The organism is Pseudomonas sp. PvP009 (assembly GCF_017832995.1).
GTDB classification, from domain to species: domain Bacteria; phylum Pseudomonadota; class Gammaproteobacteria; order Pseudomonadales; family Pseudomonadaceae; genus Aquipseudomonas; species Aquipseudomonas syringae.
This window is the reverse complement of record NZ_JAFIBG010000001.1, coordinates 3949089-4004701: the sequence shown is the minus strand read 5'-3', so window position 1 is coordinate 4004701 and position 55613 is coordinate 3949089. Positions and strand designations below refer to the sequence as shown.

Below are 55613 nucleotides of genomic sequence, written 5' to 3'. Positions count from 1 at the left end.
ATGGCTTATAGCCATGGACCGGCCTTTCATCTTTAATTCGAGATCCTCGGTTATGAACAGGTTTATCCTGCCTCGGCACCTCTTTGTCCAGAAAACACATACAGTTCGAGTATTTACTCAAGTACTTCAATGGCCCTCCGGATGACGCCGCAGTGAGTTCAGGTCTGTGACGTGACCTTTTTACCGAGCGTGTCGAGGGTTTCAGCAGATTCACATTATCAATTCATCCTGATGCGTATCGGACTCTATGTTCCGCTACCTGTCCGGCGGACTTTTGTTTTCAAAAAAATCAATGAGTAAAGATATATGTCCAGCGCAACATCTGGTGTGTTAAGTAATATGACGGTTCGGGCGAAGCTATTGGTGGGTTTCGGACTGTTGATTTTAATGATTCTGTTAATGGCTTACACGGGAAAGGACGCCACCGATACATTGAAGCGTCGAGCTGATTTGTCTGGAGACATTGCTCAGTTCAGTTCAATCGCACGAGACATGCGTATCGAGCGTTTGGTGTATTTTTTAAAGGCGGATGATGCACAGGCTTCAAAATGGCTGGAGGCACTCGAGCGAACGGAGCGCCAGTTGGTGAGTATCTCGCCACGTTTCAAAACAGCCAATAACATCGCGCTGCTCAAAGAAGCCCAGACAACGATGCAGCTTTACCGTGGGTTCTATACTCGATCAGTCGAGGCTACTCGAGAGCGTGAGCAACTGCGAACCCTTGCCGGAGCTTCGGGCGAAACGATTAACGGTTTGTTGCTGAAGATCGCAGACGCTGCCAACGACGAGAGCGGGAATGCAGCGGATCGTCAGAAACTGCCGGCACTGTTTATCTCGGTCCAGAAGATGCGTACGGCGTTTCGCTCTTATACGGCATCCCCGATTAAAAGCGGTGAAGACACTGTTCGTCAGGCGATAGCGCAGGTCGTGGCCAGTATAGATACGCTCAAAAATACCCGTTTGCCCAGTGCTGACGTTCAAGCGTTGGCGGCAGGAATGGCCACCTATAGCGGGCAACTGGAAACATTAGTCGCCGCTCAAGCCAAAGTTGATGAGGCTCAAGGCGGTATCACAACGTCGATCGCTACCATTCTTGGCATTACGGACAAGATGACCGCTATCCAGAACGAGCTTCGTGCCTCCGATGCAGAGAAAGCCCAGGAGAAGATTTTGCTCTGGCTGGCCCTCTCTGCCCTGTTGGGTGTTCTTGCTGCCTGGTTGATCACCCGATCAATTGTTCATCCTCTCAAAGAGACTGTTGAAATCGTTGAAGTCGTTGCAGAGGGAGACTTTACGTACAGAACAGAAGTGACTCGAAACGATGAACTTGGCGCGTTGCAGGGCAGCATGTTGCGCATGACGTCCGGGCTTCGAAGCTTGATTGGGGAAATGAAAGACGGAATCGTGCAGGTGGCAAGCGCGGCAGAGCAGCTTTCAGCCGTAACGGAGCAGACCAGTGCGGGCGTGAACGCGCAGAAACTGGAGACTGAGCAGATTGCCACTGCGATGCAGCAGATGACAGCCACTACTCATGAGGTATCTCGTAATGCAGCTCAAGCCGTAAATACTGCGCAAATCGCCAGTCAGCTGGCCCAAAAAGGTGGGCAAGTCGTTGACAGGACTCGTACCCAGATAGAGACCCTGGCGCGTGAGATGAACATGACCAGGACGGCGATGGCGGCGCTTAGAGGGAATACTCAGAGCATCGGTGGCGTACTGGATGTGATAAAGACGGTAGCTGATCAGACGAACCTTCTGGCGTTGAACGCGGCCATTGAGGCTGCGCGTGCCGGGGAGGCAGGACGTGGTTTCGCTGTCGTCGCGGACGAGGTAAGAGGCCTGGCCGTGCGCACCCGCACGTCGACAGACGAGATCGCGCTGCTTATAAACGAACTGCAAACCAGTACCGATCATATGGGCCAGGTTCTAGAGCAAAATCTGGCACTGACGGACAGCAGTGTCGAACTGTCCACGCAAGCCAGTGAGGTGCTGCAGAGTATTACCGCATCTGTTCATGAGATTGAGGTGATGAACGAACAGATCGCCGTTGCCACTGAGCAGCAAACTAACGTCGGTGAAGAAATAGGCAGGGGCGTCACAAATGTCAGGGACATTTCAGACCAAACGGCTTCCGCCAGTGAAGAGACAGCGACATCAAGCGTTGAATTGGCCAGAGTCAGCGCCAGGCTGCAGGAGATGACCAACCGATTTAAAGTCTAGCCTGAAGGTCTGGCCCAATGCGTTTGCAGCTTGGGTCAGGCCTCAAATTCAATGACCCAACGACCGCTTCATTGCCCCCGCTGTCCTCGTAAACGCTCACTTCTATTCAACAACCATGACATCAGCAGCCCTGGAATCAGGAAGCCTGACGAGACCAGAACCCCGTGAAGTATATGCGTCAGAGGTTCATCGAGAGTGGCAACAAACTTCATGGGCGAAGCGAACGGGGATAGCTGCAAGAACAAGACAAGCAGCACCACACAAGGCCAGGTCAAACTCACGCCACGTTGCCTACTTAGCCGCCATGCATAGGCTGCCAGCACGGCTGAAAAAGCGCCTTCGAGAATCCAGGAGGCAGTCCCCAGCTTGCCCCATAGGCCATAACCGTAATGCTCAACTGCGCGGGGATAAAGCGCCAGATCGCTGTTGTGCATCGGCCAGTCCGCGATGAAGTGAGAGAAAGCTGCCAGCGCTGCCACAATGGCTACTGGTCGATGCTTTACGAAAAGCAGTCCCCAAAGCACTGACCAGAACACAGCGGCAAGCAATGAGTGATCCCAGTCGATAAAGGTCAGATCGAAGAACAGATACGGCCCGCTGTTTAAATTCGGGGTGACGGTGTTGAAGCCAAGAATGATGAATATCCCATCCAGCAGATCCAGGAAGCCGACTCCCATCATGATGGGGAGCGCGGGGATCCTTGGATAGCGTGCCTTGATTGCCAGGCCTATGGCGAAGTGACCCACGTACATTCTACGTTCCTGATTCAGGTATGCCTGTCGTCTACAGGCCAGATGCGTCTGATACTATCCGAGCCTTCAAACCAAGATTGTCGGGTTTTGGCAATGTCTGAGTTGTCTGCTAAAGCTATTCCCTCATCCTTTTCCCTCCCCCCGGATGTGGACGCGATTTTGCTTGAGGCCTCGCGGGTCAGGACGTTGGTAAAATCAGAGGCAGTCTTCCCTCAAGGCTCTGAACCACTGGGAATGTTTCGTCTGATTCAAGGCACTTTGCGAGTGAGTAGCCTGGGCGCTAACGGACGCCAACTCTTTCTTACTCAATTGGTGTCCAGAGATTGGTTCGGAGAAGTGCCACTTTTAGATGGCTTACCCAGGACGTATGACGTTCGAGCCGCCTCGCAAGCGCGTATTGCAGTTCTTCCGGCAAGCGCATTCTGGCAAATCATTGAGCACCGACCGGATGTTCTGCTAGCCATTACTCGTTTGGTGTGTGGCAGATTTCGAATGGCGCTCGAGTGGGCCGGGAACACGATCCTGAATCCTCTGCCTGTCAGATTGGCTAACCGACTCATTGCCTTGGTCAAACGTCCAGGTATCGAAGAAGCGGCATACCTGAAGATAAGCCAGGAAAATATCGCCCAACAACTGGGCGTTTCTCGTCAGAGCGTCAACCGCCAGCTGAAAATGTGGGAAGCCGAAGGCGTTTTGGTCGTTCGATACGGTGCCGTCACAATTCTCGATCTGCAAAAACTCAGCAATGCAGCACGAGGGGATTAGCCTGGCGGCAAAGACTAATTACCGGCGGGTTACCCCAGCGACAGGGCAGGTTGGGCTGATCTTAGGCACGCGTTCCAAGCGCTGGAAAACTTATTGAATGTTGCTCTCAAGGGGTGATCTATAGGGGCGGCGTTTTTGAATGTTGCGAGGCTGTATTCATTGTCGTAGTGGGTGGTCACGGCGCCGCCATTCCGGGTGCCAATTGGGTTCACCACCCCATCAAAAGATTCAGGAAAAGTGGAAATGGAAAAAGAGGCTTTTTTGCAACTGCTTGCTGCCGAAGGGTTCGGCACCGTTGTTGAAGTTGAGCGCGAAGCGTTTGGTACGCTCGATTCGCATGCCCATAACTTCGAGGCGATGGCGCTGGTTTTGCACGGTAGTCTGGTCATCCGTAAATCTGATGGCGATTTCACCTACAACTCAGGAGATATTTTTCACCTGGAATGTAACCAACCCCATTCGGAAGTGTTTGGTGAGCATGGCGTACGGTACCTGGTGGGAAGAAAGTGACGAAGCTGGCATTTCAGCCTGGATTCAAGTGATGTCAGACGTACAGGAAAGACCATGTTCGAACATCTCGACCTCAACGCGCTGATCGCCGCCTACGGCTATTGGGTGATTTTCCTGGGCTGTTTGCTGGAAGGCGAAACAGTGCTGATCCTTGGCGGTATGGCGGCGCACCAAGGTGCTCTGCAGTTGCTGCAAGTGATCGGCTTGGCCACGTTGGGCGGTATGCTCGGCGATCAGTTGCTATTCTGGACCGGACGTTATTCCGGGGAGCGTCTGCTGCCCAAGCTCAAGCGTCACCAATCTGCCATTAAGCGGGTCGAGGGTCTTATCCAGCGTTACCCCACGACCTCGGTATTCGCTGTTCGCTTTCTCTACGGCATGCGCCTGGTGGGGCCTATGGTGATAGGTGCAAGTCGCCTGTCGCCTTGGCGTTTCGCGCTGATCAATGTGCTGAGCGCGGCAGTCTGGGCGACCCTGTTCGTCTGCGCCGGCTATTGGGCCGGAGAAGCGTTACAGCATTTACTTGGTGACCTGAAGCCGTATCGCCTGCCGATCTTCCTCGCGGTGGTAGCACTGGTGACTGTTGCGGCGTTGGTGCGGTATCTGCGCCGCCGATCCAGGGCGACGCATGATTGAGGTGGTGGAGTCGGCATGCAAGGCTGTAGCGCGCCTGCGCACTGCCGTGCAGTGCTCAGCACCTCACTCTTTCGGAAAGTCCGCGCCGATGCTGATGTCACGAACCTGCTCGATCTGCTTCAAGCGTGCCTGACGATCAGCCACCACGGCGTCATATCCCCAGCTGCCCAATACAAGATGACGCGGCGCATTGGCTTTTTGGGTCAGGGCGATCATCGCCTCTGCGGCGCGTACCGGGTCCCCGGCCTGATTGCCGCTCGATTGTCTGGTCGACTCCAGACGCTTGGTGGCAGTGTCCTTGTAGTCGTCGATACGCGATGGCGTCTGGCGTAGTGAGCGTCCCGCCCAGTCGGTGCGAAACGGCCCCGGCTCTACGCACGTGACGGAAATCCCCAGTGGCTTGACCTCCGCGAGCAGCGCGTCAGAAAAACCTTCGACGGCGTGCTTGGAGGCTGCGTAGTAGCCTGATCCTGGAAAGCCGATCAGGCCGGCAACCGAAGTGATATTGATGATGTGGCCGCTGCGTTGCTCACGCATGATCGGCAGCACGGCGCGGGTGATGGCGAACAGACCAAACACGTTGGCATCGAACTGGGCACGGATTTCAGCGTCTTCGCCTTCTTCGATCGAGCTCTGATAACCGTAACCTGCGTTGTTGACCAGCACGTCGATTTTGCCGAACTGCGACTTCGCGGCGGCCACGGCGGCTTCTATCTGGTCTGCCTTGCTGACGTCGAGGTCGACAGCCAGTACCTGGCCTTGCGTGCCCTCGGCCAGGTCAGCGACTCGCGACTTGTCCCTGGCCGTTGCGACGAGACGCCAGCCGCGAGCGATGACGAGTTTGGCCAGTTCGCGGCCGAAGCCGGTGGAGCAGCCGGTGATGAGCCACACCGGGGTATTGGTCGATTCGCTTGCCATGTCATTTTCTCCTTCATAAGGGGGACTGATGCTTGTGACAGGGCATAACGGGTGTCGTTTCATTGAGTCGCCGGTCGGAATCACGCCTCGGCAAGCGGGTTTTCAGGAACGCTTCTCATCGCTGCCTGCTGAGCCAGAAACAGCTGTTAAATCAGTTTTTTGGCGCTAGAATCGGCGCGCCTTAAGAAGTCTGGCCGATATCCACCGGATATCAGCCATAAGCCTTGGTGCAGATGGCGCAGCCTCTGTCAGGCTTTTTTTATTGCCTGTATTTCGGGTGTAAACTTGCCTTTCGCGCACTGGCGCTTTCAGGTCCCGTGAACATGACACAGATCTCCGAACGTTTCCTGGTGCAGGCGCATCTTGATGCCAAACAGCCCAGGACGTTGAGCCCGGCAGAGCAGGCGCGTTACCGTGCCGACATTGCAGAGGAACTCAAGAAGCAGGACGCCGTGCTGGTCGCTCACTATTATTGTGATCCGGTTATCCAGGCGCTGGCCGAGGAAACCGGTGGTTGCGTGGCCGACTCTCTGGAAATGGCGCGCTTCAGCAATAACCATGCGGCCAGCACTGTGCTGGTGGCGGGTGTACGTTTCATGGGCGAAACCGCGAAAATTCTCAACCCGGAAAAACGCGTGTTCATGCCGACACTCGAAGCCACCTGCTCGCTCGATGTGGGGTGCCCGGTCGACGAGTTCTCCGCTTTTTGCGATCAGCACCCGGAGCGTACCGTGGTGGTGTATGCCAACACCTCGGCAGCCGTCAAAGCCCGTGCGGACTGGGTGGTGACCTCTGGCTGCGCGCTGGAGATCGTCGAGAGCCTGATGGACAACGGTGAGAAAATCATCTGGGCGCCAGACAAGCACCTGGGTCGTTACATTCAGCGTGAAACCGGTGCCGACATGCTGCTGTGGGACGGTGCCTGCATCGTCCACGAAGAGTTCAAATCCAAGCAGCTCGAAGACATGAAAGCCCTGTATCCCGAGGCGGCGATTCTGGTTCACCCGGAGTCGCCGGAAGCAGTCATCGAGCTGGCTGACGTGGTCGGCTCCACCAGTCAGATGATTGCCGCAGCGCAACGCTTGCCCAACAAGACGTTCATCGTCGCCACTGACCGGGGCATCTTCTACAAGATGCAGCAGCTGTGCCCGGACAAGATCTTCATCGAGGCGCCTACGGCCGGCAACGGCGCGGCGTGCCGGAGTTGTGCACATTGCCCGTGGATGGCGATGAATACGCTTGAGCGTACTTTGCAGTGCCTGCGTGAGGGCAGTAACGAGATAGTCGTCGACCCGGCGCTGATCCCCAATGCCGTGCGTCCATTGCAGCGCATGCTGGACTTCACCCAGGCTGCGCGCTTGCGACAGGCTGGCAACGCCTGACAGCAGTGATGAAAAAGCCCGACTAAAGTGTCGGGCTTTTTCATTGCCGGTCGTATCGGGCGCCTCGCGGCGCCGGACGATCAGTTCATCATGTCCTTGACCATCCGCTCCTGCTCGATCAAATCCTTTTGCCGCGCATCGATACGTGATGCCAGCTGAAAATTATTGGCCGCACGGCGTTTAGCGAAGTCCAGTTGCTGGATCGCCTGACGGAAATCGCCGACCAGCGCAAAGTATTCGGCGCGCGCCTGATGCAGGCCGATGGTGTTGCCGTTCAGGCCACGCGTTTCCGCCACGACGTACCAGATGTCCGGATCATCCGGGCGGGTCTTGAGCAGCGCTTCAAGGCTTTTCTCGGCTTCGGCGGTGCGGTTCTGCTTGAGCAGCACGTCGATACGCACGTCATTGAGCGGATAATTGCCGGGGTACAGCGTCAGCATGCGATCGACACGCTGCTGCGCATCGGCCAGCCGGTTATTGGTGATGTCCAGGTCGATCTGCGTCAGGTTATAGGTAATGTCGTTCGGCGCTTTTTCGAGCAGTGGCTTGAGGGTTTCCCTGGCCTCGTTCAGTTGTCCGCCCTTGATCTGCGCGATGGCCAGGCCATAGCGCGCCGGATCGGATTTCGGGTTTTCAACCAGTTGCGCACGGAAGCGTTTGGCGGCGATGCCTGGGGTTTCTTCATAGATCAGTGCCACACGGGCGCGCATCAGTTGATACAGCAGGCTGTCTTCCTTGCCGCCCGGTTTGGCCTGCTCGGCACGGTTGCGTGTATCGGCGATCCGCGACTCGCTGACCGGGTGAGTCAGCAAAAACTCCGGAGGCCTGGCGTCGAATCGATATTGGCGCATGAGGCGTTCGAACATGGTTGGCATGTTGCGCGGGTCATAACCGGCCTTCTCCAGGTTGAGAATGCCGATGCGGTCGGCCTCCTGCTCGTTCTGGCGCGAAAAGCGCCGTTGTTCCTGGATCGCGGCAGCCTGTGAGCCGGCGATGGTGGCGATACCCGCATCACCGGCGCCTGCGGCTGCCATGACGATACCCGCCAGCATCGCGGCCATGACCGGCACTTGCATGCGCTGCTGGGCCTCGATGCCCCTGGCGAAGTGGCGCTGCGACAAGTGAGCCAGTTCGTGAGCCAGTACCGAGGCATACTCGCCCTCGGTCTGAGCATTGAGAAACAGACCACCGTTGACGCCGATGATGCCGCCGGGTGCGGCAAAGGCGTTGAGTTGCGGGCTGTTGATCAGGATGAATTCAAGCCGCCGGTCCTGAACCTGACTGGTCTCGGCCAGGCTGTAGACCGAAGTTTCGACGTAGTCCTTGAGCTGCGGGTCCGACAGCTGCGCCACTTGGCCGCGCAGCAACCCCAGCCACGCACGGCCCAGACGGTGCTCTTGTTCGGGGGAGACAATCGAGGAGCTGGCGTCACCAAGCGAGGGGAGGTCATCCGCCATGCCGTGTGTAGCGAACAGGCAGGCTAGGGTGAGCAGTGTAGGACGCAAAAAATTCATGCACGAAGCTCTGGTCAGAAGAACCTGTACTGTAGCTGGCTCGATGGCGTGCTGACCAGAGTGAGGTATTCTTGCCGCCTTGTTCGTCCTGCCTTTTCGGACCTGCTTTGTAATTCGATGTGTCCGCCTGGAGATAAACGATGTCTGACGCTGTAGAGCGCCCCGAGGCCTGTGACGCCGAACTGGATGCCAGTGGTCTCAACTGTCCGCTGCCCCTGCTGAAAGCCAAGATGGAGCTCAACCGCCTGGCCAGCGGCGCGGTGCTGAAAGTAATTGCCACCGATGCCGGTTCGCAGCGCGATTTTCGAACTTTTGCCAGGCTCGCCGGGCACGAGTTGCTGCATGAAGAGTTCGATGCCGGCATTTATCGTTACTGGCTGCGCAAGGCCTGACCCACTGCAGCGTTTTTTTCCGAAAAGGATGTTTGATGTTCAATGTGCTTCGCAATTGGGTGCAACGCTACTTCTCTGACGAGGAGGCGGTGGTCCTGGCGGTTTTGCTGTTTCTGGCGTTCACCCTTGTCCTGACGCTGGGCGGCATGCTGGCGCCGGTCATCGCCGGTCTGGTGCTGGCATTTCTGATGCACGGCCTGGTCAGTGTTCTGGAACGCCTGCGCATGCCTGAAGTGGCCGCTGTCGGTCTGGTGTTCACCCTGTTCATCGGCGTATTGCTGGTGTTCCTGCTGGTATTGGTGCCGCTGCTCTGGCACCAGCTGATCACCTTGTTCAACGAAGCCCCGGGCATGCTTGCCAAATGGCAATCGGTGCTGCTGTTGCTGCCCGAGCGTTACCCGCATCTGGTGTCCGACGAGCAAGTGCTGCTGGCCATCGAGGTTGCCCGTGGTGAAGTGGGCAAGATCGGCCAGTTGGCGCTGACGTTCTCGATTTCCAGCCTGCCGTTGCTGGTCAACCTGATGATCTATCTGGTGCTGGTGCCGATTCTGGTGTTCTTCTTCCTCAAGGATCGGCACATGATCGGCCGCTGGGCGCGCGGCTATCTACCCCGTGAGCGCGCCCTGATCAACCGGGTGGCGGATGAGATGAAGCGCCAGATTGCCAACTATATTCGTGGCAAGGTCATCGAGATTTTTATCTGTGGTGGCGTGACCTACATTGCTTTCGCCGCGCTCGGGCTCAATTACGCGGCGCTGCTGGCAATGCTGGTCGGCATATCGGTGGTCGTGCCTTATGTCGGCGCGGTAGTGGTCACCGTGCCTGTGGCGTTGATCGGTCTGTTCCAGTGGGGCTGGGGCGATCAGTTCATCTACCTGATGATCGCTCACGGCATCATTCAGGCGCTGGATGGCAACGTGCTGGTGCCGCTGCTGTTTTCCGAGGCTGTCAATCTGCACCCGGTCGCAATCATCTGCGCCGTGCTGCTGTTCGGGGGACTGTGGGGGTTCTGGGGGATTTTCTTTGCGATTCCGCTAGCCACGCTGTTCAAAGCCGTGCTCGACGCCTGGCCGCGCAATGAGCCGACGGTAGCCCCATTACTTTGACGGTATAGCTGCGACAGCAGGGCTGAATCGCTGCGGCACCTTGCGCGCCGCAGCGGGGCACGCTGATCAGCCTTTGTTCAGGGCTTCGGCCTGCGCCAATACTTCAGCCACATGGCCAGGCACTTTCACGCCGCGCCATTCCTGACGCAGTACGCCTTCCTTGTCGATCAGGAAGGTGCTGCGGTCGACGCCCAGGTATTCCTTACCGTAGAGCTTCTTGAGCTTGATGACGTCGAACAGCTGGCAGACGGCTTCGTCCTTGTCCGAAATCAGCTCGAACGGGAAAGACTGCTTGGCCTTGAAGTTTTCGTGGGTCTTCAGGCTGTCGCGGGAAACACCAAGGACAACCGTATTGGCTGCCTGAAACTGCGCGATATGGTCACGAAAGTCCTGGCCCTGCGTGGTGCAGCCGGGCGTGTTGTCTTTCGGATAGAAATAAATCACCACCTGCTGACCCTTGAGCGCAGACAGCTCGACAGTCTGTCCGCTGGTAGCGGGTGCCTGAAAATCGGGAACCGGATGATCTACTGTGACAGTCATGAGGACTCCTTACATTGGGGCTTGTGGGCGCCAGGGTTCGATCAGTGCGTCCAGATTCAACGCGTCGGCGAAATCGAGGAATTGATCACGCAACCAGCTGATCTGTGTCCCGGCAGGCAGTGTCACCGTAAACGTGGCATTGAGCATGGTGCCGCCGGTCTGCGGAGCCTGATAGGTGTCGCAGATCAGGTTCTCCAGCTCGACGTTGTGGTCGATGAAGAACTGGCACAGCTCATTGATGATGTCCGGGCGGTACGCCGAGCTGACGTACGCCACGTAGGGCAGGGCCTCAGGACGGTTCTCCAGCGTGGCGCTGCGCACGACGCTGGTCGTGAACGCATGCTTCTTGGAGAGGCTCGACAGACCGGTTTCAAGGCGCGCCAGAGCGTCCCAACTGCCCGACACCTGAAGAATCAGCGCACTGCACTCGCCGTGGCGGGTGAGACGCGAGGTGACGACCGAGCAGCGGTTTTCATGGCTGGCGCGGCACAGGACGTTGGTCAGCTCCATGGGGTTTGCGCCAAGGGCACTGATGACAAGGAATTGTTCGCGAACTGTGGGGGTGGACGACATGCAGCATTCCTAGACGATGAGCGGTCGGTACTTTTTCGGACTTGCGGGGCTGTTTCGACAATCGATGGCGCAAGATTACTTGCCGGGTCCCTCGGCGCCTGGCTCGCATGGATATACCATGACTGGGCTGGAGTGCGCTGGGGCGGGGCTTCTGGCGACAAATTCGACCGATTGAGCGAGGTGCGCAGGTGACCAGTACCGATCAAAGGACGAAGGGTAGCGAAAACCATCGCTCAGGGGAATGCTCAGAGCGCGGTACTTCGCTTGTACAAGGCTGATAGCGCCAGTACCATTACGGCTCTCTTTTTCCGGCAGGAGCGGTTGCATGATTGCGGGCAGTATGGTGGCACTGGTCACACCAATGGATGCACAAGGTCGTCTGGACTGGGACAGCCTGAGCAAACTGGTTGACTTCCACTTGCAAGAGGGCACCCACGCCATTGTTGCCGTAGGCACCACCGGTGAATCGGCGACGCTGGATGTGAACGAACACATCGAAGTCATCCGCCGGGTGGTCACTCAGGTTGCAGGTCGCATTCCGGTCATCGCCGGTACCGGCGCCAATTCGACGCGTGAAGCCGTCGAACTGACCACCAACGCCAAAAATGCGGGTGCCGACGCGTGCCTGCTGGTGACGCCTTACTACAACAAGCCGACTCAGGAAGGCCTGTTCCAGCATTTCAGCCACATCGCCAATGCTGTCGACATTCCGCAGATCCTCTACAACGTGCCGGGCCGTACGGCCTGCGACATGCTGCCAGAGACCGTTGCGCGTCTGTCGACGGTAAAAAACATCGTTGGTATCAAGGAAGCCACCGGCAACCTGCAACGCGCCAAGGACATCCTGGCCAGCGTCAGCAGCGATTTTGTGGTGTACTCCGGCGACGACGCTACAGCAGTCGAATTGATGCTGCTGGGCGGCAAGGGCAATATTTCCGTCACCGCCAACGTTGCACCGCGCGCCATGAGCGATCTGTGCGCAGCGGCCATGCGTGGCGATGCGCAAACGGCCCGGGCGATTCACGAAAAGCTCATGCCGCTCAACAACACCCTGTTCATCGAATCCAACCCTATCCCCGTGAAGTGGGCATTGCATGAAATGGGTTTGATGCCAGACGGTATCCGTCTGCCGCTTACCTGGCTCAGCGAAGCCTGTCATGAACCGCTGCGTCAGGCCATGCGCCAGTCCGGCGTCCTGGTTTAATTGAGGAAGTATCACGCAATGAAGCGATTGGCCGGACTTTCCGCACTTGCTCTTATTATCTCCAGCACCAGCGGTTGCGGTTGGCTCTGGGGCGAAGATGGTTACTTCCGTGATCGCGGCAGTGATTACCTCCAGGCGACCCAGACCCCACCCATGCAGTTGCCTGCCGATGTTACGGGCGTCAAGCGTCTGGATCCTTTGCTGCCGATCCCGCGTAACGTGGCTGACAGCACCCAGAAAGACGGCGAGTACATCGTGCCCCGTCCTCAGCCGCTGGGCACGACTTCCGAGTCGAGCGACTTCAGCCTGCAGAAGAGTGGTGATGCGCACTGGATCCTGGCTCAGCGTCAGCCAGCCGAAGTCTGGCCGGTGGCCCACCAGTATTTCGAAGACAACGGTTTCCGTATCGCCGAAGAGCGTCCACAGACGGGCGAATTCAGCTCCTCGTGGCAGCGCCTCGATGAGCTGTCCGCTTCGGTGGCCAAGCGTCTTAGCGCTGCCGGCGTATCGGCCGACTCGGAAACCCGTGTACGGGTTCGCATCGAGCCGGGCGTGCAGCGCAATACCAGTGAAGTCTACGTGGTCAGCGTCGAGCGTCCTGCCGGCAGCACTGCCGACGTGGCCTTCCCGACGCGCACCACCAACCTGGGCCTTGATGCCGCACTGACCGACGATCTGCTGGCCAGCATGGGCCGCAACGCCGAGAAGGGCGGTTCGATTTCCCTGCTGGCGGCACGTGACTACGACACTCCAAGCCGTGTTGCCTTGAGCGAAGACGGCAGCGGCAACCCGGTCTTGAACCTCGGTGCCGATCTGGACCGCGCATGGTCGAGCGTCGGCCGTGCGCTGGATCAGGGCGACTGGCGTGTCGAGGACATCAACCGCAGCCTGGGTCTGTACTACATCAACCTGGCTGAAAAAGCCAAGACGCCTGAAAACGAGCCTGGTTTCTTCGGCCGCATGTTTGGCAGCAAGTCGACCAAGGAAGAGATTGATGCCCGCGCCGAGCGCTATCAGGTCCGCCTGAGCAAGGTCGGTGACAACGTTCAAGTGACCGTCGAGAAGAACATCAACACCGTCGCACCTGCGGATATCGCACGTCGGGTGTTGAGCGTTATTCAAGACAACCTGGGTTAAGTGCGTTTCGCGGTTCTCGGCAGCGGCAGTCGTGGCAACGGCACGCTGGTCGCAAGCAACGATACGTACGTACTGGTCGATTGCGGTTTCTCCCTGCGGGAAACCGAGCGGCGCCTGGCTCGGCTGGGCGTCTCGGCAAGCCAGCTGAGCGCCATACTGGTGACCCACGAACATGCCGATCATGTGCATGGCGTGGGTTTGCTGTCGCGGCGCTACAATGTGCCGGTCTACCTCAGCAGCGGGACGTTGCGCGGAATGCGCAAACCGGTGGAAATTGCCGGCCTGCTGGCAGGCGGGGAGAGTCTGCAGATCGGCGCACTGGACATCGATGTGGTGTCGGTCGCTCACGATGCACTGGAACCGACGCAGTTCGTCTTCAGTGACGGCAAGCGCCGCTTTGGCCTGCTGACCGACCTTGGTTCTTACTGCTCCAACGTATTACAGCGTTATCAAGGCCTGGATGCCTTGATGATCGAGGCCAATCACTGTCGCGACATGCTTGCCCGAGGCCAGTATCCGGTCTTTCTCAAGCAACGCGTCGGCTGTGAAACCGGTCATTTGAACAACCATCAGGCCGCCAGCCTGGTGAGCGAACTGGGATGGCAGGACCTTCAGCACCTGGTGCTGGCGCATCTCAGCAGCAAGAACAACCTGCCGCACCTGGCCCGGCAATGTTTCGTCGACACCCTCGGGTGCGACCCGGACTGGCTGCAACTGGCCGATCAAGATTCAGGGCTCGACTGGCGACATATCGCCTAGCCCAACTACTTAGCAAGCGGAGCCCATCATGGAAAAACGTGAAGAACTCTACCGCGGCAAAGCCAAATCGGTTTACAAGACCGACGACGCTGACCGCTTGATCCTGCTGTTCCGCAACGACACCTCGGCGTTCGACGGCAAGCGCATCGAACAGCTCGACCGTAAAGGCATGGTGAACAACAAGTTCAACGCCTTCATCATGCAGAAGCTTGAAGAAGCGGGTATTCCCACCCAGTTCGACAAGCTGCTGGGCGACAACGAGTGCCTGGTCAAGAAGCTCGACATGATCCCGGTCGAATGCGTTGTGCGTAACTACGCCGCTGGCAGCCTGGTCAAGCGTCTGGGCATCGAAGAGGGCACCAGGCTCAACCCGTACACCTTCGAACTGTTCCTCAAGGACGACGCCAAGGGCGACCCGTTCATCAACGAATCCCACGTTGTGGCGTTCGGCTGGGGCACCGCCGAGCAACTGGTTCGCATGAAAGAGCTGTCGATCAAGGTCAATGACGTGCTGACCAAACTGTTTGACGACGCCGGCCTGCTGCTGGTCGACTTCAAACTCGAATTCGGCGTATTCCACGGTGAAATCGTCCTCGGCGACGAATTCAGCCCGGACGGCTGCCGCCTCTGGGACAAGGACACCCGCAAGAAAATGGACAAGGACCGCTTCCGCCAGGGTCTGGGCGACGTCATCGAAGCCTACGAAGAAGTCGCAAACCGTCTGGGCGTGCCGCTGTAAGCGGAAAAAACACGCAAGCGCTTGATAGCACGAAAAAAAACAGCAGAAGGGCTTCGCCTTCTGCGTTGATGCTGTTATGATGCGCGCCGTTGGAGAGATGCCAGAGTGGCCGAATGGGACGGATTCGAAATCCGTTGTACCTTCACCGGTACCTAGGGTTCGAATCCCTATCTCTCCGCCATTATTTGAAAAGCCCTGTGAATATTTGATTCACGGGGTTTTTTGTTTTCTGCGTATGTCACCTGGTTAACTCAATCTGTAGATTTTGCGTCATTTTCCCCCAGGTAGAGATGATTGAGCAGTACGCCGCATGCCAGTAGCGAATTCTGAAGTTGTACGGTTCCCTCCAGCGCCTCTCGAACCCAGCACGCCGGGTAGTCTTTCTGTTTGTGCCTGAAGCCTTCGACCTTGCCACCCCTGTTGTCATCTATGAATGAAATCGACGCATTGTGAACGATCAGCTGATGATGCTTCACCATGTTCATGAAGGCGTGTGTGTATCCAAACCACTCTGATGTGAGTGCGTCATTCAGGCGATCTTTAAGCTCTCCGGCTGGGAGGGCATCCTTGACGTTGTGGATGTAGAAAGCTCCTGTGAGCGGTACTGGCACCACAAGGCCATTCAGCAACTGCCCGAAGCTGTCATACGAGTTGCGAGTAATTGCGATGCAGGCAATCAGGTTGGCTTCACTGATTAAGCCCGCTTCATGAACGACTCCGTCATCGTCATCACACCCGAATATTCGTTCAGCAAACTTTATTCCGTGAGGATCGTTTTCTGCGTTGAATGCAGTGAAGGCATCGCGAGCGAGGCACTTGTGATAGGTGAAGATATCGCGTGATCGACCAAGCGAGTTGATGATCTGAATAAGCCTCTTGCTTGTGCCAGGCTGGCGAATCTTGACCTGTGCCCGCAACGCTTGCAGGTTCCATGCTTCACTCATATTCATTCCGTAACAAGTTGTATTGATCCAGTTTAGTCCGACTCGCTGCCCAGCAGGCGCGTGTGATGCGTTCGGTACGTCCTGATTGTCTAGGTTTTGTACGAAAAGTCGGTGCGGGTAGAATTGCCGCCATGATTGGCTGGAGGCCCGCATGGCAAAGCGTTACGAACTCTCCGACGCATCGTGGGAATTGATCAAAGACCTGGTTTCTCCAGAGCAGAAAATGGGTCGCCCACGCAGTGATGATCGCCTGGTATTGCATGGAATCCTTTGGATCCTGTGCTCGGGCGCTGCGTGGCGCGATCTTCCTGAGCGCTTTGGGCCTTGGTCAACGGTGTATCAGCGTTTTCGTGACTGGCGCGACGACGGCACGTTCGACCGAATACTGGAGCGCTTGCATATTCGACTGAACCGGGAAGGACTGATCGATCTGGACACCTGGATGATCGATTCCACGGCGGTACGTGCAACCCGAGCCTCTTCAGGCGCCGGGAAAAAGGGGGGGCTGAAGAACCGCTAGACCATGCCTTGGGACGCAGTCGAGGCGGCCTTACTACCAAGATTCACATGGTCTGCGACGCCAATGGTGTTCCCTTACGTTTCATCCTTTCGGCGGGGCAAGCCAGCGATATCGCTCACGCCCAGCCGCTGCTGGATCAGGTGCGAATTCCCGGTAAGCCGGGGCGACCACGCAAGCGTAGTCGCTGGTTACTGGCTGACAAAGGCTATGACGCAGAACACCTGCGACAGTACTGCGACCGTTACCGAATGCAGCCGGTGATTCCGCTGCGCGCCATGCCACGCAAACCCCGGCCAGGCTTGCCCCGGCTCTTTGATCGTCCAAAGTACCGGCAGCGGAACATCATTGAGCGGATGTTTGGCTGGCTAAAGGAGAACCGCAGAATAGGCACTCGCTACGACAAGCTGGCCAGGAGCTTTGCAACCATGGTCACGCTGGCCTGCAGCCTACGTTGTATGCGGCAATACTTTTCGTACAAAACCTAGGAAGCTGCAAGCAGACCAAGGACGCGCTGGGCTGGTAATCTGAGAGCAATTTCAGTTACAGTTTTCTTTTTTTAATTTTGTGAAAAGCAGGGAGCTTCTATGTCTTTTGATGCATTTATGAAGGTTGATGGTGTTGAGGGCGAATCCCTTGACGACGGGCACAAAGGTTGGGTCGAACTGCTGTCCTATCACTATGATGCCATGCAGTCTATAAGTCAGACTGCTAGCTCTAGCGGGGGAGCTACCGCTGGAGGCGTTTCCCTTGGCGATTTCCAAATTAGCAAATATGTGGATAGAGCTACCCCGAAGCTATTTGAGCTTTGCTGCAGGGGTTCACATATAAAAAATGTGACCATCCGAATCCATCGGGCGGGGGCTGAAAAATTTAAGTATCTGGATATAGTGCTTGAAGAGGTATTGATCTCAATGGTTAGCGGGCAGGGTGCCGAACAATCCGGCTTCCCTGTAGAAGTAGTTACTCTAAATTATGGCCGCATCAAATTTGAATACTCACAGCAGCGACGTGCTGATGGTGGGAATGCTGGTATCGTTTCTGGCGGTTGGGACAGGACTGCTAATAAGCCATTTGCGTAAGGAAACGCAGTATGTCCGATGATGGAAGTTTTCGCGTAATCCTAAATACTGCCCAAATGGCGGCAGTTCTGACGCATGAATCTCTTACGCCTGCCGAGATCATGTCAAATCGTATATTTGGTAGCTTGAGGCTGGTAGGAGGAATTATCGAACTGGCTGGCTCTGGCGTGCTGTGTGCTTTGCCTGAGCCAACAATGATTTCAAAAGTGGGATGCGTAGCAATGGGTGTACACGCATCCGATCAGTTAGCAGCCGCTACAAATCAGGTCGTAACGGGTGTGGAAACTAATTCCTATGCCTTTAAGGCGGGATCTTCTGCCGCCGAAGCTCTGGGCGCATCTCGAACCACTGGTCAAGTGATTGGGTTGGCTACTGAGTTCGTAGTTCCTCTAACTACTGCATCCATATACAATGCATTTCGAGTTTCATCAATACGCGCTGGTAGGATGTCCGTCATTACGAGTGAAAAAGAAAAGCACGCTCCAAATAACGGTCCCGGCGGTCATACAGAACGTGACCATTTATACAAAGATGTTCCTGCATTACAGAAGCGGTTGAAAAAATTTCGTACCGCTCAAGCAATGACTCAGTTTTCCAGTATGGATTCCGCTGAATGGGCAGTAAGTCAGGTTTTAAAATCTAATAGGCTGAAGATTCAAATGTATTCTAAAGCCAAATTTTTACTGAAAAAACAACGTCTTATTATGACTATGGAGCTTAATAAAGTCGTTGGTAATGGCGTTATGCGTTCGGCTCCTGACAAATTGGTAGATATGACTAAGGTGAGGGTTATCATCCAGTTTGAAGAATATAACTTTATGCCTGCTTACATCGTAACTGCTTTTCCCATTCCGTGAGGCATAAATGAAAGAGTATAATAGCCTTATTAAATTTATGCTTGATCTAGGTACGGCTATTCAGGATTATCTTCCTGAAGATCAGCGTACTAGTCCTATGTCTCTTATAGATTTTCTTGAAGCTTGGACGGGCAAAAAGTCTTACAACGAAATATGCATGTTAAGAAGCGATATCAGATCATACCTTCGTAAGCATACTCAGGGGGATTACTCGGTTGATGAACTGTTCCTTTACTACGATATCGGTTTCGTAGAAGAGCGGTTTGGTTGTGAGGACTCAGAATTGTTAGCTCAAATTCTCGGTCTGCTTGAAGTGCATATTGAATCCAGAAGAAAAAAAGCTTTAAAAAAATATTTCGGTTGGGTTGGTTTTAAATAGGAAGTGGCATGAAGATTTGGGCGTGTGCGAAGAATTTTAACGGCTTCATAAATCGCGAGGACGGTCGGTACAAGCTGTACTTCATCTGGAAAATTCTCAAGATGAAGCGAGAAAACCCCGCTGAACTCAGCGCTCTGACCTTCTTCAGTACCCATTCCCGTGAGGACAAGCGCCGTGAAATGGTTGCCGTTAAGAACGGGTACTTTCGCTACAAAAGCGCCGAAACGGTTAATTCACGATCTGGTGATAGCGACGGCGAGACACTTCCACAATCTTCAAAAAAAGGTTCCTTTTTTAAAATAATTTTGGTTCTGGTTCCTTCCATTTTGCTGTAATAGCCAATCCTTTCATTGCTTTCATTGATTATGTACACACGGTTATTGTTAGAATGAGAACGCATTTTCTCAATTTTATAGCCTTGTTTCGTAATTTCTTCGTATAAATTCATAATGGTAATTAATTGTTGTGTAATCATCTTACCATTTATTAATTTTTTTCAAGTGATTGGCAGTAATTGGTCACTTATTTGATCAGCGGCTTTGGTTTCAGAGTATTAAAGTGTTTTATTAATTTATTTATACATGAAAAAAATAAAGCCCCTAATGAGGGGCGGACTTCTGTGCTCATGAAGGGCTAGTAGTTTGGGGGTGAGTGCAAGTTTTCCAATTTTTATCGGATCGTTTCCTGCAGTGAAGGTGATGAGGCGATAAGAGCGCTAATGACCATAAGTTATAACTCTGAAGGCTCTATAGGAGCATGATAAGTAACGCCTGCAGTTTTGGGCAATAAGCAGCGTTTTTCGCTGCCTATTACAAAAGCAGAAGGTATGTTCAGTGCAGTGATGCAACGCCTATTCTTTCAGGTTTCCTTGATATAGTCTTGAAGTGATGATTGAGGCCAGCCAGCCAAGTATAGGTACAAAAATCAAAGAGGCGATGAGCAGTACGCTGATTATCAATGTTTCTGCCTGCTCGGATCCATTGACGTTGAAGAGATTGGAGAGAGTTATATACAGCGTGTTACCGATAGAGGTTTCCAGCCCTTTTCGAACCAGTCCGCTTCCAATAAGGTATCGTGTGAGGAGCGACGCTATCAAAAAAACCGCGAAAGATTTTATGATCACTTTAACAATACTCATCATTTCCTTTCTCTCGGGTCTATTACGTCTAGAGTGCCGAAATATTTCTGTCCGGATCCTTGAATTGAGCATCAAGCGCTTCGCCGGGGATACCTTCTATTTTCAAATAAGCGTCAAAAGCCATGAGTTTTTCTTCCTTCCATGTTGGGTGTTTAGTTTTCAGTGCGGTACGTTAGAACAATAATGATTGTGTGCGCAAAAATAATTGAATTGAACCGTATCCTGGACGGTTCATATGTCACGTTCTTGTTTGAATTTAGCCGCCGGTCAACTGGTTGACTGATACGATTGCCCATACTGGATCATACCTAGCCCTTTTTATGTAAGACTAATCTGCTGACCGTGTGCGTATTTTCTTGTTTGAACATTTTGTCCAGTGTCGCCCAACAACCTGCACCGTACTCACAGATACCAAAATTCGAGGTTTGCGACTCAAGCCGTGGCTGTGCGGAGCATCGTCACATACCCGTAATTAGTCGGCTCCGCATGGCGCGCGGTAGCAAACCCTCGTAAGAAATCTCTGAGAAAGATGACCGCTTACCAGTCGATGAAGTGTCTATCAACAAAGGTATGCTCGATTGAGCCCTGCGTGGCAAGAGCGCAAGACGCAGGGCTACAGGCGCGGGGCCTAGCGGAATTGATCCGGGATTTTTGCAGTGTTCAGGCGCTCGTTCCGCTCATGCAGTACGCGAACAATGAATACGACCTGAGTGCGAACCACATAGCTCACTACGAAGGGGTAGCGGGTAAGCACCAGCTCGCGCACGTCCGGGGTTTGGGAAGGGCGTCCCATCCCCGTAAACGTTGCAAGCTGCTCAATGGATTCCAGAATGGTATTTACGACTTCGTCAGCTCTCTGGTGGCCCATCAGCCCCGCGTAATGCTCATGAATCGCTTCCAGATCGCTATCGGCTTTTTCACTTAACTCGATTTGCGGCACGTGCTACCCACTTGGCTTTAACGGTTTCCAGATCGATCGTCTTCCCTGCATCGATGTCGGCCAAGCCTTCATCAATGGCTTTCAAATGCCACGCTTCTGCTTCAACGTAGCGAGACAGAGCACGTTTCAGGTGGTACTGACGATCACGGTCCGTGGCAAGGGCAAGCTGGTCGAGCATTTCGACCAAGCCTTCTTCTACTCGGAATGACAGAACAGGCGATGCCATATTGGCCTCCACGGCTGCTAGCTGTAAACAATGTATACAAAAAATTAAGCGGTATACTCAGTGTACTTGCTCACGCACGGGGTCTGTCAATGTTCAGTCAAAACAGATTTTACTGAGAGTTTACTTTTATCGGCTTCTCATCCATCTAGCGGTTCAGTCAGATGCCGTACAAGCCTATCCCTGAGGACTTCCAACGCGTCGTCATTCAGACCCAACTGCTCACGGCAAGGATATGGCTGCGCTGACATAGTTGCCGGTGCCCGGCTGAAAGGCAGCTTTCACCGCGAGACCAGCCGAGACACCGCTCGAACGCGGCGTCCCGGCCAGTAGGTCAAGCGCGGTAGGGCGCGTAGTCGATGTAGCCGTGCGCATCACCACCGTAGTAGCTGTCACGGTCCGGGGTCGTCAGGGGCCAGCCGTTTTTCAGGCGGGCGACAAGGTCTGGGTTGCCGATGAAGGGCTGGCCAAACGCAGCAAGGTCGATCAGGTTTTCTTCCAGCAGCGCATCAGCGCGTTCACGGGTCATGTCGCCGGCGAGGATCAGCGCGGTGTTGCCCAGTTCGGCCTTGCAGTGCTTGAGCAGTTTGCGTAATGCCTGCTCCTGCGCGGCGGAGCTTTCGCCGGCCATGAAGAAGTGCGTCTGGTCCATGACGTGTACATAGGCGATGCCGCGTTCGCGCATGCCTGCACACAGCGCCGAGTAGGTTTCGTCGATCTCCGGGTAGAGCGGCATATCGAACAACTGACCATAGGGCGAGATGCGAATACCAACGCGGTCGGCACCGATTCTGGCGCAAGCGGCATCGACCACTTCGAAGACGAAGCGCAGGCGATCTTGCAGGTTGCTCGCGCCGTACTGATCGGTGCGATCGTTGACCAGCGGGTTGAGGAACTGCTCCAGCAGGTAACCATTGGCGCCGTGAATTTCTACGCCGTCGAAACCGGCGTCGATCGCATTCTGCGCGGCCTGGGCGAAATCCTCGACGACTCGCGCCACTTCTTCGGTGGTGAGCGGGCGCGGCACGGAGGTAGGCACGAAGCCGGGTTCGCCGTCTTCGCCATAAGCGAATGCGACTGCGCCCTGTGCTTGTTTGGTGGTGGCGCTGACCGGTGCTTTGCCGTCGATCTGGATCGAGGTGTGGGACACCCGGCCAACGTGCCAGAGCTGCGCGAACATGCGACCGCCGACGCTGTGGACCGAGTCGGTCACCAGCTTCCAACCCTTGATCTGCTCCGGTGTATAGATGCCTGGATTGAACAGGTAGCCCTGGCCTTCACGGGAGATCGGCGTACCTTCCGACACGATCAGGCCGGCGGTGCCGCGCTGGGTGTAGTGCAGCGCGATCTGTTCGGTGGCGATGTCCTCGGGGGCACGCGAGCGGGTCATTGGCGCCATGACGACGCGGTTGCTGAGGGGCGTGTTGCCGAGTTTGAATTCATTGAACAGAGTCAAGGCAGTCTCTCCTGTGGAGGGGGAATCAAAAGGACAATGACGGCAGCAGCCTTGGGGGAGGCGGCTGTCAGGGGATGACTGACGACGCGTCAGCAGCAGCGCAACGATCACTCCGAAGCCCATTAGCCACCCGCCAATTTGCCCAGCAGGGATGTTGCGAACGCCATCATCAGGACTGATAGTCCGAGCGTTAGGTGTTGTCCGGGGCCAGTGCAGCGCTGTATGAGGCTTAACTCCGAACAGGTTTTGACATAGTCTATTGGAGAAATGGCGTTTTATTTTTGCTGGTTTCTATCAAGTGAGTGGAATGGAATTCAATAATCGGAGCGTTTATGTTTTCGTCTGAGCGACTCAAGGGTATCGATGTGTTCGTCATCGTCGCCGACATGGGCAGCTTCACGGCCGCAGCTGAACGGTTGAACCTGACCAACTCGGCGATCAGCAAGAGCATTGCGCGATTGGAAGGGCGTCTGCGCACCCGGTTGTTTCAGCGCACCACGCGTCGGCTGTCGCTCACCGAGGCAGGGGAAACCTTCTACCGTACCTGCACGACGGTCCTTTCGGATCTGGAGGAAGTCGAGATTGCGCTGACTTCGACCCAGACCGAGCCACAGGGCAAAGTGCGTATTGATTTGCCTGCTTCGTATGGGCGTTTACATGTCCTGCCGTTGATTCTTGATTTCATGAAGCAGCACCCCAGGTTGCAGCCCCATGTGTCTTTTTCCGATCGGTACGTCGACCCGGTGCACGAGGGCATCGATATCGTCGTCAGGATTGGTGGTTCAGATGCCTGGCCAGCCGCCATGGCTCATCAGTTTTTTGGAACGCAGAAGCTGATTTTCTGCGCGTCACCCGAGTATGTGAACCAACACGGCGAGCCCAAAACGGTGTCGGACCTCGATGATCACCAGTGCATCGGCTATGGGCAAAATGACGGTATGGCGATCCCCTGGTATTTCAAGGGCCGCCAAGCGGGGGACATGGAGCGCAGGATCATGCATCCGCACATTGCCGTGGGAGACGGAGAGGGTGAGGTGATGGCGGTGTTGGCGGGGCTTGGCATCGCTCAACTACCGACCTGGCTGGTCCAGGTGCATCTGAACAGCGGCAGGCTGGTGGAGGTGCTGCCGGATCTTGCCACCGAAGGCCTTCCGATGAATCTTGTCTGGCTTCGAAGTCGCGAGGCGCTGCCAAAAGTCAGCGCGTTGGTCGCCTACCTGGGAGCCAATCTCACGCCTGCCGGGCGTGTTGAGCGGGCTTGAATAATCATTGAATCGGGGATGATCGCAAAGCCGCTGACAACCCAGAAGCGCGAAGCTGTCCCTGTCTCCTCAGCCTGACGTAATGGAAAACTCGGGGAGGATGTGCTCCTGGAGTTCATCGATCACCTCCACAGAGGGACGCCGCGTGGGCTTGAGGTTCAATGCGACATGATTGATCCCGGCTTCGCGCTGCCGCGAGAAGAAGTCTTTCAGCGCCTTTCGACCGCCCTTTAGCACTCGACCCGTTTGTAGCGGCGCGTCAGGATTGGTGTCGAGGTCGAACATCGCGCCGTAGCCGAAAGGCACGAATCCTCTGGAAGCGGTTGCCTCACGCCAATGCGGCACAGCCTCCGGCATGCGCAGCGCGTCGCCATGCCAGATCCAGGCATCTACATTGGCTGCAAGCCACTCCAGGCTCTGTCCAGCGCGACCGATAGCAATGATAGGGACCCGTTGAGCTGCGGGTTTGGGTACCAGATCGATATCGCCCCGCAACTGGCCGAAATGCTGTGTCTTCAGGCGCGGAAATGACTCTGAAATCAGCGTTTTGATCAGCGTTAGCGCTTCCCGATAGCGTTCCGCTCGGCTGGCAAAGTCGACCCCGAAAGCCGGGTACTCTGTTGCCCGGTCACCCGAAGCCATGCCAGCGAGAAAGCGGCCTCCCAAGAGTTGGTCCGCCGTAGCGATCTGCTTGGCGGTGATAACCGGCTCTCGCAACGGGCTGACGATGCCGGCAGTGCCGATGGCGATTCTATGAGTGAGCGCTGCCAGCCAGCCCGCGTACACCAGCGGATCGAGGACCTGGCCGGTATCGCCAAATGACGGATCGTAAAACGGCACATCGCGCAGCCACAGCGCCGCAGCATCGCTCTGATCGAGGCGCTGCACGATCTCGGCTTGGTCCTCCAGGCTGGGAAAAGGGCCGTCAGGATAGCCGCGCGCGGGCGAGATGAATCCGATGGTCAACTGATCGGGCTGGAATGTACCGCTGAACACCGTATGGTTCTCCAGGCCGAGCGATTGATTGTTCTGAGTCATCGTTTTACTCCGTTTCGGAAATCGATCATTCGATTCTATAGATGACCTTTAGGCGGATCTCCGATCTTTTGGATCAGTCATTGTGAAAAAAAATCACCAATATTCGGTCTGCAACACTTAACCGAGCCACTGGCATCCCGCGCAGAGTAGAAACACTGTCATCATCCTCCCGCGAAATCGCCTGGTTTCACACTTACCCTTCGGCGATTCGCAAACTAATCCTGCCTCCCGGTTTCGCTTTCGCCCGATCTGATCTATACCTTGGGTTCAACGTTTTGTGAGGCGAGGAGCTTTCAGATGTCAGACGCAGATCAGGTACAAAAGTCGCAACCTTCTCCCAGCCAGAGCCACGATGACGTGATTGCTCAGTTCAAGTGGCAGGGCAAGCAGATCGACTGGTTGCTGCAATGGCTGGTCAAGTTTGTTGCCAACACCAAGGTTGAGATGGGCGTGACGCTGTCAGTGGGCGGGAATCTGGTTTCCGGGCATCTGATTTCTCACGATGCGTATTTCGAGCAGTTGGCCGACGATATCTCGGCACCGTTCAGCTCGTTCGCCAACGGTACTGACGCGACCATGAAAGAGATGATCCTGTCCTTCAAGCCCGGTGAGTCGTCTGAAGACACCCCGGCCTTCCATTTCCTTCACCTGAAGGACTGCCGCACCTACTCTACTGACGGCAACCCGATTTGTGATGCCGGTGTGCTGTGGCGGGGCCGGATCTCGGCCGTCGATGGGTTCACCATCGGGCTTATCGCCGAAAAGCCTGACGCAGCCTGACCCTTTGAAGCCTCGACGTCCGTCGGGGCTTTTTCACTCAGTCTCATGATCGCTTCCGGAGTGCTGAATGCACTGGCTGGTCATGGGACGCTGCGTCTGTAATAGCGTCACTTAGCCACTCTTTGCGCGACAAAATGTCGCAAGCCGAGGTCAGGCGAGTAATATGTTCGCCCTGACCTTATCTGCCGAATGGTTTTCGGCATGGCCTGATAGAGAGCTGGCGACAAGAAAAAACAACAAGAACTGAGCCAGGCTGCCCGCCCCGGTCGACATAAAGAATTAATGAGTAGACGAAAAAGGCGATTAGAGAAAATGACCAAAACTTCGCGACCTTTGTACATTTCCTACGCAGGACCCTCACTGCTGGAAATGCCCCTGCTGAACAAAGGCAGTGCCTTCACCCCGCAAGAGCGGGTCGAATTCAATCTGATCGGGCTCCTGCCGCAGAACGTAGAGACGATCGAAGAGCAAGTCACCCGGGTCTACAGCCAGTACAAACAGTGTGCCAGCGACCTGGACAAGCATATTTACCTGCGCTCCATCCAGGACAACAACGAAACCCTGTTTTTCCGCCTGCTCGACTCCCACCTGGACGAGATGCTGCCGATCATCTACACGCCGACGGTGGGGCAGGCCTGTCAGGAATTCTCCAAGATCTACCGCACGCATCGCGGCCTGTTCATTTCCTACCCTGAGCGCGACCGTATCGATGACATTTTGCGCAGCGCGACCAAGGACCGGATCAAGATCATTGTCGTGACCGACAGCGAGCGAATTCTCGGTCTGGGCGACCAGGGCATCGGCGGCATGGGCATTCCGATCGGCAAACTGTCGCTGTACACCGCTTGTGGCGGGATCAGCCCCGCGTACACGCTGCCGATCGTGCTGGATGTCGGCACCAACAACCGTGAGCTGCTGGACGACCCGATGTACATGGGCTGGCGTCACGAGCGGGTATCGGGCAAGGAATACGAAGACTTCATCGCGCTGTTCATCGACGCGGTGCAGCGTCGCTGGCCTGACGTGTTGCTGCAGTTCGAAGATTTCGCCCAGTCCAACGCCATGCCGTTGCTCGAAAAGTATCGGGACGAGCTGTGCTGCTTCAACGATGACATCCAGGGCACCGCTTCGGTCGCTGTGGGTACGTTGCTGGCGGCCTGCAAGGCCAAGAATGAAACCCTCGGCCAGCAGAAGGTGGTGTTTGTCGGTGCCGGTTCGGCAGGCTGCGGGATCGCCGAGCACATCATCGCAGCGATGCGCATCGAAGGTCTGAGCGAAAGCGAAGCGCGCAAACGTATTTTCATGGTTGATCGTTTCGGCCTGTTGACCGAAGGCATGGACAACCTGCTCGATTTCCAGAAACGACTGGCGCAAAAGACTGCCGACGTGTCTGGCTGGACTGCCGGTACAGAAGCCTTCCCGCAGTTGCTCGACGTGGTCGCCCACGCCGGGGCCACCGTAATGATCGGTGTGTCCGGGCAGCGCGGTCTGTTCACCGAGCAAGTGATTCGCGAACTGCACAAGCATTGCGCCAAACCCCTGGTAATGCCGCTGTCCAATCCGACGTCCAAAGTGGAAGCCACTCCGGAAGAAATCCTGCGCTGGACCGACGGCAATGCACTGGTAGCCACCGGCAGTCCGTTTGCGCCAGTGGAGATCAACGGTCGCACGGTGCACATCGCGCAGTGCAACAACTCCTACATCTTTCCGGGCATCGGCCTCGGTGTGGTGGCCTGCAAGGCATCGCGCATCACTGACCGGATGCTCATGGCGGCGTCCAATGCGCTGGCCGAGTGCTCGCCGATGGTGACAGGGAAGGGTGATGCGGTGTTGCCGCCGCTCAAGGAAATCCAGCAGGTCAGCCGCAAGATCGCCCTGGCTGTGGCCAGGGAAGCGCAAGCCGAAGGGCTGGCACTGGAAACCACCGAAGAGGCGCTGCTTGAGGCCATCGAGCGCAATTTCTGGTTGCCGGGCTATCGGGCCTATCGTCGTCGCTCGGTCTGATCAGGCGCGTTTGAACGGCTGATGTCTCCTCAAGCTTGCTTGCGGAGACACGCTGCTCGCAAATGCGTTAATGCTGCAACGCATTTCTTTACAGTGAAATAAGCTTCATTCAACCCAATCCTCTCACCGTTTTCACATAAAATTGATGATGCGCTGCCTACAGTGCGCGCCATCGGGGCGTTCACTGGCTCCTGAATGCCCGATGCATATTAATTCGATAAGCAGACCACGATGCCGACACCCAGAACTGTTCGTCCAGAGGTTGTAACCCTACTTGCCAGTGCGTTTCTGTTACTGGGTTTCAATATCAATCTCTGGCAGCATCTTTTCTCGATTACCAGCGCCGATAGCAAAGGGTTGGCCATGCGCTTTGCGTTTGGCTTGATGATTTTCTGCGTGTTCAATATCGTTTTGACGCTGTTGGCATTCCGTCGTGTGTTTAAACCGGTGTTGATCAGTCTGTTTATGATCAGCGCGGGGGTGGTTTATTTCATGACCGAATACGGGGTCATGATCGACGCCGGCATGTTTCGAAACTTCGCCGAAACCAACGTGACGGAAGTGCAGGGGCTGCTGTCTTTAAAACTGGCCTTGTATATCCTTCTGCTGGGCGTAGTGCCCTCGTTGATCCTCTGGAAACTGCCGATCAGCTACCGTCGCTGGCACCTTGAACTGTTCAGCAAACTGTTGGTGACGGTGGCGTGCTGCGTGGCAATCGGCGGCGTTGCACTGGCCAATTACCAAGGACTGTCGTCATTGTTCCGCAATCACCATGAATTGCGCCTGATGGTGGTGCCAAGCAATTACATTGGTGCGTCGCTGGGCTACCTGAGTGAGCAGGTGATCTCCGCAAGGCGCCCGTTCGTCAAGATCGGCGAGGACGCCAAACGTTCTGCGGACTGGGCCATGCATGCCCGCAAATCCTTGACCGTGCTGGTGGTCGGCGAAAGTGCCCGGGCCGAGAACTTCGGGATCCTTGGCTACGGTCGTAACACCACGCCCAACCTGAACAAGGAAAGCGGGCTGGTGGCGTTTACCGATGTGTATTCCTGCGGCACCGAAACCGCCGTGTCGGTGCCTTGCATGTTTTCCAACATGGGACGCAAGAATTACAACGCTACCCAGGCGCGCAATCAGGAAGGCTTGCTGGACGTACTGAAGCGCGCGGGCATAGACGTGATATGGCGTGACAATCAGGCTGGCTGCAAAGGCACCTGCGATCGAGTGACCTTCCAGGACGTGAGCAATCTCAAGGACCCGCTGTTGTGCAACAACCATGAATGCCGGGACGAGATACTCTTGCAAAACCTGCAGACCTTTATCGACAGCCTCGACAAGGACACCGTGCTTGTTCTGCACCAGATGGGCAGCCACGGGCCTGAATACTACAAACGTTACCCAAAAGAGTTTGAAAAGTTTACCCCGGTGTGTGAAAGCAATGCGTTGAACAATTGCAGCCGGGACAGCATCGTCAATGCGTACGACAATACGTTGTTGTACACCGACCATGTACTGGCCACGCTGATTGATCTTTTACGCGCCAATCAAAACAAGGTCGATACCGCCATGGTGTATCTGTCGGACCATGGCGAGTCGCTGGGCGAGTACAATCTGTTCCTGCACGGCACGCCTTATGTGCTGGCGCCTGATCAGCAAAAGCATGTGCCGATGATGGTCTGGTTGTCCGATAACTATCAGAAGTCCTTTGCCGTCACGCCGGAGTGCCTGGCCAAACAACGTAATGCTCCATTGAGCCAGGACAATCTTTTCCATTCCATGCTCGGCCTGTTGAAAGTCGATACCAAGGTTTATGACCCCAGCCTCGATATGTTTGCCGGATGCCGCAGCGAGTTGGCGGCCACCGACAAGTAACCACGTGCGCGGCGTTCCGGGTATTGATCGTCCTCTCACGTTATGGGGACGATCATCGGCAGCGCGTCTGCCCGGTAATAGCTCCTCCTGTCCGTCATTTGCATGAAGATGCGCCAGACCCGGACGACAGACGCGCGATAATCTCCCATGACGATATATACTGCGCGCCATTGTTGAAGGGAGAGCCGTGTGGCCATCGATATTCACTGGATTCGCGACGACGACAGCCTCGCCCGGCATTGCGCACAATGGCAGTCACTGCCTTTCGTGGCGCTCGACACCGAGTTCATGCGGGTCGACACTTTTTATCCGATCGCCGCGCTGCTGCAGATCGGCGACGGGCAGAGCGCCTGGCTGATTGATCCGTTGCTGATCAACGACTGGCGGCCGCTGTCTGCGTTGCTCGAAAACCCCGACGTCATCAAAGTGGTGCACGCGTGCAGCGAAGACCTCGAGGTGTTGCTGCGCCTGACCGGCAGCCTGCCGGTTCCGCTGTTCGATACTCAGTTGGCAGCTGCCTACCTGAACCTCGGTTTTTCCATGGGCTACTCGCGTCTGGTGCAGGAGGTGCTCGACATCGACCTGCCCAAGGGCGAAACCCGCTCCGACTGGCTGCAACGCCCGCTGTCGGAAACGCAGATCAGCTACGCGGCCGAAGATGCCGTGCACCTGGCCGAGCTGTTCACCATCCTGCGCCCGCGCTTGTCCGACGACAAATACGCCTGGCTGCTGGATGACGGCGCCGAACTGGTCGCCAACCTGCGCCGTGAGGTGGACCCGTACGAGGTGTATCGCGACGCCAAGCTGGCTTGGAAGTTGTCCCGCGCCCAGCTAGCCGTGCTGCGCGAGTTGTATGCCTGGCGCGAGCGCGAGGCGCGTGCCCGCAACCTGCCGCGCAACCGTATAGTGCGTGAGCACTCGCTCTGGCCATTGGCCAAAACCCAGCCGGACAACCTCGGCGCACTGGCACGGATCGAAGACATGCACCCGCGGACGGTCCGTCATGACGGCGAGTTTCTGCTCGAGCTGATCAAGACTGCGAGCGTGCTGCCTCCAGAAGAGTGGCCACCTGCGTTGCCCGAGCCGTTGCCCATTGATGCGGCCGGGTCGATCAAGCGTCTGCGTGCCATCGGTCAGCAGTACGCCGAGCGACTGGACATGGCCCCGGAGCTGATGCTGCGCAAGAAGACCCTCGAAGCCCTGCTCAAAAGCGGCTACCCCGACGGTCCTTACCAATTACCCGACTCGCTGCGTGGCTGGCGTCGCGAGTTGATGGGTCAGGCGCTGCTGGACAGCCTGGCCACCCCCGGAGAACCGTCTTGAAGCGCATCTGCTCGATTTATCGCAGCCCGAAAAGAAACGAGATGTACCTTTACGTCCTGAAGAGCGACGTCCTCAAGCGTGTGCCGCCCGAGCTGATGGTGGCCTTCGGCAAGCCGGTTCATGCGTTCGATCTGGTGCTGAGTCCCGAGCGGGCGCTGTCGCGCGAAGATATCAATGTGGTGCTGGAGAACCTCGACAGCCAGGGCTATCACTTGCAGATGCCGCCGGCTGAAGACGATTACATCGAGCACTTGCCCGAAGAGCTGCTGCGCCGCAACGATCCCATGTAATCGTTGCTCACGTTGTAAAGCGGCCCACATCGACGTGGGTTGCCTGTCCTGTTTTTAAGGTTTTTGAAACATGCGCGTTCTGATTGCCGAGCACGATTACCACGTTTACACCCAATTGTTGCGCAAGGCTGCGCCTGATCTGGAAGTTTTCAGCACTGGCGATTCTGCCGAGTTGTCGCGCATGGCCAGCGACTGCCCGGTCTGGCTGGGACAGCCCGACCTGATGGCCAATCTGCTGCGGCAGGGGCACACGCCGCAATGGCTGCAATCCACCTGGGCGGGCATCACGCCGCTGCTGGCTGACAGCCTGTCGCGGGATTATCGCCTGACCCGTGCAGTCGGGATTTTCGGCCAGGTCATGGCTGAGTTCGTTTTGACCTACATGCTCGGCCATGAGCGTGAGGTGTTGGCGCGCCTGATGAGTCAGGTCGAGCGCAAGTGGGACAACCGTACCGGGCAGAGCCTGTCGGGCCGCAAGGCATTGATCGTCGGTGCCGGTGATATAGGCCAGCGCGTTGCCGAGTTCCTCCTGCCGTTCGGCGTGCAGGTGTACGGTGTGGCCTCCAGTGCGCGCACTCAGGAACCGTTCATTGAAGTGACAGCGTTGTCAGACATGACGCGCCTGCTCGGCGACATGGATTACGTCATCAACCTGCTGCCCAATACGCCCGAGACGCACGACCTGTACGACGCCAAGTTGTTCGCCAGCTTCAAGCCCACGGCGCTGTTCATCAACGTCGGACGCGGGGTGGCTGTTGTCGATGCAGATCTGGTCGAGGCGTTGAAAGAAGGGCATCTGGCTGGCGCGGTGATTGACGTCTGCCGTCAGGAGCCTTTGCCGCAGCGGCATCCGTTCTGGACTGCCTACGGTCTGCTGTTGACCGGTCACAGCTCGGCGCCTACCTCGCCAGTGGCCATGACCGAGCTTTTCGTGCATAACCTGAACGCTTTTCAGGCGGGAGAAGCGCTGCGCGGAGAGGTCGATTTTTCGCGAGGTTACTGACGCCCTCGCCAACGAGCCGACGTTTCAGGCGTCGGCTCGCAGGCATCGATTACAGCAAACAGTCGGTTACAGCGAAAAATCACCTTCGGCGGCCAGTTCTGCCAGCGGCTTGCGCGGGCTTGGCACTTCGCGGCCTTGCAGGTAGTCCGGCAAGGTCGATTTGTCACCCAGCTTGCCAATCGCGATGGCCGCATGCACTGCGTAGCCTTCGGGAATATTTAACTCCTTGCGGGTCAGATCCTGATCGAAACCGGCCATGCCGTGGGTGTGCCAGCCGCTCAGGCTGGCCTGCAGTGCCAGGTAACCCCATGCCGAACCCGTGTCGAAGGTGTGCCACAGGGCAGGGCTCTCTTCGCTTGCGCCGGGGGCGACGAAGGTGGTCTTGGAAATGACGATCACCAAGGCCGCTGCGTGTTGTGCCCAACTGCGGTTGAACTCGTTCAGCAAGCCGAGGTAACGCTCCCAGTTCGGCGTATCGCGACGTGCATAGAGAAAGCGCCAGGGCTGCGAGTTATACGCTGAGGGCGCCCAGCGTGCGGCTTCGAAAAAGCTCAGCAGGGTTTCCTGGTCGATGCTTTCGCCGCTGAAGGCACGTGGCGACCAGCGTTCGGTGAATTGCGGGTCGATAGGGTGATCGGCGATGCGAGGGTTCGTGCTCATGAGAGTCCTTGATAGCGAAGGTTGAAAACGAGCGTGGCTTGATGGGCCGTGGTCGGCAGGCATCGCTTGAACGCACTGAAAACCCGTTAACGCTACTGTTTTGCCCCGTCGCTGACAAGTCCCGGCTACCGGCAGTCGCAAGTGCTTGGCCCGCACCCCTTGTACCTCTAGACTGGCGGCCTTTTCATTCTCGATACCGTTGTCCGAACCATGGCCGCTAAAGTTGAACCCTTCTGGATTCGCAAGACCCTTGACCAGCTCGACACCCAGGAGTGGGAGTCGTTGTGCGATGGCTGTGGCCTGTGCTGCCTGCAGAAGCTTGAGGATGAGGAAGACAACGCGGTTTATTACACGCGAATTGCCTGCAAGCTGCTGGATCTGAAAACCTGCCAGTGCTCCGACTATGCAAACCGACGTGCCTCGGTGCCCGATTGCATTCAGCTGACGCCTGGTCAGGCAGATGAATTCAAATGGCTGCCACCGACCTGTGGCTATCGTCTGGTCAGCGAGGGTAAGGATTTGCCGCTCTGGCACCATCTGGTGTGTGGTGATCGCACGGCCGTGCATCACGAGCGCATCTCCCAGTCAGGCCGCATGCTCAGCGAGAACAATGTGGCCGAAGACGACTGGGAGGATTACCTGATCTTTCGCGCAGGTTGAACGCTTAAATGACCGGCTTCGGCTCGGTCAGCGCGTCCACGCCTTTGGCAGCCGCCGTCTTCACGGCATCTTCAGCGTCGTCCTTGAGGTTATTCAGTTGCGCACCGGCACGTTCGATGGTCGAGCGTGCGCTTTGCAGATCGCTGTGGCCTTTTTCCATCAGGCTCTTGGCCGAGCAGTGACCACTGATGCCGCGCGCCAGAGCCGCGCCGCCGATGGCCAGTTGAACCAGGCCCAGAAAGCCGCCACGACGGACGCCTTTACCCATCAGCAGTACGCCGCCAGCCAGCGAGCCAATGCGCTCCCAGCCGTTTACGTTCTGCTCGGGGTTGCGTTGAAGCAGTTCAGGTGTGTCAATGCGTTCGATGATTGGGGTGTCGCGCATGATGGCTCTCCATGAGGTAGTAGGTCGGAGTTGGCAAATTGGAAGCAGTTGCTCGATTCAGAGAAACTGACTGCCCGTGCGCGACACAGGTTCAATGCTTTTCCGTCAGCGGTCGCTGGCCGGATCAATTTTCTCGCGACCGAACTGCGGGCCCGAACGGGTATTGATACCTTTGGCCATGCGGTCATAGAGGACCACATTGACGGTCGCCGCCAGATTCATGCAGCCCTCGGTCGGGATATAGACCACGTCTTCACACCAGTCGCGAATCTCCTGATCCAGCGAGCCATCTTCCGGGCCGAAGATATACAGTGCGCGATCAGGGTGCGTGTATTCGGGCAGCGCACGGGCGCCGTCGACCAGTTCGACAGCCACCGGAATGCAACCCAGCGGCAGAATGCTTTTGAGGTCTTCGATGCCGATCAGCGGGATGTCCTGATGGATTTTCTTGGTGTCGGTGATGAAGTCCCGCGCGCGCTCATAGCGTTTACCGGTATAGAACACCGACGCCACGCCGTAACAGCCGGCGGCACGCATGACGGAGCCGACGTTTTCCGGGGACTTGGGGTTGTAAAGACCGATGCAGGCGTACCGTTTGTTGGCCACGGGGAGGGTGCTCTGAAGAAAACCGGGGATTATACGGCAGCCTCAGAGCAATGCCATTGACTGTGTTCAGAACCACATGCGCACGCCGACCACCAGTCGCGCGTCCTGGGTGTCTTCGTCGTCCTCGCGCGCGTAATCGGCGGTCTTGCCGTAGGAGCGGTCCCAGCTCACCCCGACATAAGGCGCGAATTGCGGGGTGATCTCGTAGCGCAGTCTGAGGCCGAACTCGCTGGTCGACAGGCCCGAACCATTGCCGCGTTGCGGGTCGTTCTTGCCGTAGAAGTTCAGCTCCGCGGTGGGCTGCAGCACCAGATTGTTGGTCAGCTGGAGGTCGTAGTCGGCCTCCAGGCGAGCGGCGGTCTGCCCGGCTTCGCCGATGAACGCGGTGGCCTCGATATCCAGATCCGAAATGGCTTGGCCCTGCAGGCCGAAGGCGGCCCAGGTTTGCGGCGCGCCCGGTTTGAAATCCTGACGCGCTCCGGCGACCACGTCCCACCAAGGGCTGATCGAGTGGCCCCACAACGCCTGGACTTCCGCTTCTTCGGTCTTGCCGTTGGTTCGCTCACCTTCGGAGCGCAGCAGCAGGCGGTCGATATCACCGCCAATCCAGCCGGACAGGTCCCAGGCCAGCGCGCTGCCGTCGTTGGCGTCCTGCCATTCCAGCTTGTCAGCCAGGAAGTAACTGTTGATGGCGCTGTCATGGACCTGATGGCCGGCGTGGCTGGTGTACACCGCAGCCCGGTCCGCATCAGTGATCGGCGGGATCGGGGTTCGGCTCTGGGCGGGCGCAGTCTGTGTTGAGGGCGCGTCCTCGCTGTCGCTGGCGTCCATGTGCATCGCATGGCTGCCGTGGTCCATGCCTTCCATCCCGGCGGCCATGCTCGAGGTCCACGGTGTAGCGGTCAGCCCGGCGGCCAGCAACAGCATCGGCAGGCGGGGCGAATTCAGCGTTCTGCTCAACATCAAGGTCCTCATTCTTCCACCCGCACTTCGCGGAACATGCCCATTTCCATGTGGTACAGCATGTGACAGTGATAAGCCCAACGGCCCAGCGCATCGGCGGTCACGCGGTAGCTGCGGCGTGACCCCGGTGGCATGTCGATGGTGTGTTTGCGCACCATGAACCGGCCGTTTTCATCTTCGAGGTCGCTCCACATGCCATGCAGATGGATGGGGTGGGTCATCATCGTGTCGTTGACCAGCACGACACGCACCCGCTCGCCGTATTTGAGCATCAACGGTTTGGCGTCCGAGAACTTCACACCGTCGAATGACCAGGCGTATTTTTCCATGTGCCCGGTCAGGTGCAGTTCGATCGTGCGGCTCGGCTCACGGCCGTCCGGGTCTTCGAAGGTGCTGCGCAGGTCAGCGTAGGTCAGGACTCTGCGGCCATTGCCCCGGAGGCCGATGCCCGGATCGTCGAGCTTGGGCGAGGTGCTCATGGCTTGCATGTCGACCAGTGGGTTGTTGTTTTCGCTTTCTGGGTGCGATTGCGGGGTCGGCGTTTTGTTGGCCGGCATCTGCGCGTGGTCCATTGCGGGCATCGCGTCGTGGCCCATCTTGCTGTGGTCCATGCCTGACATGTCGTGCGTTGCCGGGGCTGCGGGGTGGTTCATGCTGCCATGCTCCATGCCCGCCATACCCATATCGTCCATGCTCAACAGCGGGCGTGGATCGAGGGGCGGAACGGCAGCCTGCAGGCCGGGCCTGCTGGCCAGGGTGCCGCGGGCGTAACCGGTGCGGTCCATCGACTGGGCGAACAGGGTATAGGCACCTTCCGCCGGTTCGACAATCACGTCGAAGGTTTCCGCCACTGCGATGCGCAACTCGTCGACGGTCACCGGCTTGACGTGCTGGCCGTCGCTGGCCACCACGGTCATCTTCAGGCCTGGAATACGCACGTCGAAGTACGTCATTGCCGAGCCGTTGATCAGCCGCAGTCGGATCCGCTCGCCAGGCTTGAACAGTCCGGTCCAGTTCATGTTCGGCGCCTGACCGTTCATCAGGTAGGTGTAGGTTGCGCCGCTGACATCCGCCAGATCGGTCGGGTCCATTCTCATCTTCGCCCACATCCAGCGATCCCTGGTGGTCTCGCTCCAGCCTTTTTCACCAACGTCGTTGATGAAGTCGCCGACGGTGCGCTGGTTATTGTTGTAGTAATCGGACTGTTTCTTGAGCGTTTTCATCAGCTGGACCGGCTCTTCGTCGGTCCAGTCGCTGAGCATGATCACGTGTTCGCGGTCGTATTCGAACGGCTCTGGCTCTTTCGCGTCGATCACCAGCGGCCCGTAGACCCCCGACTGTTCCTGGAAGCCAGAGTGGCTGTGATACCAGTAGGTACCGTGCTGCCTGACCTTGAAGCGGTAGACATACAGGCCATCCGGCGCGATGCCGTCAAAGCTCAACCCCGGAACGCCGTCCATGTTGGCCGGCAGGATGATGCCGTGCCAGTGGATGGACGTGGCTTCGTCGAGCCGGTTCTTGACCCTCAGCGTCACGGTGTCGCCTTCGCGCCAGCGCAGCAGCGGGCCAGGGATGCCACCGTTGATGGTCTGCGCGGTCTTGGCATTGCCGGTGATGTTGACTTGGGTTTCGCCGATATACAGATCGAACTCGGTGCCGGACAACCCGTTTGGCTGACCCGGATTGGCCACTGCCCACGCCGGGCTGCGCCACAGCCCGAGGCCGCCGAGCAGGCCACTGGCGGCCAGCCCTTTCACAAAGGTTCGTCTTGAGGTTCGGGTGGGCATGACAAAGTATCCGGTCGGTCGGGTGGCCGCAGGCCAGGGGAAGTGCGGGTCGGGCGGGGGAGCGTGGCTGGTCGGAGGTACCGGGGTCACTCGTCCTTTTTCATCAGCCCGGCCAGTGCAGCGAACGGGTTGTGGGTGGCCTTGGCGGTTTTCGGACTGCCCAGAGAGCCATCGGCGAAGTACTGCTGATCGGTGTAGCGCGAGTGCTCGTTATCGTGGCAATACAGGCACAGCAGCTCCCAGTTGGAGCCGTCCTGCGGATTGTTGTCATGGTTGTGGTCGCGGTGGTGTACGGTCAGTTCGCTGAGGCGTTTGCCTGCGAACTCGCGCGCGCAGCGGCCGCAAACATGCGGGTACATGCGCAGCGCCTTGTCGCGGTAGCCCATCTCGCGATCGCGCTGGGCGTCGGCCAGGATGCGGTCCAGCTTGGCAGTATGGGAAGGGGGATTGGCCGTGCTCATGGTGTCACCTGTGCGTGTGCGCATTGAAAGCGGAATGTCGGCAAGTTTAGCGCCAGATGGGCAAACTCACACCTGCTGGGAGAGTAATTGACCATCGACCATGCGCAGGCGCTTGGACAACGAGATGGCCAGGGCGCGAATGATCTTGGCGGCGATTTTTGGCGCGTCCTCGAGCATCTTGTCCAGTGAATCACGGCCCAGGTTCAATAGCTGGCAACTGGTGGCTGCAACACAACTGGCCGAGCGGCGCTCGCCATCCAGTACCGCCATTTCCCCAAAGGCGCGTCCGCGCCGCAGAACGGCGATTTCCACCTGTTGGCCGTCTGCAGCAAGCTTCTGCACAGACACGGTGCCCTGATGGATGATGCACATGAAGGTTCCGGCATCGCCCTCGGCGAAAATAGTCTCGCCCTTATCGATATCGGTAATGCTGAAATAGCCGGCTACGGTAAAGAAATCGCCCGGCAGCAGCGTGTCGAACAGGCCGCAATCCAGCAGCATGTCGCGTATGGCGTTGTTCAGGTTGGACAGTGGTTCTGACATGTTAGGTCTGGTAATCCTGACAAAGGGGCAACTCCGCTGCCCCCGATCCTAGTAAGACAGGTGTTTCACACCAAGTTCATTCAGCGATCTGCAATACCTTGAAGATAAACGCGTACTCCAGCGCCACGTCACGCAAGCCCTGATAGCGACCGCTCATGCCACCGTGCCCGGCACCCAGTTCGGTCTTGAGCAGCAGCGGATGGTCGTCGGTCTTGGTGGCGCGCAATTTCGCGACCCATTTGGCGGCTTCCCAGTACTGCACGCGGCTGTCGTTGTAACCGGCGATGACCAGCATGGCCGGGTAGGCCTGGGCCGTGACGTTTTCGTAGGGCGCGTAGGCCTTGATGCGCGCGTAGACCTCGGGCTCCTGCGGGTTGCCCCATTCGTCGTATTCGGTGACGGTCAGCGGCAGGTCCGGGTCGAGCATGGTGTTCAGCACATCGACGAACGGCACTTCTGCTATCGCTGCCTTGAACAGCTCGGGCTGCTGGTTGAGCACCGCACCGATCAGCAGGCCGCCGGCGCTGCCACCGCTGATCACCAGTTGTTCAGCGCTGGTCAGACCCTGGGCGACAAGGTGTTCGGCGCAGGCAATGAAATCGCCGAAGGTGTTCTGTTTGTGCTCCTGCTTGCCGTTGCGATACCAGGCCTCGCCCAGCTCGCCGCCGCCGCGCACATGGGCAATGGCGAACGCTACGCCACGGTCGAGCAGGCTCAGACGGGCGTGGGAAAACCACGGGTCGAGGCTCTCGCCATAGGCGCCGTAGCCGTACAGATACAGCGGGGTGGCCTGTCCGGCCAGTTCGCGCTTGACCACCAGGCTGATCGGCACTTGGGTGCCATCGCTGGCCGTGGCCCACAAACGCTGGCTGACGTAGGCATCGGCGTCGAAGGTGCCCAGTACCGGGGTTTCCTTGAGCACCACCTGCTCGCCGCTGGCCAGGGTCAGTTGACGGACCTGGGCCGGCCGGTTCAACGACTGGTAGCGCAGGCGGATTTTGTCGCTGTCGAATTCCAGCGTGTCCTGCACATACAGGCTGTAGGCGGCATCAGGCAGCTGCACGCGATAGGTCGGCAGCGCCTGAGGACGTACTTCGATGATCGGCAGGCCGCCCTCGCGCAGGCTCAGGCTGATGCCTTTGGCGTTGAGGCTGACGCCTTCGAGCATGACCTTGTCGTCGTGCGCGACCAGCGTCTGCCAGTCCTCGCGCACCGGTACACCACTGGCGTCTTGCGCTGCTTGATATAGCGCGAAGTTGATGCCGCTCTGATTGCTGCGGATGAACCAGGTCCAGATGCCATCGAGCAGTCCGTGGTCCGGGTAGTATTCGTGACCTTCGCTGCGCGGTGCGAGGCAGGTGAAGGCCTGTTGCGGATGATCGGCGTCCAGCACCCAGGCTTCGCTGGTGGTTTTGCTGTTGAGCAGAATGATCAGTTGGCGCTCTGAGCTGCTGCGGAAGCAGTGCAGGAAGAAGCGGCCGTCCGGCTCGTCGAACACCAGCTCGGCCGATGCCGTTCCCAAGGTATGGCGATGCAGCTTGCCCGGGCGATGGGTTTCGTCCAGCTCGCCGAAAAACAGGGTCTGGCTGTCGTTGGCCCAGGTCATGCTGCCGTCGCAGTTTTCGAAGGGCAGGCTGCTGATCTGACCGGTGCTCAGTTCCTTGACGTAAAGCTCGTACACCTCGTCGCCACTGGTGTCCAGGCTGTAGGCCAGACGCTGGTGGTCAGGGCTGATGCTGAATGCACCCAGCGAGAAAAAGCCGCCATCGGCCATCTCGTTAGGGTCGAGCAACAATTCCTCGGCGCTTTCATCCACCGTGTTGCTGTCGTCGGCCGGGCGCGGGCAGCGGTAGTGACGGGCGTATTCGTCGCCTTGTGTGGTGCGGGTGTAATAAAGGTACGGCCCCCAGGGGGAGGGCAGCGACAGGTCGGTTTCGAGGATGCGGCCCTTGATTTCCTCGAACAGGCTTTCGCGCAACCCGGCCTGCTCTGCCAGTTGCTGCTCCTGCCAGGCGTTTTCGGCCTTGAGGTAGTCGAGCACTTCGTCGGTGTCGCGGTTCTGCAGCCAGGCATAAGGGTCGGGACCGTCGGCCTTGCGAGCGATCGGGGCGCTGGAGGTTGCATTCGAGAAGGACATGCTGGGCTCTCTGTTAAGGCATCAATCAGGAAAATATCGGTACACGCTGAACCGAATACTGAAGCGAGGCAAGCCGCGTCAGGCAAAAGCCGTTATCATAAGCGCCTCTTTACCTGGCTTACCACGGACGTCATGACCGAAAACGACTATCTGATCGCCTGGAGCGTCTACGCCTTCGCCGCGTTGGGTTGCCTGCTGGTATGGTTTCTGATGACCCGCTGGATGTGGCGGTATCTCAAGGAGCCGTTGCTGGTGGCGGTCGCGGTGCTGCTGTTTACGCCGACCATGGTCGACCCTGCCAAGGATGCGATGGCGCCAGCCGTGGCGATCACCGCGCTTGACCTGATGTTCAAGGTCGGCAGCAACGTCTGGACCGCCGTGTCGGACCTGGCCATGTATGGCATGTTCGCCTTCGCCGCGTACCTGCTGTTCGTGCTGATCCGCTGGCCGATCGAACGCAGCCGCAAGGCACGTCAACCGCAGCCGGTTGCTCAACCCGTCGAAACAGACCCCGCTGACGAGCCGTTTGCCGAGGATGACTCGTACGCCCGCAGATCCGCTGCGCCCATTCCTCCGGCCAGAGGCACGCGGGTCGAGCCGCGGTTGTAGATCCCGCTTCGTTGGCAAGCGCCGTTCACTGCGGCGCATGACCCGCTGCAAAACGTCTTGAAGCGAGAACCTGAGCATGTGTGAACTACTGGGCATGAGCGCCAACGTCCCGACCGACATTGTCTTCAGCTTTACCGGGCTGATGCAGCGTGGCGGCCGCACCGGTCCGCATCGCGATGGATGGGGTATTGCCTTCTACGAGGGCCGTGGACTGCGCCTGTTTCAGGACCCGGCAGCCAGCAGTGAATCGGAAGTCGCCCAACTGGTGCAGCGTTATCCCATCAAGAGCGAAGTCGTGATCGGCCATATTCGTCAGGCCAACGTCGGCAAGGTCTGCCTGTCCAATACCCATCCTTTCGTGCGTGAGCTCTGGGGCCGTAACTGGTGCTTTGCCCATAACGGCCAATTGGCGGATTTCACCCCGGGCGTTACTTTCTACCGGCCGGTGGGCGATACCGACAGCGAAGCGGCATTCTGCGACTTGCTCAATCGCGTCCGCGAAGCCTTTCCCGAGCCCGTCGACGTCGAGGAATTGCTGCCTACGCTGATCCAGGCGTGTGCCGAATATCGCAGCAAAGGCGTGTTCAACTGCCTGTTGAGCGACGGTGACTGGCTGTTTTGCTTTTGCAGTACCAAACTGGTTCAGATCACCCGTCGTGCTCCGTTCGGTCCGGCAAGGTTGAAAGATGTCGACGTGATTGTCGATTTTCAGGCTGAAACCACACCGCATGACGTGGTCACGGTCATCGCGACCGAACCCTTGACCGAAAACGAAAACTGGAACCGCTATGAACCGGGCCAGTGGAGCCTGTGGCGCAAGGGCGAGAGCGTAGCGCAAGGTTCGGTCGACACCGCGACCGAGACGGTCAGGCCGTAAGACACCATCACATTGGCTTAATGGATAAGAAAGAAGAGGGATATTGATGCTGCGAAGTTATCTGCGATTGGTCCTGTTCACCATGGGCCTGCTGTTCGGGGTACAGATTCCCGGTTTCATCAGTGATTACAGCAAGCGTGTCGAAGCGCATCTGATCGAGGCGCAGCAAGCCGTGAAGGGCTACACCTCCACCGCGCAGCAGTTCTTCAAGGGCGATATCCAGGCGCTGATCCAGCACTATCGCAGCAGTGAGGACCCGGTTTTCCGCAGCGATGCGGACACCATCGACACCCTGATGAACCGCACGCACATCCTTGAGCGTCAGTGGCTCGGGCTTCAGGGGCCGTGGTATTCCAAAGCCATCTTCGTCGCGACCTCTTCCGATCCGGATATCCGTCGCGAAACCTTCAATGGTTATACGTGGCAAGTTCTGCTGGCCCCGGAAGTGATTGCCTGGGGCATCATCAGCGCATTGCTGCTGGCGCTGCTGATCGAAAGCTTTGTGCTGTTGCTTGGCTGGGTTTTCAACGGCGGACGACGCAAGCCTCAGCTGGAACGCGACTGGAATTGACTCTGGGTCGGGGCGTAGCGAAACATCGGTGGGCAGTTCATATGACTGCCCGTGTTTCATTACGTAGATAGGCGAGTACTGTTTCAGGTGCGTTCCACATCAGCACGTCGATGATTGAAAGGTTTTCGACGAAATTCATAGGTCCCGTGGAATAACTGAATGAAGCGGGCTCGAGAAACCTCAGTTCTATGCCTCTTTCCTGCCACTCGCCGGGTATGAAGATTTCGCGTCCACCTGTGGCGTTGATGTACTGACGCGCTTTCAGCACCGTGCTTATTTCCAGCGCCCATTGGCCCGCATGTTCAATGGGCGGCAGATCAAGGTTCATCGCTGCACAGCTTTCCCAGTCAAAGCTCATGCCTAAATATTCGCAGACCACTTTCAGCGCGCGTGTATTGAGTTCACACAGGTGGGTGGCAGGTGTGCCGAATGTCTGCTCGACCACCTGCAAGGTTTCCCGAAAGTAGGGTGCCTTGCTTCGATAGTGTTCGAGCTGATTCGTGATTCGTCGGTGGGCACAGGCAAGGTCGATGATGGTCGCGTCCTTGATCAGCGCGCCCTCGCTGACACAGACCGGAACATTGATGTATTGCCAGTCGCCTTTGCTGCCCAGTACCCGATTGCGGTTCATCCAGCTTTTGCGTTTGTATTTGACGATGTCGAAGACCAGCCCGCGCTGGACCGCCGCAATGAGCTGGAAGTAACCGATGTAGGGGAAAAAGTAAGGCTGCATGATCCCGAGCGTTTCGTTCATAAGTAACCCGCGACGTCGCGACGGCTGCTCAGGCAAAACGATGGAGTAACTGCAAAACGACCTACTCAATCAGCACTTTTCCGTCTGATTGGTTGTGTGGAACTGTCAGCGTAGTTCGGGTGTTCAAAATGATCATGCTGCTGGTCGGGTGGTACTGGCCGGTCGATGACCGGCTTGTACAGCATTGGCAGCAGCCTTATTTCATTTCGCCAGGTAACGCATGCCTTCTTCCAGACCGCTAAGGGTCAGCGGATACATCTGCCCCTCGATCAAATCACGCACGATATGCGTCGAGGTGGTGTAGTCCCAGGCATCTTTCGGGTAGGGGTTGATCCAGATGATCTTCTTGAATTTGGCCATGAAGCGCTGCATCCATACATAGCCCGCCTCTTCATTCCAGTGTTCGACACTGCCGCCGGGCTGGGTGATTTCATAGGGCGCCATTGAGGCGTCGCCGATGAAAATCACTTTGTAGTCCTCGCCATACTTGTGCAGCAGGTCCTGGGTGGCGGTCCGCTCCGAGCTTCTGCGCTGGTTGTTCTTCCACACCGATTCATAGATGAAGTTATGGAAGTAGAAATACTCCATATGCTTGAACTCGGTCTTGCACGCGGAGAACAGCTCTTCACAGACCTTGATGTGCGAATCCATCGAGCCGCCGATGTCGAACAACAGCAATAACTTGATGGTGTTGCGCCGCTCCGGGCGCATCTGAATGTTCAGCAGGCCCGCATCGCGTGCGGTGTGATCGATGGTGCTGTCGATGTCCAGTTCATCCGCAGCACCCTGACGAGCGAACTTGCGCAGGCGACGCAGGGCCACCTTGATATTGCGTGTCCCCAGTTCAACCTGATCGTCCAGGTTTTTATATTCGCGCTGGTCCCAGACTTTGACGGCCTTGCCTTTGCGCTCGCCTGCATCGCCGACGCGGATGCCCTCCGGGTTATAGCCACCCGAACCGAACGGGCTGGTGCCACCGGTGCCGATCCATTTGTTGCCACCGGCATGGCGTTCCTTCTGTTCTTCCAGGCGTTTCTTGAACTCCTCGATCAGTTTGTCGAGGCCGCCCAGCGACTGAATCTGCGCGCGTTCCTCGTCCGTAAGCGAACGCTCGAACTCTTTGCGCAGCCAGTCTTCCGGGATCAACGCCTGCAAATGCTCGTCGAGATTTTCCAGACCATTGAAATATGCGCCGAAGGCCCGGTCGAACTTGTCGAAATGGCGCTCGTCCTTGACCAGAATCGTGCGCGCCAGAAAGTAGAACTCATCGATGTCGGCGAAGACGACCCGCTGTTTCAGCGCATTGATCAGGTCCAGCAGTTCACGCAGAGACACCGGCACTTTGGCCGCGCGCATTTCGTTGAACAGGTTGAGCAGCATGGCTGTTGCCCTTTTACATGGCAGGTTGGATAGACACGATCAGCGGTTGCCGCGACGGCTCATGAACGCCAGACGTTCCAGTAAGTGCACGTCCTGCTCGTTCTTGACCAGCGCGCCGGCCAGTGGCGGAATCGCCTTGGTCGGGTCGCGTTCGCGCAGCACGGCTTCACCGATGTTGTCGGCCATCAGCAGCTTCAGCCAGTCGACCAGCTCGGAAGTGGAGGGCTTCTTCTTCAGCCCAGGCACTTTGCGCACGTCGAAGAATACGTCCAGCGCTTCGCTCACCAGGTCTTTCTTGATGTCCGGGTAATGCACATCGACGATGCGTTGCAGCGTGGCCCGATCCGGAAAGGCAATGTAGTGAAAGAAGCAGCGACGCAGAAAGGCGTCCGGCAGCTCCTTCTCGTTGTTGGAGGTAATGATGATGATCGGTCGCTTTTTGGCCTTGATGGTTTCATCGATCTCGTAAACGTAGAACTCCATCTTGTCGAGTTCCTGCAACAGGTCGTTGGGGAACTCGATATCGGCCTTGTCGATTTCGTCGATCAGCAGAATCACACGCTCCTCGGACTCGAAGGCTTCCCAGAGCTTGCCCTTTTTCAGGTAATTGCGTACGTCGTGGACCTTGTCGACGCCCAGTTGCGAGTCGCGCAGACGGCTCACCGCATCGTACTCGTACAGGCCCTGATGGGCCTTGGTCGTGGACTTGATATGCCAGGTAATCAGTTTCGCGCCGAAGGACTCGGCCAGTTGCTCGGCGAGCATGGTCTTACCGGTGCCGGGCTCGCCCTTGACCAGCAGTGGACGTTCCAGCGTGATGGCCGCGTTGACCGCCAGCTTGAGATCGTCGGTGGCAACGTAGGCCGGCGTACCTTCGAACTTCATTGATCCATCCTTTTCGCGTGGGCGCGCGTAACCGGTCGGCACGCACGCCGTAAGAGGGGCAAGCAATGCCCTGACTATAACGTGGCGGCCCGATGGCTGTGAACGAAGACGCCTCATTCAGTTCTTGAATGGCGCGTCACGCTGTGACCGGGTCTAAATTGTAACGCTGCTTCTGGTATGGCTAATTTGGCGATACCATGCGTGCCATGTCGACCAAATACAGATTCAGGGATAAATACAGGATTCAGCTGAGAGAAAAAGACCACCTGCCGCCGCATGTTCACCTGACCGGTGGAGGGCTGGACGTGCTGATTTGCCTTGAGCTTGTAGAGCCCATGCGCGGAACCGCACCGGCTGTTGTGTTAAGGGAAGCTCTTGAATGGATACGAACTCACCGCAACGAACTGATGGAGGAATGGAAACGATGGCATCCATGAAACGCCCACGGCTCAAGGAGGTTCAGGCCCAGTCTGGTTATCGACTGGCCTTGACGTTCATCGACGATCAGCAATTCGTGCTCGACATGAGCGCGGATGTGCAGACTTTTCCTGGGTTACGGCCTTTGATCGCTGCCGATGCCTTTGCCCAGGCCCAGGTGGGCGATGATGGCTGGACGGTTGAATGGCCGGAGCCGGATATCCAGATCGGTGCCGATACCTTGTACCTTGACGCTCAGGCTCAAGCGGCCACCGATGAAAACACGCGTATTTTCATCGGGTGGCGGGCCCGCACGGGTTTGCCCCTGGCTCAGGCCGCAAAAGCATTGGGTGTGAGCCCGCGCAGCATCACCCGCTACAGCAACTCCCGCGAGCCGACACCACGCACCCTGGCGCTGGCTTGCCTGGGCTGGGATGCTTTGCAGCAACAGGCACAGGCCGCCGAAGAGCGGGGCGTCTACGGCAAAGACAAAAAAGCACGCTAGGAACCCTTGCTGCTCTCATAGCGCGCATTGAATGCCTGCACGAAAGCATTGCGCAGGATCTGCAGAAACGCCTGGAAGCCGCTGATGTCCTGCTGATGGACACTGCCGCTGAGGTCGACGCGTGTGGCGAACTGGTTTTCCCGCTGGTTTTTCAATACGGTTTCGCTGGTGCCGACCAGCGCTTCCCAGATAGATCGGAAAACACCCTTGTCCTTGTTTTCCACATCCTGATGCCAGTTGAATACGTCCACGTTGCGCAGCAGCGGTTTTATGTAGCCCTTGAGCTGGCCTTTATCGGCCTGCGCTTCAATCACCACGTCGCCATCGCCAGCGTTGAAATCGAACTTGCCGTAGGCCGACGAGAAATCGTTGAGTTTCTTGAGCTGGATGCCGGTGGCGCGCAGTTTGAAGTCGAAGTCTTCAAAGTTGCTGAACGGGTCGAATCTGGCTGAGCTTTCCAGATCGGCGTGGCCCAGCAGACGCGCCTTGCCCTTGAACTCGGCATCGCGATTGCCTTCCACGTCGACCACGTTGGTCAGGTTGTAGATGCTGGCATTGACCTGGTCCGCCTCGATTTTTACCTTGGGCTTGGAGTTGAAGTTATTGAATGTGATACGCCCGTTGTCGATGCGCAATTCGTTGAGGGTGATAGGCAGCAGCTTGTTCATCTGGGTACGCCAGTCAGTGCCCTGACCGGTCTGCGAGTCCTGCTTGCTGCCGCCGTCCACGAAGTTGATTTGCGGATCGGTGAACAGGGCTTTCGCGACCACCGCATGGTCATACCAGAGTGAATGCCAGCTGACTGCCAGTTCGATCATCGGTGCGTCGAAGAAGGGCACCGGGACCTTGCCGTCGGTCTTGACGATCTTCAGCCCCTTGATCCGGTACGCGCCTCGCCACAGTGCCAGGTCCACATCGGTAATCTCGCCTCGGTAATCACCCATGTCGGCCAGTTTGTCGTTCAGATAGTCACGCACCAGATAGGGCAAGGCGATATTGACAGCGATCAGCAGGACTATCAAAGCGGCCAGGGTCCATAGCGGCCAGCTGTAGCGACGTTTCATGACATGAGTCTCCTGTTTCAATGATGGATTGACTGCTCGCGCCGTCATCCGTTCGGTCAGACTGGACGCCCCACAGTTGGCGGCATAGGCTTTGGGTCTTTAACCGATGTGCACAAGGACACCCTCATGAGCCGTATCTACGCTGATAACGCCCATTCCATCGGTAATACGCCGCTGGTGCAGATCAATCGTATCGCGCCACGCGGTGTCACCATTCTGGCCAAGATCGAAGGGCGTAATCCGGGTTATTCCGTCAAATGCCGTATCGGCGCCAACATGATCTGGGACGCCGAAAGCAGCGGCAGGCTCAAGCCGGGCATGACCATCGTCGAGCCAACCTCGGGCAACACCGGCATCGGTCTGGCCTTCGTTGCCGCTGCCCGTGGCTACAAGCTGATGCTCACCATGCCTGCTTCCATGAGCATAGAACGTCGTAAGGTACTCAAGGCCCTGGGCGCAGAACTGGTGCTGACCGAAGCGGCCAAGGGGATGAAAGGTGCGATTGCCAAGGCCGAAGAGCTGCTGGCAGGTAACCCCGAGCACTATTTCATGCCGGCGCAGTTCGAGAACCCGGCCAACCCGGCCATCCATGAAAAAACCACTGGCCCGGAAATCTGGGCAGACACCGACGGTGCCATCGACGTCTTGGTGGCAGGCGTAGGGACTGGCGGGACTATCACCGGTATCTCCCGGTATATCAAGCACACCGAAGGCAAACCGATCCTGTCGGTCGCCGTCGAGCCGGACGGTTCGCCGATCATCACCCAGGCGATGGCCGGTGAAACGATCACCCCCAGCCCGCACAAGATTCAGGGCATCGGCGCCGGCTTCATCCCGAAAAACCTCGACCTGTCGATTGTCGATCGGGTAGAGCGTGTCACCGATGAAGAGTCCAAGGCCATGGCGCGGCGTCTGATGCAGGAGGAGGGCATTCTGTGCGGTATTTCGTGCGGCGCGGCAATGGCGGCCGCCGTCCGTCTGGCTGAAAAGCCGGAGATGCAGGGCAAGACGATCGTGGTGGTGCTGCCGGACTCCGGCGAACGTTACCTGTCGAGCATGCTGTTCAGCGATCTGTTCACCGATCAGGAGCTTTCCCAGTAACACATCTTCGCAAGTGCGCACTTCATGCGGACAACGCAAGGGTTTATGATGGCCAGCTTACGACTCGCCGGACGATCAGCGCTGTCCGCCCGGCGCTCCGGTCATTATTCAGAATCATGCATCAGCACTGCCCGCGTGACGTTTGGCGTTATCTGCCCGCTTCAAGGAGAGCTTCATGACCCTTTCATTTGTTGCCAAGGCATCGATCCTGATGCTGTTTCTGGGCAGCACGCTGTACGTTCATTTGCGCGGTCGTGCCCGATTGCCCCTGTTGCGGCAGTTCGTCAACCATTCGGCATTGTTCGCACCTTACAACGCACTGATGTACCTGTTTTCCCGCGTGCCGTCCGAGCCGTATCTGGACCGCAGCAAGTTCCCTGAACTGGACATCCTCAAGGACAACTGGGAAACCATTCGCGACGAAGCCATGCACCTGTTCGACGAAGGCTATATTCGTGCGGCGGAGAAAAACAACGACGCCGGTTTTGGCTCGTTCTTCAAGAAGGGCTGGAAGCGCTTTTACCTGAAGTGGTACGACAAGGCCTTGCCGTCTGCCGAGGCGCTGTGCCCGAAAACCGTCGAACTGGTCAACAGCATTCCCAACGTCAAGGGCGCGATGTTCGCGCTGTTGCCGGGTGGCAGTCACCTCAATCCGCACCGCGATCCGTTTGCCGGCTCGCTGCGTTATCACCTGGGCCTGTCGACACCCAACTCCGATGACTGCCGGATCTTCGTCGATGGCAAGGAATACGCCTGGCGTGACGGTCAGGACGTCATGTTCGATGAGACCTATGTTCACTGGGTCAAGAACGAGACCGACCAGACCCGGGTGATTCTGTTCTGTGACATCGAGCGTCCACTGACCAACCGCTTCATGACCCGTATGAACCGCAGTGTCAGCGCGTTTCTGGGGCGCGCCACCGCTCCGCAGAACCTCGACGACGAGCGCGTCGGCGGAATCAACCAGGCGTATGCGTTCAGCAAGCGTTTCAGTGATGGCTTCAGTGGCAAGGTCAAGCAGTTCAAGCGCGCCAACCCCAAGGCTTATCGCATATTGCGCCCTGTTCTGGCCGTGGCGGTACTGACGCTGCTGGGCTACTGGTTGTTTGGTTAAGCGACAGTCCTTTCTGTTACTCCGCACTGATCCGGTTGTTCGTGGCCTCTGCGAACAACCGGCATTCCGTTACCCGTCCAGACTCACATGCCGGCTCAACAGTGCGCGCAGCGCTGCAGGCTTGACCGGCTTGGGCAGGTAATCGAGCCCCGCCGCGTGCACCTGAGCGATCAACTCCGCACGCCCATCGGCACTGATAAGCACGCCCGGCACCGGTTGACCCAGTCGGGTACGCAGCCAGGCCATGAGTTCAGTACCGGTTTCGCCTTCATCAAGATGGTAATCCACCAGGGCAATCTGCGGCCGGACGCCATTGTTCAGCAGCGCTTCGCATTCCTGTCGATTGCGCGCGGTCCAGACCTGACAGCCCCAGCGTGACAGCAGGCTGTGCATACCGATCAGGATGCTGTCTTCGTTGTCGACACACAGCACGTGCGTACCGTTCAGTGCGGGGCGGCTGACTTCAGGCAGTGTTGCGGGGAGTGCAGCCTGGGGCGCGGCCAGCGGTACCCGGACGCTGAATACGCTGCCTTTGCCGGTCCATGAGCGCACCTGTAAAGGATGCTCGAGGATGCGGCACAAACCATCGGCGATCGCCAGCCCCAGGCCCAGCCCCTTGGCCGCGTGAGTCTTGTGGCTGTCGAGGCGTTTGAATTCTTCGAAGATCACCTTGCGCTTGTCTTCGGGAATGCCCGGCCCCCGGTCCCAGACTTCCAGGCTCAGGCTGTCACCGTAGCGCCTGACACCCAGCAGAATAGGACCTTTGGCATAGCGGAAAGCGTTGGTCAAAAAGTTCTGCAACACCCGGCGCAACAGCTTGATATCACTGTCGACGCGCAGTGAACTGCCCCTCACACGAAAACTCAGGCCTTGCTCCTGAGCCAGCGCTTTGAATTCGGCACCGAGGGTGTCAAACAGCGCGCTGAGCGGAAACGGTTGGCGATCCGGGGTGATCTTGCCGTTTTCGATGCGGGAAATATCCAGCAGGTCGCTGATCAGGTCTTCGGCAGAGCGCAGCGAGCTGTCCAGGTGCCGAACCAGTTGCTGGGCGTCGCTGGAAATCCCTTCCTGCTGATGTGACAGCGCGGCGGAGAACAGTCGTGCAGCGTTCAACGGCTGCATCAGGTCGTGGCTCACCGCGGCCAGGAAACGGGTCTTCGATTCGTTGGCGGCTTCAGCGGTGCCCTTGGCTTCGGTCAGCGCCTGATTGAGCTGGGACAACTCGTGGGTACGTGCGGCTACCCGTTGCTCAAGACTTTCATTGACGCCTTTGAGGGCGTGCTCGGCGGCGCGGAACTCGGTGATGTCGGTGAAACTCATGACGAAGCCGCCGCCCGGCATCGGGTTGCCAATCAGTTCGATCACCTGGCCATTGGGAAACAACCGCTCCGAGGTGTGAGCGCGGCCTTGGCGCATCCAGTGCAGACGCCGCGCAACGTGAACCTCTGCCTCGCCCGGCCCGCAGAGTCCGCGCTCGGCGTTGTAACGGATGATGTCGGCAATCGGCCGGCCAACGCCGATCAGGCCTTCAGGGTAATTGAACAGCTCAAGGTAGCGACGATTCCAGGCGACTAGACGCAAGGACTGGTCGACCACGCTGATGCCCTGGGTAATGTTTTCGATAGCACCCTGCAGCAGCGCGCGGTTGAACTGCAGGACTTCGGAGGCTTCGTCGGCGATGCGTACGACGTCTTCCAGCTGCATGTCGCGACCTTCGATAGCAGCCTTGACCACCGCACGGGTCGAAGAGGTGCCGAGCACGCCGGCCAGCAGTCGCTCGGTATGCGCGATCCATTCTCCGTCGGCATTCAGGCTGGGGTTGAAACCCTTGCCCTGCCGTTGGGCGAAGCGGATGAAACTCTGCCGCGCGCGGTCCTCACCGACGAAGCGTGCCGACAGGCTGAGCAGGTCCTCGATCTGTACCGCAAGCAGCGGGCGGCTGAAGTCGCGTCCCTGGGTTTCCTGGCCGATGAAACGACCCGCCTGCCAGTGCTCGGCCACTCGCGTGCGCGACAGCATCGACACCCAGGCGAACAACGTGCAGTTGCCGGCCATCGACAGCACCACGCCCTGGGTCATCGGCGAGATAGGCAGGTCGAACGGGTTGCTGTGCAGCCAGGAGAGCAGTGGGAACGTGCTCAAAGACCAGCCCATGCCATGCGCCGCCACCGGCAGCACGAGGGTGTAGAACCAAATGAAGATACCGGCCGCCAGGCCTGCAAATACACCACGCCGATTGGCCTGCTTCCAGTACAACGCACCGAACATGGCGGGAGCCAGCTGGGTGATCGCGGCAAAGGCGATCTGGCCGATGGTCGCCAGACTGGCCGTCGACCCGAGCATCCGGTAGCTGACGTAGGCCAGCAGAAGAATCATCACGATGCTGATGCGTCTGACGGAAAGCATCCAGTGACGAAACGCTTCGAACGGCCGTTCGGTGTTTTTGCGTCTTAACAGCCACGGCAGCAGCATGTCGTTGGAAATCATCGTCGACAGCGCTACGCAGGCGACGATCACCATGCCGGTTGCCGCCGATGCTCCGCCAATGAAGGCCAGCAGCGCGAGTGAAGGGTGAGCGTGAGCCAGCGGCAGGCTGATCACGAACGAGTCGGGCAGCATGGAGCCCGGCAGGAGCATTTGTCCGGCCAGTGCAATCGGCACCACGAACAGTGCAGCCAGCGCCAGATAGGCCGGGAACACCCATTTGGCGAGATTCAGGTCTTGAGGCTCAATGTTCTCGACCACCGTCACGTGGAACTGGCGGGGCAGGCAGACAATCGCCATCATCGCCACGCCGGTCTGCACGAACATCGACGGCCAGTTGATCGTGTCTTTCCAGTATTCCTCGAGACGTGGCGCGAGTTTGGCCTGATTGAACAAGTCGTCGAATCCGTCATACAGGCCGAACGTGACGAATACGCCGACCGCCATGAACGCAAACAGCTTGACCAGCGCCTCGAAAGCAATGGCCAGCACCATACCGCGATGGTGTTCGGTGACATCCAGATTGCGTGCGCCGAAGACGATGGTGAACAGCGCGAGAATCAGCGACACCACCAGCGCGGTGTCCTGCGCACGGGTGCCGGTGGAGTCAGCCACGGCACCGATCAGGATATTCACCCCAAGCACGATGCCTTTGAGCTGCAACGCGATGTACGGCAGCATGCCGATCAGGCAAATCAGCGCCACCATCACCGCCAGTGACTGGGACTTGCCATAGCGCGCTGCGATGAAGTCGGCAATTGAAGTGATATTTTCCTGCTTGCTGATCAGCACCATTTTTTGCAGTACCCAGGGCGCCAGTACCATCAGCACGATGGGTCCCAGATAAATCGGCAGAAACGACCACAACTGCTCGGCGGCCTGACCCACTGCGCCGAAAAACGTCCAACTGGTGCAGTACACCGCCAGCGACAGGCTGTAGACCCAGGCGCGCATAGTCGGGCGCAGCGACGCGCTGTAGCGGTCGCCGTAGAAGGCGATGGCGAACATGATGGCCATATAGGTAAGAGCAACGGCCGCAATCAGCCCGCTGGACAGCGACATATCAAATTCCACACCGTATCGATAACGCGCAGTCTCGCACGATGGCCGCGCTTCGTCTTTGTCGACCAAGGTCGAGCGTGGCGCGGTGTCGCAGCGGTCCCGGCCAAGCCCGAAGTGATAAAAATAGCGACACAGGTTTTGTAAAAGAAAATGTCCTATCGACATTCGGCGGCGTTACGTCTTCAATGTGCCTCGGATTGGCCGCTGCGTCAGTTCTCCCCAGCCTCTCAGGACCACGGACGATGAGCCAACAGTCACAATTCAGCCTGCTCGGGAAACGCCGTTTCCTGCCGTTTTTCATCACGCAGTCCCTCGGGGCATTCAATGACAACATCTTCAAGCAGTCATTGATCCTTGCCATCCTTTACAAGCTGAGCATCGACGGGGATCGCTCGATCTACGTCAATCTGTGCGCCTTGCTGTTCATCCTGCCGTTCTTTCTGTTCTCGGCGCTGGCCGGGCAGTTCGGCGAGAAGTACCCCAAGGACAAGTTGATCCGGATCATCAAGTTCGGCGAGATTGTCATCATGGTGGTCGGCGCCGCAGGCTTTCTGTTCAATCATCTGGAGTTGATGCTGGCCGCGCTGTTCGCCATGGGCACGCACTCTGCGCTGTTCGGGCCGGTCAAGTATTCGATCCTGCCCCAGCACCTGCGCGAGAGCGAACTGGTCGGTGGCAACGCGCTGGTCGAGATGGGCACCTTTCTGGCGATTCTGGCCGGCACCATCAGCGCGGGTGTGATGATGTCTTCTTCGCACTATGCCTGGGTGGTGGCGGCTGCCATCGTGCTGGTTGCCTGCCTGGGGTTCCTGGCCAGCTTCGGTATCCCGCGCGCCGATGCTGCCTCGCCGGAGATGAAGCTCAACTGGAACATTTTTACCCAGTCATGGGCCACCTTGCGCATGGGGCTTGGGCAGACGCCCGCGGTTTCGCGCTCGATTGTCGGCAACTCGTGGTTCTGGTTCGTGGGCGCTATCTACCTGACGCAGATCCCGGCCTATGCCAAGGAATGGATGTACGGCGACGAAACGGTCGTTACGCTGATTCTGGCCGTATTCTCCATCGGCATCGCGCTGGGCTCGTTGCTCTGCGAGCGCTTGTCCGGGCATAAGGTCGAGATCGGGCTGGTGCCGTTCGGCTCGATGGGCCTGACGATTTTTGGCCTGCTGCTGTGGTGGCATTCGGGCGGTTTCCCACAGAACGTGCAGGCCAACGACTGGCTGGCGGTGCTGTCCTCAGGGCAGGGCTGGCTGGTGCTGTTCGATATTCTGGGTATCGGCGTATTCGGTGGCTTTTACATCGTGCCGCTTTACGCCTTGATCCAGTCGCGCACGCCGCTGAAAGAGCGCTCGCGCGTCATCGCCGCCAACAACATTCTCAACGCGCTGTTCATGGTGGTCTCGGCGATTGTCTCGATCCTGCTGCTGAGCGTTGCCAAACTGTCGATTCCGCAGCTGTTTCTGGCCGTGTCGGTGATGAACATCGCGGTCAACATCTACATCTTCAAGATCGTCCCCGAGTTCACCATGCGCTTCATGATCTGGCTGCTTGGCCATTCCATGTACCGCGTCGAACACCGCAATCTGGATCGGATCCCGGACGAAGGCGCGGCGCTGCTGGTCTGCAACCATGTGTCCTTTGTCGATGCATTGCTGATTGCCGGTGCAGTGAGGCGCCCGATCCGCTTTGTCATGTACTACAAGATCTACCAGCTGCCCGTGCTCAACTTCATCTTTCGCACAGCCGGGACCATCCCCATTGCCGGGCGTAACGAAGACATGGACATCTACGAGAAGTCGTTCAAGCGCATCGCCCAGTACCTCGCGGAAGGCGAACTGGTGTGCATCTTCCCGGAAGGCAAACTGACCACCGACGGCGAAATCAACGGCTTCAAGAACGGCATGAGCCGCATCATCCAGGAAACCCCGGTACCGGTCATTCCACTGGCACTGCAAGGCCTGTGGGGCAGCTTCTTCAGCCGCGACCCGAGCAAGACCCTGTTTCGCCGCCTCTGGTCTCGCGTGGTACTGGTTGCCGGTTCGCCCATTGCCGCCGACGTGGCAACCCCCGTGGACGTGCGCGAAGAAGTGAAAGCGCTGAGAGGGAAAGTGCAGTAGCGTTTACGCTCTGTACAACTGACGTGCCAATCACTTCGGATTGGCACGATGGCCAAAGGTGACCTGAGCTGGAACCCACATCCACCTGACCTCGCAGAACCGCCGTGTGACGCAGAGCGTCACGAACTGCATTCCCACGCGGAGCATGGGAACGATAGTCAACCGTCCAACTTTTTGGGGTCAGTTCACTGGAGCGTGAGGAACGATAGTCAACTG

At 57.6% G+C, this 55613-nt stretch carries 56 protein-coding genes, 1 tRNA gene and 1 pseudogene; 33 read left to right on the top strand and 25 right to left on the bottom strand.

All coding sequences use genetic code 11. From position 1 onward, the window contains the following. The first annotated feature begins 306 nt into the window (after positions 1-306). Complete coding sequence (locus JOE29_RS17010; RefSeq protein WP_245226716.1) at positions 307-2220, top strand: methyl-accepting chemotaxis protein; 1914 nt, start codon at positions 307-309, stop codon at positions 2218-2220. A gap of 68 nt (positions 2221-2288) precedes the next feature. Here JOE29_RS17010 and JOE29_RS17005 read toward each other — a convergent pair whose 3' ends face one another. Beyond that, positions 2289-2972 (bottom strand): hypothetical protein, encoded by a 684-nt coding sequence (locus tag JOE29_RS17005; RefSeq protein WP_024648310.1) that lies wholly within the window; start codon positions 2970-2972, stop codon positions 2289-2291. A gap of 93 nt (positions 2973-3065) precedes the next feature. Between JOE29_RS17005 and JOE29_RS17000 the strand changes: the two genes are divergently transcribed. The 3 genes from JOE29_RS17000 to JOE29_RS16990 all read left to right on the top strand — a co-directional run bounded on the left by JOE29_RS17000 (position 3066) and on the right by JOE29_RS16990 (position 4883). Continuing rightward, on the top strand, positions 3066-3737 hold the full coding sequence (locus JOE29_RS17000; RefSeq protein ID WP_170963876.1) for a Crp/Fnr family transcriptional regulator: 672 nt from the start codon (positions 3066-3068) through the stop codon (positions 3735-3737). Positions 3738-3980: 243 nt separating this feature from the next. Further along, positions 3981-4247, top strand: a complete 267-nt coding sequence (locus JOE29_RS16995; protein ID WP_003345526.1) for a hypothetical protein — start codon at positions 3981-3983, stop codon at positions 4245-4247. Positions 4248-4301: 54 nt separating this feature from the next. Continuing rightward, on the top strand, positions 4302-4883 hold the full coding sequence (locus JOE29_RS16990) for a DedA family protein (protein ID WP_003390952.1): 582 nt from the start codon (positions 4302-4304) through the stop codon (positions 4881-4883). A 63-nt stretch (positions 4884-4946) separates the two neighbouring features. On the opposite strand, the gene JOE29_RS16985 is transcribed toward JOE29_RS16990, so the two are convergent. Next, on the bottom strand, positions 4947-5801 hold the full coding sequence (locus tag JOE29_RS16985) for an oxidoreductase (RefSeq protein ID WP_044311757.1): 855 nt from the start codon (positions 5799-5801) through the stop codon (positions 4947-4949). Between the two features lie 323 nt (positions 5802-6124). On the opposite strand from JOE29_RS16985, the gene nadA reads away from it, so the two are divergent. Continuing rightward, a complete protein-coding gene (nadA, locus tag JOE29_RS16980; protein ID WP_003345534.1) occupies positions 6125-7183 on the top strand; it encodes a quinolinate synthase NadA in 1059 nt (352 codons plus the stop codon). Positions 7184-7263: 80 nt separating this feature from the next. Here nadA and JOE29_RS16975 read toward each other — a convergent pair whose 3' ends face one another. After that, positions 7264-8697 (bottom strand): M48 family metalloprotease, encoded by a 1434-nt coding sequence (locus JOE29_RS16975; protein WP_003409438.1) that lies wholly within the window; start codon positions 8695-8697, stop codon positions 7264-7266. Between the two features lie 140 nt (positions 8698-8837). Between JOE29_RS16975 and JOE29_RS16970 the strand changes: the two genes are divergently transcribed. Then, positions 8838-9089, top strand: a complete 252-nt coding sequence (locus tag JOE29_RS16970; protein ID WP_003345538.1) for a sulfurtransferase TusA family protein — start codon at positions 8838-8840, stop codon at positions 9087-9089. A 35-nt stretch (positions 9090-9124) separates the two neighbouring features. Then, positions 9125-10195 (top strand): AI-2E family transporter, encoded by a 1071-nt coding sequence (locus tag JOE29_RS16965; RefSeq protein ID WP_003345540.1) that lies wholly within the window; start codon positions 9125-9127, stop codon positions 10193-10195. Positions 10196-10261: 66 nt separating this feature from the next. Here the strand turns inward: JOE29_RS16965 and JOE29_RS16960 are convergent, their stop codons facing one another. Both JOE29_RS16960 and JOE29_RS16955 read right to left on the bottom strand, forming a co-directional pair. Beyond that, complete coding sequence (locus tag JOE29_RS16960) at positions 10262-10735, bottom strand: peroxiredoxin (RefSeq protein WP_003317382.1); 474 nt, start codon at positions 10733-10735, stop codon at positions 10262-10264. A 9-nt stretch (positions 10736-10744) separates the two neighbouring features. Next, positions 10745-11308, bottom strand: coding sequence for a glycine cleavage system protein R (locus JOE29_RS16955; protein ID WP_003317383.1), 564 nt, complete (start codon positions 11306-11308; stop codon positions 10745-10747). Between the two features lie 325 nt (positions 11309-11633). Between JOE29_RS16955 and dapA the strand changes: the two genes are divergently transcribed. The 5 genes from dapA to JOE29_RS16930 all read left to right on the top strand — a co-directional run bounded on the left by dapA (position 11634) and on the right by JOE29_RS16930 (position 15328). Further along, a complete protein-coding gene (gene dapA / locus JOE29_RS16950) occupies positions 11634-12512 on the top strand; it encodes a 4-hydroxy-tetrahydrodipicolinate synthase (protein WP_210079721.1) in 879 nt (292 codons plus the stop codon). An 18-nt stretch (positions 12513-12530) separates the two neighbouring features. Further along, positions 12531-13649: an outer membrane protein assembly factor BamC gene (bamC, locus tag JOE29_RS16945; protein ID WP_003421238.1), complete on the top strand. Its 1119-nt coding sequence runs from the start codon at positions 12531-12533 to the stop codon at positions 13647-13649. After that, positions 13650-14408, top strand: coding sequence for an MBL fold metallo-hydrolase (locus JOE29_RS16940; protein ID WP_011267088.1), 759 nt, complete (start codon positions 13650-13652; stop codon positions 14406-14408). It abuts the gene before it with no gap. 28 nt (positions 14409-14436) lie between these two features. Continuing rightward, complete coding sequence (gene purC, locus JOE29_RS16935) at positions 14437-15147, top strand: phosphoribosylaminoimidazolesuccinocarboxamide synthase (RefSeq protein WP_003430849.1); 711 nt, start codon at positions 14437-14439, stop codon at positions 15145-15147. Positions 15148-15238: 91 nt separating this feature from the next. Then, a tRNA-Ser gene (locus JOE29_RS16930) sits at positions 15239-15328 on the top strand. A 70-nt stretch (positions 15329-15398) separates the two neighbouring features. Here JOE29_RS16930 and JOE29_RS16925 read toward each other — a convergent pair. Further along, positions 15399-16091 carry a hypothetical protein gene (locus JOE29_RS16925; RefSeq protein ID WP_137983350.1) on the bottom strand — a complete coding sequence of 231 codons (693 nt, stop codon included), beginning with the start codon at positions 16089-16091 and terminating at the stop codon, positions 15399-15401. A gap of 151 nt (positions 16092-16242) precedes the next feature. Here JOE29_RS16925 and JOE29_RS16920 point away from each other — a divergent pair. The 5 genes from JOE29_RS16920 (at position 16243) to JOE29_RS16900 (ending at position 19261) form a co-directional block, all read left to right on the top strand. After that, positions 16243-17096, top strand: a protein-coding gene (locus tag JOE29_RS16920) for an IS5 family transposase (protein ID WP_137983349.1) whose coding sequence is annotated in 2 segments (ribosomal slippage) — positions 16243-16597 and positions 16597-17096 — 855 coding nt in all. Because the reading frame shifts where the segments join, the coding sequence is not laid out codon by codon here. Positions 17097-17195: 99 nt separating this feature from the next. After that, positions 17196-17690: a type VI secretion system tube protein Hcp gene (locus JOE29_RS16915; protein WP_137983348.1), complete on the top strand. Its 495-nt coding sequence runs from the start codon at positions 17196-17198 to the stop codon at positions 17688-17690. An 11-nt stretch (positions 17691-17701) separates the two neighbouring features. Then, positions 17702-18547 (top strand): RNase A-like domain-containing protein, encoded by an 846-nt coding sequence (locus JOE29_RS16910; RefSeq protein ID WP_137983347.1) that lies wholly within the window; start codon positions 17702-17704, stop codon positions 18545-18547. 7 nt (positions 18548-18554) lie between these two features. After that, positions 18555-18926 (top strand): hypothetical protein, encoded by a 372-nt coding sequence (locus JOE29_RS16905; protein ID WP_137983346.1) that lies wholly within the window; start codon positions 18555-18557, stop codon positions 18924-18926. Between the two features lie 8 nt (positions 18927-18934). Then, the gene (locus tag JOE29_RS16900; RefSeq protein WP_137983345.1) at positions 18935-19261 is read left to right on the top strand and encodes a hypothetical protein; all 327 of its coding nucleotides are present in this window, start codon (positions 18935-18937) and stop codon (positions 19259-19261) included. 515 nt (positions 19262-19776) lie between these two features. Here JOE29_RS16900 and JOE29_RS16895 read toward each other — a convergent pair. From JOE29_RS16895 to JOE29_RS16875, 5 genes and pseudogenes are all read right to left on the bottom strand, one after another. Next, positions 19777-20067: a hypothetical protein gene (locus JOE29_RS16895; RefSeq protein ID WP_058444049.1), complete on the bottom strand. Its 291-nt coding sequence runs from the start codon at positions 20065-20067 to the stop codon at positions 19777-19779. 52 nt (positions 20068-20119) lie between these two features. Beyond that, a pseudogene (locus JOE29_RS16890) lies at positions 20120-20188 on the bottom strand (Hcp1 family type VI secretion system effector); the annotation flags it as partial. Between the two features lie 504 nt (positions 20189-20692). Further along, on the bottom strand, positions 20693-21004 hold the full coding sequence (locus tag JOE29_RS16885) for a type II toxin-antitoxin system RelE/ParE family toxin (RefSeq protein ID WP_080272563.1): 312 nt from the start codon (positions 21002-21004) through the stop codon (positions 20693-20695). After that, positions 20982-21230, bottom strand: a complete 249-nt coding sequence (locus JOE29_RS16880; RefSeq protein ID WP_003345556.1) for a ribbon-helix-helix protein, CopG family — start codon at positions 21228-21230, stop codon at positions 20982-20984. Before JOE29_RS16880 ends, JOE29_RS16885 begins: the two co-directional genes overlap by 23 nt. A 331-nt stretch (positions 21231-21561) precedes the next feature. Beyond that, positions 21562-22683: an alkene reductase gene (locus JOE29_RS16875; RefSeq protein WP_210079720.1), complete on the bottom strand. Its 1122-nt coding sequence runs from the start codon at positions 22681-22683 to the stop codon at positions 21562-21564. A gap of 332 nt (positions 22684-23015) precedes the next feature. On the opposite strand from JOE29_RS16875, the gene JOE29_RS16870 reads away from it, so the two are divergent. Beyond that, entirely contained in the window at positions 23016-23945 is a 930-nt protein-coding gene (locus tag JOE29_RS16870; RefSeq protein ID WP_210079719.1) for a LysR substrate-binding domain-containing protein, read from the top strand. 69 nt (positions 23946-24014) lie between these two features. Here JOE29_RS16870 and JOE29_RS16865 read toward each other — a convergent pair whose 3' ends face one another. After that, positions 24015-24983 carry an LLM class oxidoreductase gene (locus JOE29_RS16865; protein ID WP_010420457.1) on the bottom strand — a complete coding sequence of 323 codons (969 nt, stop codon included), beginning with the start codon at positions 24981-24983 and terminating at the stop codon, positions 24015-24017. Between the two features lie 297 nt (positions 24984-25280). Here JOE29_RS16865 and gvpU point away from each other — a divergent pair, with 297 nt between their 5' ends. The 6 genes from gvpU (at position 25281) to JOE29_RS16835 (ending at position 32255) form a co-directional block, all read left to right on the top strand. Beyond that, positions 25281-25763, top strand: coding sequence for a gas vesicle accessory protein GvpU (gene gvpU / locus JOE29_RS16860; RefSeq protein WP_003345567.1), 483 nt, complete (start codon positions 25281-25283; stop codon positions 25761-25763). A 312-nt stretch (positions 25764-26075) separates the two neighbouring features. Beyond that, positions 26076-27767: an NAD-dependent malic enzyme gene (locus tag JOE29_RS16855; protein WP_024692245.1), complete on the top strand. Its 1692-nt coding sequence runs from the start codon at positions 26076-26078 to the stop codon at positions 27765-27767. A gap of 231 nt (positions 27768-27998) precedes the next feature. Next, positions 27999-29639, top strand: coding sequence for a phosphoethanolamine--lipid A transferase (locus JOE29_RS16850; protein ID WP_044311750.1), 1641 nt, complete (start codon positions 27999-28001; stop codon positions 29637-29639). A 189-nt stretch (positions 29640-29828) separates the two neighbouring features. Continuing rightward, positions 29829-30962: a ribonuclease D gene (gene rnd / locus JOE29_RS16845; RefSeq protein ID WP_137983342.1), complete on the top strand. Its 1134-nt coding sequence runs from the start codon at positions 29829-29831 to the stop codon at positions 30960-30962. Next, positions 30959-31252: a YcgL domain-containing protein gene (locus JOE29_RS16840; protein ID WP_003317401.1), complete on the top strand. Its 294-nt coding sequence runs from the start codon at positions 30959-30961 to the stop codon at positions 31250-31252. Before rnd ends, JOE29_RS16840 begins: the two co-directional genes overlap by 4 nt. 70 nt (positions 31253-31322) lie before the next feature. After that, complete coding sequence (locus tag JOE29_RS16835; RefSeq protein WP_003390934.1) at positions 31323-32255, top strand: D-2-hydroxyacid dehydrogenase; 933 nt, start codon at positions 31323-31325, stop codon at positions 32253-32255. Positions 32256-32321: 66 nt separating this feature from the next. On the opposite strand, the gene JOE29_RS16830 is transcribed toward JOE29_RS16835, so the two are convergent. Next, a complete protein-coding gene (locus JOE29_RS16830) occupies positions 32322-32915 on the bottom strand; it encodes a nitroreductase family protein (RefSeq protein WP_003317403.1) in 594 nt (197 codons plus the stop codon). A 210-nt stretch (positions 32916-33125) separates the two neighbouring features. On the opposite strand from JOE29_RS16830, the gene JOE29_RS16825 reads away from it, so the two are divergent. Then, complete coding sequence (locus JOE29_RS16825; RefSeq protein WP_003368281.1) at positions 33126-33575, top strand: YcgN family cysteine cluster protein; 450 nt, start codon at positions 33126-33128, stop codon at positions 33573-33575. Between the two features lie 4 nt (positions 33576-33579). On the opposite strand, the gene JOE29_RS16820 is transcribed toward JOE29_RS16825, so the two are convergent. The 7 genes from JOE29_RS16820 to JOE29_RS16790 form a co-directional block, all read right to left on the bottom strand. Next, positions 33580-33960, bottom strand: a complete 381-nt coding sequence (locus JOE29_RS16820; protein WP_137983341.1) for a DUF2892 domain-containing protein — start codon at positions 33958-33960, stop codon at positions 33580-33582. 105 nt (positions 33961-34065) lie between these two features. Next, positions 34066-34566 carry an RNA methyltransferase gene (locus tag JOE29_RS16815; protein WP_003317406.1) on the bottom strand — a complete coding sequence of 167 codons (501 nt, stop codon included), beginning with the start codon at positions 34564-34566 and terminating at the stop codon, positions 34066-34068. Positions 34567-34632: 66 nt separating this feature from the next. Further along, the gene (locus JOE29_RS16810; RefSeq protein ID WP_275564554.1) at positions 34633-35526 is read right to left on the bottom strand and encodes a copper resistance protein B; all 894 of its coding nucleotides are present in this window, start codon (positions 35524-35526) and stop codon (positions 34633-34635) included. A gap of 11 nt (positions 35527-35537) precedes the next feature. Then, on the bottom strand, positions 35538-37316 hold the full coding sequence (locus tag JOE29_RS16805; RefSeq protein WP_210079718.1) for a copper resistance system multicopper oxidase: 1779 nt from the start codon (positions 37314-37316) through the stop codon (positions 35538-35540). Positions 37317-37402: 86 nt separating this feature from the next. Next, positions 37403-37777, bottom strand: a complete 375-nt coding sequence (locus JOE29_RS16800) for a YajD family HNH nuclease (RefSeq protein WP_003317410.1) — start codon at positions 37775-37777, stop codon at positions 37403-37405. A 66-nt stretch (positions 37778-37843) separates the two neighbouring features. After that, positions 37844-38320 carry a cyclic nucleotide-binding domain-containing protein gene (locus JOE29_RS16795; protein WP_003317411.1) on the bottom strand — a complete coding sequence of 159 codons (477 nt, stop codon included), beginning with the start codon at positions 38318-38320 and terminating at the stop codon, positions 37844-37846. A gap of 76 nt (positions 38321-38396) precedes the next feature. Further along, positions 38397-40457 carry a S9 family peptidase gene (locus JOE29_RS16790; RefSeq protein ID WP_210079717.1) on the bottom strand — a complete coding sequence of 687 codons (2061 nt, stop codon included), beginning with the start codon at positions 40455-40457 and terminating at the stop codon, positions 38397-38399. Between the two features lie 132 nt (positions 40458-40589). Between JOE29_RS16790 and JOE29_RS16785 the strand changes: the two genes are divergently transcribed. From JOE29_RS16785 to JOE29_RS16775, 3 genes are all read left to right on the top strand, one after another. After that, complete coding sequence (locus tag JOE29_RS16785; RefSeq protein WP_198711783.1) at positions 40590-41066, top strand: MFS transporter; 477 nt, start codon at positions 40590-40592, stop codon at positions 41064-41066. 76 nt (positions 41067-41142) lie between these two features. Then, a complete protein-coding gene (locus JOE29_RS16780; protein WP_198710683.1) occupies positions 41143-41943 on the top strand; it encodes a class II glutamine amidotransferase in 801 nt (266 codons plus the stop codon). 46 nt (positions 41944-41989) lie between these two features. Further along, positions 41990-42514, top strand: coding sequence for a DUF2937 family protein (locus JOE29_RS16775; protein ID WP_003409481.1), 525 nt, complete (start codon positions 41990-41992; stop codon positions 42512-42514). Between the two features lie 37 nt (positions 42515-42551). Here the strand turns inward: JOE29_RS16775 and JOE29_RS16770 are convergent, their stop codons facing one another. The 3 genes from JOE29_RS16770 to JOE29_RS16760 all read right to left on the bottom strand — a co-directional run bounded on the left by JOE29_RS16770 (position 42552) and on the right by JOE29_RS16760 (position 45533). Beyond that, on the bottom strand, positions 42552-43268 hold the full coding sequence (locus JOE29_RS16770; protein ID WP_024959852.1) for a WbqC family protein: 717 nt from the start codon (positions 43266-43268) through the stop codon (positions 42552-42554). A 201-nt stretch (positions 43269-43469) separates the two neighbouring features. Beyond that, complete coding sequence (locus JOE29_RS16765; RefSeq protein WP_003317418.1) at positions 43470-44648, bottom strand: VWA domain-containing protein; 1179 nt, start codon at positions 44646-44648, stop codon at positions 43470-43472. 39 nt (positions 44649-44687) lie between these two features. Continuing rightward, positions 44688-45533 (bottom strand): MoxR family ATPase, encoded by an 846-nt coding sequence (locus JOE29_RS16760; protein ID WP_003407249.1) that lies wholly within the window; start codon positions 45531-45533, stop codon positions 44688-44690. Between the two features lie 206 nt (positions 45534-45739). Here JOE29_RS16760 and JOE29_RS16755 point away from each other — a divergent pair, with 206 nt between their 5' ends. Together JOE29_RS16755 and JOE29_RS16750 are read left to right on the top strand one after the other, a co-directional pair. Continuing rightward, positions 45740-45970: a DUF4160 domain-containing protein gene (locus JOE29_RS16755; RefSeq protein ID WP_074952281.1), complete on the top strand. Its 231-nt coding sequence runs from the start codon at positions 45740-45742 to the stop codon at positions 45968-45970. Further along, positions 45967-46455 carry a DUF2442 domain-containing protein gene (locus JOE29_RS16750; protein WP_024683811.1) on the top strand — a complete coding sequence of 163 codons (489 nt, stop codon included), beginning with the start codon at positions 45967-45969 and terminating at the stop codon, positions 46453-46455. The genes JOE29_RS16755 and JOE29_RS16750 overlap by 4 nt, the downstream gene beginning before the upstream one ends. On the opposite strand, the gene JOE29_RS16745 is transcribed toward JOE29_RS16750, so the two are convergent. Further along, positions 46452-47519, bottom strand: coding sequence for a DUF748 domain-containing protein (locus tag JOE29_RS16745; protein ID WP_210079716.1), 1068 nt, complete (start codon positions 47517-47519; stop codon positions 46452-46454). The two genes, JOE29_RS16750 and JOE29_RS16745, sit on opposite strands and share 4 nt — an antisense overlap. A gap of 126 nt (positions 47520-47645) precedes the next feature. On the opposite strand from JOE29_RS16745, the gene cysK reads away from it, so the two are divergent. Beyond that, on the top strand, positions 47646-48620 hold the full coding sequence (cysK, locus tag JOE29_RS16740) for a cysteine synthase A (RefSeq protein WP_003421272.1): 975 nt from the start codon (positions 47646-47648) through the stop codon (positions 48618-48620). 175 nt (positions 48621-48795) lie between these two features. Then, positions 48796-49734 carry an aspartyl/asparaginyl beta-hydroxylase domain-containing protein gene (locus tag JOE29_RS16735; RefSeq protein ID WP_003317423.1) on the top strand — a complete coding sequence of 313 codons (939 nt, stop codon included), beginning with the start codon at positions 48796-48798 and terminating at the stop codon, positions 49732-49734. Positions 49735-49803: 69 nt separating this feature from the next. Here the strand turns inward: JOE29_RS16735 and JOE29_RS16730 are convergent, their stop codons facing one another. Then, complete coding sequence (locus JOE29_RS16730) at positions 49804-53280, bottom strand: PAS domain-containing hybrid sensor histidine kinase/response regulator (protein ID WP_057405491.1); 3477 nt, start codon at positions 53278-53280, stop codon at positions 49804-49806. A gap of 242 nt (positions 53281-53522) precedes the next feature. Between JOE29_RS16730 and JOE29_RS16725 the strand changes: the two genes are divergently transcribed. Then, a complete protein-coding gene (locus JOE29_RS16725; RefSeq protein WP_003415632.1) occupies positions 53523-55397 on the top strand; it encodes an MFS transporter in 1875 nt (624 codons plus the stop codon). The last annotated feature ends 216 nt before the right edge of the window (positions 55398-55613 follow it).

What these genes read in the sequence shown, in the direction of transcription:
- JOE29_RS16770 (WP_024959852.1), bottom strand. Translation starts at nt 43,268, where the DNA reads ATGAACGAAACGCTCGGGATCATGCAGCCTTACTTTTTCCCCTACATC.
- JOE29_RS16820 (WP_137983341.1), bottom strand. Translation starts at nt 33,960, where the DNA reads ATGCGCGACACCCCAATCATCGAACGCATTGACACACCTGAACTGCTT.
- JOE29_RS16850 (WP_044311750.1), top strand. Translation starts at nt 27,999, where the DNA reads ATGCCGACACCCAGAACTGTTCGTCCAGAGGTTGTAACCCTACTTGCC.
- JOE29_RS16870 (WP_210079719.1), top strand. Translation starts at nt 23,016, where the DNA reads ATGTTTTCGTCTGAGCGACTCAAGGGTATCGATGTGTTCGTCATCGTC.
- nadA (WP_003345534.1), top strand. Translation starts at nt 6,125, where the DNA reads ATGACACAGATCTCCGAACGTTTCCTGGTGCAGGCGCATCTTGATGCC.
- JOE29_RS16955 (WP_003317383.1), bottom strand. Translation starts at nt 11,308, where the DNA reads ATGTCGTCCACCCCCACAGTTCGCGAACAATTCCTTGTCATCAGTGCC.
- JOE29_RS16990 (WP_003390952.1), top strand. Translation starts at nt 4,302, where the DNA reads ATGTTCGAACATCTCGACCTCAACGCGCTGATCGCCGCCTACGGCTAT.
- gvpU (WP_003345567.1), top strand. Translation starts at nt 25,281, where the DNA reads ATGTCAGACGCAGATCAGGTACAAAAGTCGCAACCTTCTCCCAGCCAG.
- JOE29_RS16745 (WP_210079716.1), bottom strand. Translation starts at nt 47,519, where the DNA reads ATGAAACGTCGCTACAGCTGGCCGCTATGGACCCTGGCCGCTTTGATA.
- JOE29_RS16760 (WP_003407249.1), bottom strand. Translation starts at nt 45,533, where the DNA reads ATGAAGTTCGAAGGTACGCCGGCCTACGTTGCCACCGACGATCTCAAG.
- JOE29_RS16995 (WP_003345526.1), top strand. Translation starts at nt 3,981, where the DNA reads ATGGAAAAAGAGGCTTTTTTGCAACTGCTTGCTGCCGAAGGGTTCGGC.
- JOE29_RS16805 (WP_210079718.1), bottom strand. Translation starts at nt 37,316, where the DNA reads ATGCCCACCCGAACCTCAAGACGAACCTTTGTGAAAGGGCTGGCCGCC.
- JOE29_RS16775 (WP_003409481.1), top strand. Translation starts at nt 41,990, where the DNA reads ATGCTGCGAAGTTATCTGCGATTGGTCCTGTTCACCATGGGCCTGCTG.
- JOE29_RS16900 (WP_137983345.1), top strand. Translation starts at nt 18,935, where the DNA reads ATGAAGATTTGGGCGTGTGCGAAGAATTTTAACGGCTTCATAAATCGC.
- JOE29_RS16780 (WP_198710683.1), top strand. Translation starts at nt 41,143, where the DNA reads ATGTGTGAACTACTGGGCATGAGCGCCAACGTCCCGACCGACATTGTC.
- JOE29_RS16725 (WP_003415632.1), top strand. Translation starts at nt 53,523, where the DNA reads ATGAGCCAACAGTCACAATTCAGCCTGCTCGGGAAACGCCGTTTCCTG.
- JOE29_RS17010 (WP_245226716.1), top strand. Translation starts at nt 307, where the DNA reads ATGTCCAGCGCAACATCTGGTGTGTTAAGTAATATGACGGTTCGGGCG.
- JOE29_RS16865 (WP_010420457.1), bottom strand. Translation starts at nt 24,983, where the DNA reads ATGACTCAGAACAATCAATCGCTCGGCCTGGAGAACCATACGGTGTTC.
- JOE29_RS17000 (WP_170963876.1), top strand. Translation starts at nt 3,066, where the DNA reads ATGTCTGAGTTGTCTGCTAAAGCTATTCCCTCATCCTTTTCCCTCCCC.
- JOE29_RS17005 (WP_024648310.1), bottom strand. Translation starts at nt 2,972, where the DNA reads ATGTACGTGGGTCACTTCGCCATAGGCCTGGCAATCAAGGCACGCTAT.
- JOE29_RS16925 (WP_137983350.1), bottom strand. Translation starts at nt 16,091, where the DNA reads ATGAGTGAAGCATGGAACCTGCAAGCGTTGCGGGCACAGGTCAAGATT.
- JOE29_RS16905 (WP_137983346.1), top strand. Translation starts at nt 18,555, where the DNA reads ATGAAAGAGTATAATAGCCTTATTAAATTTATGCTTGATCTAGGTACG.
- JOE29_RS16755 (WP_074952281.1), top strand. Translation starts at nt 45,740, where the DNA reads ATGTCGACCAAATACAGATTCAGGGATAAATACAGGATTCAGCTGAGA.
- JOE29_RS16730 (WP_057405491.1), bottom strand. Translation starts at nt 53,280, where the DNA reads ATGTCGCTGTCCAGCGGGCTGATTGCGGCCGTTGCTCTTACCTATATG.
- cysK (WP_003421272.1), top strand. Translation starts at nt 47,646, where the DNA reads ATGAGCCGTATCTACGCTGATAACGCCCATTCCATCGGTAATACGCCG.
- bamC (WP_003421238.1), top strand. Translation starts at nt 12,531, where the DNA reads ATGAAGCGATTGGCCGGACTTTCCGCACTTGCTCTTATTATCTCCAGC.
- JOE29_RS16830 (WP_003317403.1), bottom strand. Translation starts at nt 32,915, where the DNA reads ATGAGCACGAACCCTCGCATCGCCGATCACCCTATCGACCCGCAATTC.
- JOE29_RS16835 (WP_003390934.1), top strand. Translation starts at nt 31,323, where the DNA reads ATGCGCGTTCTGATTGCCGAGCACGATTACCACGTTTACACCCAATTG.
- JOE29_RS16735 (WP_003317423.1), top strand. Translation starts at nt 48,796, where the DNA reads ATGACCCTTTCATTTGTTGCCAAGGCATCGATCCTGATGCTGTTTCTG.
- JOE29_RS16970 (WP_003345538.1), top strand. Translation starts at nt 8,838, where the DNA reads ATGTCTGACGCTGTAGAGCGCCCCGAGGCCTGTGACGCCGAACTGGAT.
- purC (WP_003430849.1), top strand. Translation starts at nt 14,437, where the DNA reads ATGGAAAAACGTGAAGAACTCTACCGCGGCAAAGCCAAATCGGTTTAC.
- JOE29_RS16855 (WP_024692245.1), top strand. Translation starts at nt 26,076, where the DNA reads ATGACCAAAACTTCGCGACCTTTGTACATTTCCTACGCAGGACCCTCA.
- JOE29_RS16790 (WP_210079717.1), bottom strand. Translation starts at nt 40,457, where the DNA reads ATGTCCTTCTCGAATGCAACCTCCAGCGCCCCGATCGCTCGCAAGGCC.
- JOE29_RS16795 (WP_003317411.1), bottom strand. Translation starts at nt 38,320, where the DNA reads ATGTCAGAACCACTGTCCAACCTGAACAACGCCATACGCGACATGCTG.
- JOE29_RS16965 (WP_003345540.1), top strand. Translation starts at nt 9,125, where the DNA reads ATGTTCAATGTGCTTCGCAATTGGGTGCAACGCTACTTCTCTGACGAG.
- JOE29_RS16895 (WP_058444049.1), bottom strand. Translation starts at nt 20,067, where the DNA reads ATGATGAGTATTGTTAAAGTGATCATAAAATCTTTCGCGGTTTTTTTG.
- JOE29_RS16985 (WP_044311757.1), bottom strand. Translation starts at nt 5,801, where the DNA reads ATGGCAAGCGAATCGACCAATACCCCGGTGTGGCTCATCACCGGCTGC.
- JOE29_RS16960 (WP_003317382.1), bottom strand. Translation starts at nt 10,735, where the DNA reads ATGACTGTCACAGTAGATCATCCGGTTCCCGATTTTCAGGCACCCGCT.
- JOE29_RS16800 (WP_003317410.1), bottom strand. Translation starts at nt 37,777, where the DNA reads ATGAGCACGGCCAATCCCCCTTCCCATACTGCCAAGCTGGACCGCATC.
- JOE29_RS16880 (WP_003345556.1), bottom strand. Translation starts at nt 21,230, where the DNA reads ATGGCATCGCCTGTTCTGTCATTCCGAGTAGAAGAAGGCTTGGTCGAA.
- JOE29_RS16915 (WP_137983348.1), top strand. Translation starts at nt 17,196, where the DNA reads ATGTCTTTTGATGCATTTATGAAGGTTGATGGTGTTGAGGGCGAATCC.
- JOE29_RS16750 (WP_024683811.1), top strand. Translation starts at nt 45,967, where the DNA reads ATGAAACGCCCACGGCTCAAGGAGGTTCAGGCCCAGTCTGGTTATCGA.
- dapA (WP_210079721.1), top strand. Translation starts at nt 11,634, where the DNA reads ATGATTGCGGGCAGTATGGTGGCACTGGTCACACCAATGGATGCACAA.
- JOE29_RS16910 (WP_137983347.1), top strand. Translation starts at nt 17,702, where the DNA reads ATGTCCGATGATGGAAGTTTTCGCGTAATCCTAAATACTGCCCAAATG.
- JOE29_RS16785 (WP_198711783.1), top strand. Translation starts at nt 40,590, where the DNA reads ATGACCGAAAACGACTATCTGATCGCCTGGAGCGTCTACGCCTTCGCC.
- JOE29_RS16975 (WP_003409438.1), bottom strand. Translation starts at nt 8,697, where the DNA reads ATGAATTTTTTGCGTCCTACACTGCTCACCCTAGCCTGCCTGTTCGCT.
- JOE29_RS16765 (WP_003317418.1), bottom strand. Translation starts at nt 44,648, where the DNA reads ATGCTGCTCAACCTGTTCAACGAAATGCGCGCGGCCAAAGTGCCGGTG.
- JOE29_RS16825 (WP_003368281.1), top strand. Translation starts at nt 33,126, where the DNA reads ATGGCCGCTAAAGTTGAACCCTTCTGGATTCGCAAGACCCTTGACCAG.